This is a genomic window from Methanosarcina baikalica, from assembly GCF_031461075.1.
Classification (GTDB): domain Archaea; phylum Halobacteriota; class Methanosarcinia; order Methanosarcinales; family Methanosarcinaceae; genus Methanosarcina; species Methanosarcina baikalica.
The window spans coordinates 1-57,671 of the sequence record NZ_JAVKPK010000001.1 but is presented as its reverse complement, the minus strand read 5'-3'; the positions used below and the strand labels follow the sequence as shown (position 1 = coordinate 57,671).

Below are 57,671 nucleotides of genomic sequence, written 5' to 3'. Positions count from 1 at the left end.
GCGACGTTGTAGCGTACTAATATGCCGTCGATGTCTTCCAGTTTCAAATCCAACATATTTTAACCTCCATTTAGTAAAAGGATCTCGGATTGCTCAGATCGTTGACCCTACAAGTTGCATCTCCCTGAAGTTTTCATGCTTTTTTTGCCTGACACTTCTTGAATACAATGTCAATGAATTCGAAAACCTCCAGATCGAATTCCTTCCATTGTGGGGGTCTGGATAACCTTATGGTGATGTGCTTGTCAGCCAATAGGCTTAATATTGGCCCTTTTATCGTTTTTCAAACTCTTTTAAGGGGGTTTTTGAGTTATTGTGACAGGAAACTCGTTATATTCTGTTTCCTGGCTTCAAAGGGCCTTTATTTCCAGTTACTTATGATCGGTATATTCCCTTTGGTATTCGGGAATGCACTTGCAGATCACAGTTAGATTTAATTGCATATACCTTCACCCATGCTAATTTTTGCATTGCTATAATTTTATAATTCTCTCCTCAAAATTCTCTGCAAATGATTTTATAAAAAAGAAGTGTTTTTTTGTCCCCATTAATTAAAACAACGAGGTCAAAATTTATAGGGCAATTATCCCTTTTCAGGGATATTTTTAGTTGCAGAGAGTGAAGGTATGAAGGTTTTTATTTTGAGCGTTGGAGATTATCAAGTGGATTTGTTTTTCTCTGGATATTTTTGGCAGGAAAATAAGGTGATCGAGATACTTTTTTGATAGCGCACAAGTAAGGTGAATATCCGATTCAGCTTCTCACAGGACTTCCTGAATTTCTATTTATTTATGGGAAAAGGGTAAGAGTTTCCAAAACTCAGATTTTTTAATTATTTCTGAGTTCATTTAAATTTAATTTTTTGCCGTTTTTCCATCTTTTTTTAAATAGAGTCAAACTGTTTCCCTGGCAGGTTATCACGCCTCTGTTTTTAATTTCTTCCTAAGCAAGCTTTCCGATAACTGTCTGGAATTCTGCTGCCAACCCGAAGCCAGTTTCTTCCTCTTTCGGGCAAGGGTCGATGACATTTTTATGGTATATAAAGTTTTTGTATGCCTGGTAATGACTGTCCTGAACCGGAAATATTCTTCCTTCTGAAGTTTTCCGACTTAAGAAACGATCGTTGCCTGGCTATAGCCTGGCCGGCTTCTTTCTACTTTTTTGAAAGAGGGTTGCCTTTCTCTTCCAGACATCTGCTTATTGCCTCATTCACAGCTTTAATAAGTTCGTCTCTGGGCACGGACGTTACCGCAGAAAGTACCTTTAATGTGGATTGAGACTTCCTTTCTCTTTTGAGGACTATTTAATCTGTGCAGGAACAGGCAGATTTCTAGCATCTCCTACCGGTTTTCCATGAATTTCGGTAGCTTTCCGGCGGCAGGGCCCAGGCGTCCGGCATCTCAAGATTCACTCTTGGGACGAAGGTTATTCCGGGCAGGCCCATGTTCTCAATGTTACTTTTTATCTGTCCTGGGAAAGCTATTCCCGTAGGCTCTATTATAATAGTATCCGACTTGTAAGAAGCTATAAAGTTTCTCAGGGTATATTCCATGCTGATCCTCAGAGTACAACAGCTGCAGCCGCATATCATTTCTCTGGTTTTCACCCTTCTTTGGAGGATAATGTCTCCAACAATCCTGATTTCTCCTATCTCGCTAGTGTCGCGTCAACAGTAAAATGTCATCTAAAATCGATTACAACTATTCAGAATCGTTAAATCTTTGAGGATTGACGCGACACTAGGTAATCCGTCATTAGTTGATTGATACTATCCCAAAATAATCAAAAATAGTTTCCAGCTCTTTCTTTTTCTAAATTTTTGGCGCTACTGGAGCTAGCTTGGTGGATGCCACCACGTCCTCTATAGTTATTGTGGACTCCATAAAACACGTATCTTAATGTCCTATAGATGCGATTATCGGTTTATACAATATGGTTAAAAAATTACTGGTGTTTATGGAGCAAACTGTCTAATTCAACTATTATGAAAATAGCAAAATTTGTCATCTACCAGTACACGGTTGATGCTTTCATGAGTAAGTTTTCAGCGTAATAATTATTTCGTTTTCAGGTGTTAATTTCGTTTTCAGGTGTTGAAACAGATCTGCTATAACAACCGAATTGCAGAGTAAAAGGCTTAGAAATGTCATAAAGAGTATTCTAAAAAAGAACACCAACCAAATAATAAAGGGCGGCCAAAACAAAGTATCGCTTTATATTTATTCCGGCAAAATAAGGCCTTCTTCTTTTATGGTTGCGGACACTTTTATGATGTTAAAACTCTTTGGAACAACGGGGAATTTGACCACAGGAAGATAATGAGCTTTACTCCAAGCGCCCTGGGACAATGAACTGGCTCAGTATTATATAGACCGCTCCATGAAGATCAATTAAAAAAGCTGGTGAGGAAAAATCAAATGTTTTCCTCACCTCTATTTCTTAGTCTTAATCTTTCCTGCCTTTAATATTCGAAATCCTTTGCACGTGCACTTGATCCTTATGCCCGTTATGTTCGTGATGCCCATGTTCGTGATCATGGCCCTGTTCGGTTTTATTTACTTCTATTTTCTTTCTCTCAAAAACTTCCTGAACCGAACTGTTTACAGCATCCTTAAGTCCTCCCTTCTCAACGTTTGAGACTGCTGAAAGGATCTTGAGTTTCGCGACAGCTCCTTCCTCGGATTTGATTATATCTTCCTGGGGTTCTTCATAATATATAGTAACGCTCTGTTTCACGGTTTCTAACCCATTATCCAGGAAAAGCTTGATATGTCCTACGAATTCAGGATTTAGCTTCAACACCTTCGCCTTTATTGTGTTCATTAACTCGGTTGTTAATTCCCTGGTAGCTCCAGTGCTAAGGTTTCCGTTTTCAACCGCAAATTCTGCAGAATAACTGCCCACCCCTGAGGCGTCGATTGAATTTTCGGTTTCCTGCGGAGCAGAGGATTCAGGTTTTTCTACGATTGCAACTTCCGGGGCTTTTTCAGGGATCTCTTCCATTTCCGGGAGCACCATTCGCATGAAACTTTCAAATCTTTCTCCCGTGTCCTTCCCTGAAAGCAAGACTATTCTGGCTTTCGGATTAAGTTGCTGAACAGATGCTTCAAGAATGGGAATCCGGATAGGTTCGATCAGGTCTACCTTGTTTATCCCCAGGATTTCCGCATCTATGATCTGCCGCATAGCAAATTCTTTCACCTCTTTCATCAGGGGCTTGAAACGACTGCCGTCAATCAGGGTTACAAGGGGAGCCATTTTTACCTGTTCTCCAAGGTTCATGAGCTCGACTTCGTCCCTTATCAAGTGGGGGAAGGCAATGCCTGTGGGCTCGATCATGAGAATATCGGGATTGTATTCTTTTGCAAGGAGGGTTACTGTCGTTCTTAACCCTACTTTTAGGGAGCAGCAGATGCATCCGCTTGTGATTTCTTTGGTATCGAACCCGAACCTCTTTATCACGTCTCCGTCGATCCCTACTTCCCCGATCTCGTTCACGATAATGGCAACTTTTTTTCCTTTTTCTGCCAGATATTTGCCCATATTAATAATAGTGGTGGTTTTCCCGCTTCCCAGGAAACCTCCGACAACAATAACTTCCACTCGTTTTCCTCCGTTTTCTGCCGCTTTCTGTTTACTGTCCCTTTCTTTTTGATTTTTAAAAAATTAGTATAAAACTCTGCCTTTAGCTCAGGGATATAACTGTCAACTTCTCTATTCTTAAAATATATTTCTCTATCTCTAAACTGTTCCCTCTCAAAACTGTTTGAAGATGAAAGAAAGTGATATCCATCCCATGTTAATAAGTCACAGATTTAGCATGAACTCTACAAGCGATCAAAAATGTTGTTAAAAAGAGCTTTCGGTTGAAAGCATATAGCGACAGGTATTCGATATGCTTGTATTAGCACCGAAAATCGCAAAACATCAAAGTATCTGAGCATATCATAACTTTACTCCCTAATCTTAAGGAGGTATGGTGGTTCGAGGTCAAAGGTCTGGAGGGGACCTGAGCACAGAAACCACCTGCTGTTTTTGGAGGTTAAAGAAAATTAAATTAACGAAAATTAATATGTGTAAAATACGATGCAAACACAATAGTTGCAATATTATCAGGAAATTTACTAAGGATCATACCTGATTGGAACCTTTATCTTTGGAAAGTAAGGAATATTCTCAATTCTGAATTGCACTCTGGAACGTGAAGCAGAAAGTCCGCAAACTTCAGTTTACGGGCTGTCCACTCTTGTCGTTAAAATTTCTCTGCTTTTTTCAGATTCCTGCCACTTTCAGGTTTTCCCACTTAAACCTGTCATCAGGGCAGGCGTGCAGACAGCGCTGGCAGTTTGCTCCGTCACATAGGTCGGTCCTTATTTTTACGGTCCCGTTTTCTTCCACTCTTAGGGCTCCGTTCGGGCAAACCTTTACACATTTATGGCAGCCTTCACAGTCTTCAATAACCATTGTAAGGTAAGTCCCGACCTTCTCAAGCACTTCAAGCCCTTCTTCTCCGAGTTCAGGAATATCCCTTTCAACCTTACGGTCGATTTTCAGAATAAGGGATGGTTCGCCGATCATGGGGAGTTTTTTCTTTTTCAGGAACTTCTGAAGCATCTTGAAAGCCATTCCTTCATTCCAGTAAGCAAGTTCCAGCAGATAGGCTTCCTTAAAAGCCTCGGAGGTTGCAAACATTACATGGGTGCCCAGTATTTCCTTTGCAATTGCCTGCAATTCCCATAGCCGGTCTTCGGAAAGCAGGATTTCCCGGGCAACGATCAGGGAGGTATTTCCTATCTGAGAGACGTAACTTGCATTATAGGGAATCATCCCTACCTGGTGAGCTTTTGCAGCATCCATATAAGTGCCTGCGGCTCCTGACATGTGAGCGACCCTTAGATCTTCCATCTCTATGCCTGCAGCTGCACAGAGGGTTATATGTCCGGCCCTGATAGCTCCGATAGCTCTTCCGGCTGCTATAAGGTCTTTATTCGTAAATTTTATCCCGTTCTGGAGGTGGATGATGCCTTCCGAAGTCTGAATCTTAGGCAGCACAATCAGTTTATTTCTCATTCCTGCTTCTATTAGGGCGATAACTCCAGTGCCTGTGATGCCTTTTGCAGTGATTTCTCTCTTTTCCACCACTTCTCCTGTTTTAGGATTTACAAGGTCTCCCATGGTGGTCTTCATGTCCCGGTCGAGCACGTAGCAGCGCAGGTTTTCTCCCTCAAATTCCACGTCACAGATCGTGTGAGGAGAAGCAATTGACCCGTATTCGATTTCCTGCCCTTCGAGAGCAGGGCCCGCGGCAGCTGAGCCGGTATATATAATTCCGTTTGCTTTGAGAGCCATTTCTGCATTTGTGCCGTAGTCCGTTGCAATTGCAATATCATTACTTTCGATCATCCCTGCTTTTACAATAAGGGCAAGTGCATCGGCTCCGACTTCGTGCTTAATTGCAGGAGGCACAAACAGTTTACAGTTAGTGGCTTCTTCGAACCCCTCTATCTCAGCCATGGATATTATACGAGCATCTCTATTCTGCTCCTCAATGTGATATTTTTGTTTTTTACGCTCTCCGGCATATGCCAGGTCTTCGATGGGAATACCCTGAAAGATGGAAAGCTGGATAGGGTTCCCGCAGATTGAAAACTTTTCCATTTCAGCTGGGTTTACTCCCAGTTCGGTGAGGATATTTTTTACCGCTGTTGCCGAGAGCCCGTGGGCCTTGTCAAGCCCGTAATGGATTGCAAAATCAAGATGGTCCATTACGTTTGCTCCAGGTAGGGGGTTTCGCAGTGTTATGACGGTTTTCTTAATATCACCGGTTTCCAGGTCAATTTTTTGGGCCCTAAAACCGCTGGTTCCCAGGTCAATTGCGACTCCTGTTCTCATACCTTAACCTCCTCCAAAAAAGTTTAAGATTTACTCAACCAGTATGTTTCAGATATTTCCTGAATTTAATAAATTTCAATAAGTATCCTACTGAATAAGCTATTTTTGTGAATTATTAAGTTATCTTCTTGGACTGACCCTCTGAACTGGCCGCCTATTAAGGCTGGCTCCAGATTTTACAATTCCCGAGGTCCCTTCCGGATAAAATTAAAAAAATGCGAAACGGGAAGATATCCAGAAGCTCTAAAGATTTAGAGTTCCGGAATGTGCCCTTAAAAAAATAAAGAATTTCGTGCCTTCTTATGCGTAGAACTCGTCTCTTGCTGCGACCATGGCTTTGATATTTTCGAGGGGGGTCATGGGTGCAATCCCACAGCCAGGTGCGAGCACATCGACGCCTTCTTCAAGGGCTACCTTTGCTTCAGCTTTTATTTTGTCAATAGGGCCAGGTAAGAGGGTAAACGGACTGGAGACGTTTCCTACGAATCTTGCTCTGCCTCCAATGATTTCCTTTGCCTTCTTCGGGCTGCCGATCTTTTCTTCTACACTGAGACCTTCAAAACCGCAGTCTGCCATGTAGTTGAGGATAGCGTTCACGTTTCCACAGATATGGAGGATAGTTACGGAGTTTACGCTGGAGGAGAACTTCTGCAGCCTTGCCTGGAGGAACTGCTTGAAGGAGTCAGGGCTCATGAGGTCTGGGGAAGCGACAGGGTCTGCAACGGAGATTATATCTGCACCGGCTTCAACCATTGCATTTGCATACATAATTGCAGCTTCTGTGGCAAGATCCAGAGTCTGTTCAAAGAGGTCAATTTTTTTAATGGACCATTTCATGAAAGATTTTACACTTATCAGGTCTGAAGCGACTGTAATAGGACCTTCCATACCACCAATAATTGGTACGTCAGGACCTACTTTTTCCCTGATGATCTTAATAGCTTCGAGTACTACTGGAATTCTGCCTCTCTGCAGGAGGTCTGCGGGGATGGCTGCGCCTTCGAGGTCTTTGGGATAGGGATGAGCAGTAACAGATGGCTGCCTGTTCTTCGTACCCATGTTGATTTCACAGCCCATTGCTTCAACAAGAACGGTAAGGCAGTAGGGGATCCTTACAGCTTCGAGTCCGCTGAGTTCATGGTTGGCAATTGCCAGCTTTGCCATGAGTTCCGGGTTTGTATGGGCTTCGGGCCAGGGGGCTCCGACTTCGTCCATGAGTTCTACAATTCCGGTCTGGGTCACGGAACAAACAGGTATTTTGTCAACGGGCTTGCCTTCAAGGGCAGCTAAAAGTCTTGTTTTGAGGGTAAATTCGCTCATAAGTCATACCTTTTTTAACATTATTAATATACATTTATTTTTACTACAGTTTTATTGTCTATTTGACAATATTATATAGACCTTTTCAATCCAAAATGTTTCACACGCCGGACTAAAGTATCCAGAGTTTAGAAACATGGTTAGAAAATTATAGGTCGTATATGGAAACTCGACAATACCTTCTGCATCTCTTTTTTCACATCGTTGAGCAGGATGAGAGCAGTGGCAGTAAAAAAAATTTCAAGCTCCTTATGATTGCGTTAGAATGCGGATTTTTTATAGTCAACAACTTATAAAAGCTATTTGTCGGGAATTTTTTTCTGCCGTCTTTTTAATAAATGCAGTCATAAATTTTGACCTGGTTGTTCTATCTTTTTGCCCTATTCTGAGGACACTTCTAAGTTTAATTCGCTCTTTTCTCTCTTATTTTTCTATAAATTAAAAATAATTTTTCTTATCATGATGGCTTATAGAATACTTTTATATAGATTCTAATTTAAGTTTATCTGTTACTAATATATTATAAACTTCCCTCCAACTTCAACCCAATAATTTCCTGGTTTAAACAACCTGAAACCCCCAGCTCTGAGTTTAAAATATGAATGTCAGTAGAAAGATCCTTGTTATAATCTATATTATTTTTGCTCTTCTCATTCCAGTTGTTATTTTTGCACCTCAGAGCATTCTCTCCAGTTTTTCCGATTTGCAGGAAGAAGAAGCAACTGACAATGTAGAAAAGGTAAAAAACATAATTAAGTTTCAAATTCTGGATCTGGTTGAGACCAACGCTGTTCTTTCTTCAAGGGAGGATGCCTGAGGGCAAATGTACGCACAAAAGATATTCCTCTTATCGTGTACACAGCTGGAGAACTCGCTGAGAAGAATCTCGAAGAATTGAACACGAGCTGAAAGGGAATTTTATTTTCATTATGAAAAAGGACACTTTCGGAAGAAAAGAGTTAACTAATAGGATAAAACAATTAGCTATGCTGAAGAGGCGTAATGATGAAAAAAATTCTGATCGTTGAAGATAATCTTCTGAACATGGAACTTATTCTGGACCTTCTGGAATTATACGGGCATAACGTAACTGAAGCCGAGGATGGGATAAAGGCTCTTGAACGCCTTGCTGAGAATAAATTCGATATTATTTTACTTGATATGCAGCTTCCGAAGATGGACGGTCTTGAGGTTCTCGAACGAATTAAGAAGAATCCTGCAACTGCGGATATCCCTGTAATAGCGGTTACCGCTCATGCTATGAAAGGTAGCGAAGAGCATTTCATAGAAATGGGCTGTGTGGACTACGTTTCCAAACCCATTGATATCCACAGATTCAGGGCTTTGATCGATAAGTATCTAGGAGAATATTAATCTAACTTCAGAAAGGTGCTTATAATTTCTCCAAGCGTGTTGACATCTCTTTATAATACAAAAAGAGTTCTTCACACCATTTAAGTGCGCTTTCGTCAAAACTCATCAGGCGTTGATGGTCGAACTTTCCCTTTTTATCGAAAAGTACAAGCGAACAGAAACGCTCTGTTACTACATCTTTGAGAGTTACGTTTTTGTCACAGATGTAAATCTCAATGTTTTTTGATTCCATAAGAGACTTCAGGTTCTCGTAATAGTCCTTTTTCATCCTGTCAAATACCGGTTCTGTCAGGATAAGACACATTTCAGCTCCTTTTCTCGCAAGTTCAGAGTAAATTTCAACGTGAAGAGGGTTGAAATATGAAAGGAACATTTTTACGTGCTTTGATTCCAGGAGATTATTCTTAAAATCCTCAGGTACTTCAAAAAGTCGGTTGAGGTCAGCCTCAAGCATGAAATAGTTTCCCAATTCATCAATCCTATTAAGGAGATACTCGGGAACTGCAGTAAAGTCATGGTTTGTCCAGTAATCGTAATTTTCCTCGAAAACCCTCACAGTATCCAGTAGAGGCTCCATCTTTTCGACTACTATCTCTCCCATTTCAGAGAGCTTATAGGTATTTTTATCATCCTGTACTATCAGGCGCCCCTCTTTTAGTTTTTTGATCTGCGGCATAATAGAGGTTGAGTTGACGTTGAGAGCTGTTTTTATTTCGTCCCCAGTTTTAGGCCCTTCTTCTAGCAGGAGCAATACATCCTTTCTTTTTTCTGAAAGAAATGCCAGATCAATAAGCGATATTTTCATTTTATTCCATCTCCCCGGGAAGCTTCTAAATATAGAATAGACATTTCTCCTTTATTTCTTTTCAGAAAGCAACCTGTATTGGCAAAAGTTCTTTCTTTCTCCCAGAAAAACCCTGAAGGAACTTCTTGCAACATTACTGCGCTACTTTTCAGTTGATCCTTTATATCTTTTTCCAAAAAACACCTATTTTACTTAAGTTAAAATACTTTTTTCTCTTTTAGAGGATTTTTATCAAACGTTTCTTTTACCAATTATTTTTTATTAAACAGCTTTTGCATTCTTTTTTGTCTGGTCAGGCAATTTTCGGTTCTTTTACAAATCTTTTCTTCCCGTAGCCAGTACATAACCCACATATTTTGAGGTTGATTTTTTTCGGAGGAGGATTTTTTTGCTTTCTGCCAGCCTTTTAAACCGGTATCGAATCTTTCTGCTTAAAAGGGAGTACTTCACCATTTTCAAGATCGGACCTATAAGGAACTTTACAAAGCTCCAGGTTCCTCCCATAGCTTCTGCCATATATTTTGTTTCTTGAAGGTACTGGATAGGTTTGCACATTCTTACATTAACATCTTTCAGGCCTGCTCTTTCAAGTTCTTCTTTCCATTCTTCAGGTGACGGCAGGGAAAACGGAAGCCCTGTTATTTTCTCCAATTTTTTTTCGGCTTGAGCGATTTCTTCGGTGGCTTTAGCAGGAATTTCCTTTTCTCTATACATTTCGTTTATCCCCACATAAGCCCGCGGTTTCAGGACCCTTGCAAATTCTTTGAAGGCTCTTTTTCTGTCTAAAAACTGAGACACAAACTCTGTTATCACGGCATCGAAAGTCCCTGGTTCAAAGGGCAGAGCGTAAGCATTTCCTACTCTGAATTTAGCTTTATCTGAAACTCCCTGTTTTTTTGCCCTTTCTTTTGCTTCCTCGATCGAAAGTTCCGCAATATCAATTCCTATCACCTCACAGCCGATTTTTCTGGTAAGGTAACAGGCAGAAAAACCGGTCCCACATCCAACCATCAGAATCTTTTTTGTAGAGTCAATCCTGCATAACTCAGCGAGTTTTTTGGTAGAGGTAAGGCCGCCTACATGATAATAGGGTACTCCCAGATAACTCATAAAATCGTAATAGCCCAGAGCTTCAACTTCTTTAACTGAAAGTTTTGGTTTTCTGGGGGTAATGTCTCTCTGTGCCTGCATATCCAATCTGCCGGTTTCTGAAATAACTCGACATTCCACATGATGTCGGCTTTCATTTCTTTATTTGAGCGTAAACCCCATGAAATCTTTATTTCATTGTATATAAGCGTCACTTCCCGATGAAACAAATAAAAAATGTACCCATGATATGGAAAATTAATCAAATAGCGACCCTGTAAATTGAACAATTTCTAAAAATAATATGGGTACAAAAATGAAAAGAAGAAACTGTTTTTACTATATTATTTCGAAGCTTTTTTTACCAGGGCAAAAATCCCACGCAGGATTTCTTTCGGGGTAGGAGGGTTTCCAGGGATTTTTATATCCACTGGCAGGATCTTGTCAACTCCGCCAAGTACGGCATAGGAACCTTTATAAATTCCGCCATCGCAGGCGTCATTTCCGACTGCTATCACAAACTTCGGGGAGGGCATTGCTTCATAGGTTTTTATAACGGCTTCAGCCATGTTTAAAGTGACTGCTCCTGTCACCAGCAGGACATCAGCATGCCTTGGGGAAGCCACAAAAGAGATCCCAAACCTTTCAACGTCATAGTATGGAGTTCCGAGGTTTGAAATCTCAATCTCTGTTGAATTATCGCTGCCTGAATCCAGTTCGCGGATTGCAAGGCTGCTCCCGAAAACCTGGTTAACTTCCGCTTTTAGTTCGGAGCCGAGAGCTTCGAGTTCAGCGTCTGAAAAGTCGAATTTTTCCGTCACTTTTCGGCGGAAAACATATGTAAGTGGGTTTACCATTCATTTCACCTCAAAGATCGGTACCGGCATACGAGAGGTTCAAACTCTTATTTATAAGTGGAAAGTCAGGGACAATATTGCCGAGGACTGCGTGTTCGATTGCTCGCCAGTTGCAGAAAGAGGCGGTCCGTATCTTGTAGCGGTCGATTAGCCCACCTCTCACGTAGACCCAGTGCAAGTTCTGGCCCCTAGGAGCTTCCACCATCGAAAGAGCATATCCGTCAGGAATTTTTGAAACTGCGACTCCGGAAGTTACCGGGTAGTCCGAAGCTGAGGCTATGAGTTTTCGTATAAGGAAAACTGAGTCCTGAACTTCTGCAGCCTTAACTTCAAAGCGGGAAAGGACATCTCCTGTAGCCCTGATCTTTCTTTCCGGAGACTTGGCTCTATAGATCCCGTATGGGTGGTCAAGGCGGATATCATAAGAAGCCCCCGACGCTCGGGCAATGGGACCTGTAAGATTAAGCGGAGCAACGAGTCTCTTTTTTAGGACCCCTGTTGTTGAAAACCTATCAATAAGAGACGAAGAAGCTCTGACATCTGCAACAGCAGATTCAAACTTCGGTGCAAAAGTTTCCAAATAGAGGGAGAGCTTTGAAAGGGCCTCTCCTGAAATATCCTTTTTTATGCCTCCGATATCTATATTGTTTTTCATAAACCGGGAGCCTGTGAGAAGCTCGTTTTGCCTGAAAATATTTTCACGCAGGATGAGGAAAGGTGTGGTCATCCGTGGAAATCCTATATCCGTAATCATGCCAGAGAGGTCGCCCATATGTGAATAGATGCGTTCCATCTCCAGGAGAATTGTCCTTAAGTGGTTGGCTCTGGCTGGAATTTCGATTCCCGCAATCTTTTCTACGGCCGTACAAAAGGCAACGGTATTGGCAACCGTTTCGTCCCCACTTATGGCTTCTGCAATGGGTACACAGGCAGAGGGCGTTTTTCCCTCAGCAAGTTTTTCGATTCCCCGGTGTTTGTAAAAGAGCCGGATTTCGAGATTGAAAATAGGCTCTCCAATCACACTGAACCTGAAATGTCCCGGCTCAATAATTCCCGCATGGACCGGCCCGACCGGAATCTGGTATACGCCTTCGCCATCCACCTTCTTGAAAGGATATGCTTCCCTGGGGTTTTCGACAGCCTGGATTTTTCCATTTTTAAAAGATTTCAGGAGAGGGTGAAAGCCTTCGGGGTATGCCTCATGCAAAAAGAGCCTTCTCTTATCAAAGGCATCCGTGAATTCTACCCCAAACCCGTCCCGAATTTCTCGTTCATACCAGCAGGCAGAAGGGAAAATCGTAGCAATAGATGTTGTTTTAGCCCTTGCATGCCGCATAAATGCAAATACGTCAGTAAAACCGCTCCGCCTGAAAAAATAAATGAGAGTAAACTCAGGGCTTCCCTCAAAACCCTGGACGCAGAACAGGCTTATCAAGACAAAACCCTTCTGGGAAAGAACAGGCACGATCTTCAAAAACTCTTCTTCTCCGAGAGGAATATATAATTCATTATTCTTTCCTTTCCCGATTAGCGGCTGTTTGCCTGAAACATCATTTAATAAATTCGTAATGTACTGGGTCGCAGGAATTGCAGGATTCATCGGAAGCTGGCAATCATCTATTAATTTCGGCTCTGCCAGGGTCAGGGAACTCTTTGTGTTTTGATTTGAATTCATCTTCTCTTTGTCTCCTACTCAAATGTATCCAAGCTCGTGCACAATTTCGTTCAACAGGTTTTCCAGAGATTCCGGAAAGAAAACTCCGAGTGCCAGGATCATGAAGATAATGGCCAGGATCGGAAATTTCATCCCTTTCCTGACTATATACGGATGAAGTGGAGTTTCCGATTCCCCGATTCCAGTATCTTTCGAACTCCGGCTAAAAGCCTCGATTAAAAACCTTGCAAATGCAGCTGATGCAATGACCAGCAGGAGGAGGACTGCAAAAACAAGAAATTTCGAAAACCCGAAAGCTTCTAACAGGATGAAGAATTTGGCCGAAAAGATCGGGAAAGGGGGCATGCCGACGATTGCAAAGCTCCCAATAATAAATCCCCAGCCTGCAACGGGCTGGAGCGAAAGGACGTCTCTCATGTCCTGAATCAGATTGCTTTCGTATTGCCTGTGCAGGATACCTGCCGAAAAGAAGAGCGAGGCTTTGGTCAGCGAGTGGGCCAGGACATAAAAAAGCGTCCAGAAGAGAGAAAGAGGTGTTCCAACTCCTATTCCAAGGAGGATAATGCCCATATGTTCCATACTTGAAAAGGCAATCAGCATCTTCAGGTTTTTCTGCAAAAGCATATTCAGGACCGCGAATGCTATCGTAAGCAGCCCAAAGCCCATGAGAAACTGGGATACCAGATGTTCAGCTTGTGTTTGCCGGACAATCGCATACATTCGGAGAATTCCATACATGCCTACATTCAACAGGACTCCTGATAAGATGGCGCTTACTGCTGAAGGGGCTTTTGAGTGTGCATCCGGAAGCCAGGTATGAAAGGGGAAAATCCCGGATTTTGCTGCAAAGCCGATAAACAAAAATACAAAACTTGCAGTCAGCATTTTAGGAGACAGGAGAGTTGCATTTGCGGTCAGCACGGTCCAGTTCAGAGTCCCGCTTCCGAGAACTTCCCCGGAGAGCGTATACAGAAAGATCAGCCCTATAAATGAAAAGAGCATGGCTCCCGACGCTATGAAGATATACTTGAAGGCAGCGTCAATGTTTTCTTTGGCAGACAGGATTGCCACAAGTGCGGCTGAAAAGACTGTTGTCAGTTCGGCAAAGATCCAGAATAGAGCAAGATTATCCGAAAAGAAAGCCATGGTCACTGTCGTAAGCAGGAGGCTGAAAGCCGTATAAAAGATTTTCAGGTTACTCCTGTGTAGTTCCCGGGCCTGCATCAGGCTTTCTACATAGCCGTTTGCATAGATCGAAGCCAGGAAGAACAGCAAAGCTGCAATCAGAACTTCATAGATACTGAGATGATCCACATAGAAATACTCGCTTCCGGCCTCAAAAGCCGGGACTGCGGTAGTGAGCAGCACATAAAGGCCGATTGCAAGAAACGCAAGTGTGTGCAAAATGGAGAAGGCATTCATTGTCCTGTGAGACTTCGAAAGCAAGATAAGGGCAAGAGATACAGCTCCCACTACCAGATAACCTAATATGATCATTGATGTTCCCTCCCTGACCAGATTTTAAGTATCTGGAGACGCTTGTGGTACCCTTCAATCGTAGAATCGAGGCCTACTGCCAGGATAGTTGTTAACAGTACAAGGATCATCAGGTCTATTACAATCAGGATTTCTATAATAAAGGGAAGATCCGCAACAAAGATTCCGAAGAGCAGCACTCCGTTTTCCATTGTCAGGTACCCTATAACTTTTGTAATCACTTTTCTCCGGCTAAATATCACAAGCATACCCATCAGAGTCAGGGATAATCCTATAACAGCCCCGATGAAAAACAACTTTCCGAGGACAAATTCATTGAAAAAGCCGGAGAGAAAGACATAGGCAAGCAGGATTAGGGCCATGCTTACAAGAAGGGACGCTGTTGGTTCCAGGTAGTTAAACTTCATGTCCCTGCTGATTTTGATTTTTTCCCCGACCAAATTTATAAAGAGGGGAATTAACAGTACCTTGCTCACAAGTGTCAGGGCTGCTATCGCAAGCAGCGTTTGGCTGCCCTGAATCAGGTAGAGAAACACGGCGATAAAGACCAGTAGCAGGGACTGAACAGTATATACGGTCAGAAGTGATGCAATATTCCTTGTGGAAAGTGTAAAGGCTGCAGTGATCAGCACAAAGACAAAGAGGATCCGGACTATGTCTTCGAGAAATGCCTGATCTGTCAGGAAAGAGGATATCATGTAAACACCTCCATCAGGATGGTGAGTGCGGAAAAGAAAAAGGCCATCATATAGAATCCGGGCAGCCTGAAAAGCCGCATTTTTGCAAGGGAGGACTCAAAGAGTCCTATTAGCCCCGCCAGCAGACTGGCCTTTATAAGGAAGTAGAGACATGAGACTGCAAGCCCTGTTAAGGTCAACTCGGTTGCAAGTCCCCAGGGAGCCAGGATGTTTATCAGGACTGCCATCAGGATTGTCTGTTTAACTGTATGGGTAAGTTCTATTAAAGCCAGGTTTTTCCCGGACTGTTCAAGGATCATGGCTTCGTTGATCATGGTAAGCTCAAGATGTGTTGCAGGGTTGTCCACGGGGAGCCTTCCGGTTTCCACTATAATGATAATAAAGAGGGAAATTGAGATAAGGGTCAGAGTCGGGCTTTCCGGGATTGTGGAACCGGCAGTTATTGTAAACATTTCGTGAAAATTTACGGTTTTTAATACATATGCAAGCGCAGCAAAGGCTATGATCATTGTAGGTTCAACCACAGCCGAGAGGCTCATTAAGCGGGAACTTCCCATACCCCCGAAAGTGCTGCCTGCATCAAGCCCACACAATGCCGTAAAAAAACGCTCTATCGCAAGCAGGTAAAGGAAGACTATTATATTTCCCACTCCTCCGGAAGTTTCCGGAATAAAGACTATTGGAACAAAGAGTGTAGCAAGGAGAAGGACTGCCAGGTTGAGGTAGGGTGTGATTCTCATAATCCAGGAGGAATTAGGAGAGTATACAACCTCCTTTTGCATGAGCTTGCGCAAATCAAAATAGCTCTGCAGGAGTCGTGGGCCTTTTCTTCCCTGTGCATATGCCTTGACCTTTTTGATCAGGCTCATAAAGAGTGGTGAGACCAGCAGGACGAAGCTCGTATTTAGCAGGGCAAATAAGAGGAATGAAGCATTCATGCGAAATACCTCGTAAATATCATCAGTGTAAGTACCGCAATGAAAACATAGAGCACATAGGTATCCAGCTTCCCATTCTGCATTTTGGAGACCTGGGAAGAGATCCCGCTGACTGCACAGGCCGCAGGGAGATATAGATGCTCTTCAAAGAACTTAATTAGGTGAATCCTGGCAGTCCCGCTCTTAAAGATGCTTTCCTTTGTATCCGCATACACCCTGGTACTGGAGATCTCAGTCCTGTAGATCTTTTTGAAGATGACCACAAGAGGCTCTGAAAAGCCTGCAGAGGTGTATTCCATTGTAGGGTGCTGGGCCAGGATTCCGCAACCCCAGGTTTCTTTACTTATCCTTGGGCTTTTCGAAGTGCCGGAATTATTAACTGCAAGCCACACCAGCCCACAGGCTCCAACGAGAATCAGCCCGAGAGGCAGCATATCCGGAATCCCAAGGTCAAAGCCCAGCAGGATCAGAAGCCTGGATGAAAACAGCCCTGAGAGTATGCAGAGAGCCGCAGGTACAGCTTCTCCGAGCAGCATGAGTTTTGAGACTTCGGTGGCTTCTTTTGCGCACTTCGTCCGCGGAAGAGCAAGGAAGGTAATTCCGAAAAGCTTCACAAAGAGGGCTGCTGCAAGCGCACTGGTAAGTGCAAAGACCGAGAGGGTAGTAATGAGAAGGACCTTTAGGAGAGGGTCCGGAAGAGCTGAAGAGTAGAAATAAGCCTGAAAAAGAATTAGCTCGCTTATAAAGCCGTTTGTCGGAGGCAGGGCTGCAATCGAAACCGAGCCTATCAGAAAGAGAGCGGCAGTATGGGGCATACGTTTTACGAGGCCTCCAAAGGCTTCGATATTCCGTGTGCCAGTGGCATGAACCACTGAGCCTGAACAGAGAAAGAGCAAGCTTTTGAAAAGAGCGTGGTTAAAAGCGTGAAAACAGGCCCCTACAAGGCTTAAGAGAGAAAGGGCTTCAAGTCCCTCGACTTTGAATATTAGATACAGGCCAATCCCTATTAAAATAATACCGATATTTTCAATGCTACTATAGGCAAGCAGCCTTTTTATATCGCTTTCCTTGAGTGCGTAAATTACCCCTAACACGGCTGAGAGACTGCCTGCTATAAGAACGAGTATCCCCCACCAGAGTTCGGGGGCGGAAACAAAAAGTAAAAAACGCAGGAAGCCGTAGATTGCAACCTTCAGCATGACTCCTGACATCAGAGCCGAAATGCTTGAAGGGGCTGCGGGATGAGCATAGGGTAGCCATTTGTGGAAGGGGACAATCCCTGCTTTGATTCCGAAACCTATAAAGAGACAGAGGAAAGGCAAGGTCAGGACGTTTGTCGGGTAGTCCAGTTGTCCGAATTCGGCAGAGCCTGTTAGCCTGAACAGATTTATAAAACCCAGGAAAAGAAAGGTTGTACTCAGACTTGTCATTACAAAGTAAAAGAAACCTGCTTTTTTGTTTTCTTCCGAGGAATAATCGTGGAGCACGAGCAATAGGGAAGAAAGGGACATTATTTCCCAGAAAACCAGGAATCCGACCATATTTCCTGCAAGTACGACCATCAGCATGGCAAGGATGAAAAGATTTGTAAGGGCTGTTTGCAGGTCTTTTCCGGCTTCACTTTTAGCATGTTCTACATATTCAATGGAATATATTGAAACCCCTGGCACAACTGCCGCAATCAGCAGAATAAAGCCTGCTGAGAGCCGGTCTGCGGCCAGGGTAAAGTCCAGTCCGGGAAGAAATCGGAAGGCTTGAAAAGCAGGCTCTTTTCCCGTGTAGAGGACTATGCCTGCAAATATCAGGAGCAGGATTGAAGAAATCAAAGATAGGCCGAAGGAAGCCTTTCTTGCTTTTTTATTGCGGTACAGGAAAGGCAGGACAGTTCCGAATATAAGAGCTATAACAGCGCCGTAAACGAAGGCTTCGAGCAAAAACATTCACTCCTTAAGCCGGGGTTCGGCGGTTAAAACAAAGCCTGTAAAGTGTGTTTCAATCGGAGCAGAGAGTACAGGCTTTCCAGCTCTTATCCCACTTAAAGCGAGATTTTTGAAACTGTCCTTTCTATAAGTAATAATTGGAATAATTCTGTAGTTCGTATTTACATTCCACCGTAAACTTCTATTGCGAGGGTTCTTTTTTCCCCGGAACTTTTCGCCTAATACTTTCTAACATTATATGTGTTTACATTATAAACTTTTTTGCACAGATCTTTAATTATTATTCATTATGCTTATCCTCTAAAAAATAGAAAATAGTCACGAGTTTCAGAAATCAATAAATATGTTTTCTCCTTTTTCGAGAGGAAAAATATGCATTTTGACAGCGTGACTGTAAATATATATTATGTTGAACTATAACGATTTTATATAAACATTCCTTTAGATTTCGATCTAATTTAGTTCCAGTTCACGACTCCATTATAAAACTCCTTCAACCAAATACATTCTAAATCGTAATTATTCAGCCTACCCAAGCTCATTGATTGATATTGATTTTGACATCACAGATAAGTTTGATTACTAACCAATAAAAAACGCAATCAATAACCAACAATTAAAGGAAAATAATTCAGGGAGATTTATCCATTGAATCGTATGAAAAATGGCTATTTAGGCTGTTTTTCCCAGGTTGGAGAGTTACCGTAAATCTTTGATAAATCCCTGACTGTTCAGCAGTAAAACTCAGATACTATCAATATGCCAGTATAAAAAGAAGAATAACTTTCAAGACGTCAGTCGTGGGTAGTTGACCACTTGAGCGCATAGATTACTACAATTACTCGGCAGGAAACCTCGTCCGGAATGCTGTCACACAGGTCGAGTTCTAAATTATGACTCTCTTTTACTCTTTCAAAACCCTGTACACCAGATGCACATACTTCTTTTCCACAATTTCATCTCTTAAAAGTTCGAGTTGAATACCGCTTTTTTCCAGGCTCCTGAAAAGGTTTGTCCCTTTTCTTCCTGTAATTTCAGGGGTAATTATCAGGCTGATCTCTTCAACAAGCCCCTGTTCGATTAAGATACTATTCAGCACTCCTCCGCTGTCCGAAACTACGAGTTTGAAGCCGTACCTTTCGTTTGCAATTTCCAGTGCATGTCTGACGTTTACACGGTCTGCGCCGGTCCGAATGAATTCATAATTTCTTTCTTTGAGATAATTGATGTAAGGTTCCGGGGTCTTTTCCGAGACCAGCACTATTACATCTTTGCTGTATTCGGAACGCCTGAACACATGCATCAGCCCTTCAAGGATTCCCTTTGAGTCAGCAATCAGCCAGTATGCCCTGGGGTCATCGGATTGGATTTCAGGCTTCTGAAAATCCGATTCCTCTTCAGCAGGGATTTTCTCGCAGAAGAACTGGGTTCCGGTTTTTGCAGTGTTCGAACCGACTATCATGGCATCGGGCAGATAGCTACTGAGGATTTTGTAGTGAATTTCAAGGTTTGCTTCGAAGCCTGTAGTCGAGCCGTCCAGGCTTATACTGTTGTGAATAACCAATTTTGGTAACATATTATCCTCTAAATTCCCTTATTTCCCTTAATTTCTCATTAACCCATTTAATGCTGAATAGTTTCTTACTTTCAATGAAATCTTAAATTAGCTTTTGCCTATCAAATTTAGAATAAACTTATTCTATATTAGAATGTATTTAATCTGGATGCATACTGTAGAATTTGAAAGCGTATCAAAGTCTTTCGCAGAAAAGGATATTATCGAAGATATTTCTTTTTCAGTAAGGTCTGGAGAGATCTTCGGGCTCCTCGGGCCAAACGGGGCAGGAAAGACTACGCTTATCAGGCTTCTTCTTGATATTATCAGGCCGGATGTCGGAGAAATACGTGTTTTTGGAGATTTTCTTAGCTCAGCTGCAAAAGACCGGATAGGATATCTCCCTGAGGAAAGGGGATTATACAGGAAAATGAAGCTTCTGGAGATGCTGGTCTATCTGGCACAGCTTAAAGGAATGCCTAAAAAACAGGCTCAATTAAACGCCGAATCCCTTCTCAAATCTCTAGAGTTATATGAACATAGAAATAAAAAAGTGGAAGAACTCTCCAAAGGAATGCAGCAGCAGATTCAGTTCCTTTCTGCGATTATCCATAATCCCGAACTTGTGATTCTTGACGAACCCTTTTCCGGCCTTGATCCTCTAAGTACAAAAGCCGTTAAGGCTAGAATTCTGGAACTCAGAAACTCAGGAAAGACAGTAGTCCTCTCCACGCATATGATGGAACATGCCCAGACACTTTGTAATAGAATTCTTATGCTCAATAAAGGCAAAAGAGTGCTTTACGGCACTGTGGATGAGATCCGGAGGGAGCATGGAAAAAACTCTCTCATTGTGGAATTCGTAGAAAAAGAAGGTTTGAATGCAATTAGGGAGATTTCCGGCATAAGAAAAATAACAGAATATGAAAAATCTGTTGAAATCTTTCCTGAAGAAGGCGTAAACACCCAGATTCTTCTTAAGGAACTTATCCATAGGGCAGAAATCCTGTGTTTTGAGCAGTCTCTTCCTTCCCTGAACGAAATTTTTATTGAAACTGTGGAGAGTGCCGTAAATGAGTAGTTTTTCCGGAAAAACTTTTATTATTGCCAGGCATGAGTTCCTGAAAACCATAAAGCGTAAAGAATTCCTTCTTATGACCTTTATTTTTCCTCTTTTCTTTACGGCGATGACTATTTTTCCGACAATGCTTGCAGGCATGATTCCTGCCGAAGACCAGAAAATAGGCTATGTTGATATGACTGGCTCCTTCAACTTTCCAGGGCCAATAACAGATGAAGGCTTTTCCGCAGGCCCTTTTGGGGCGAAAACTTCAACCATATGTTTTATAATGTACGGAGAAGCCTCTGAAGCAAGGCAGGCCTTACAGGCAGGACAGATTTCTTCTTATCTCGTAATTCCTGAAGACTTTCTTGAAGCCGGAACAATAGAACTCTATACCTTTGAAAAAGAAGTAGCTGTACCAGGAGTTGAACTGTCTGCCGAACTCTCGGATATTGTCATCACTTCCCTCCTTAAAAACAGAGTGGATGAGTCAGTTCTCAATAGGGTCAAAGATCCGGTTGATTTAAAACTCTATAATGTAGGGGAGCACGGAGAACCCTCTGAGCAGGGCATTGCCGAAATTCTTACCAACTTTGGCCTTCCCATTCTCACAGGTTTTCTCCTTTTCTTCAGTATTTTCTCGGCTTCGAATTATCTCCTTCGCGGTGTTGCCGAAGAGAAAGAGAACAGGATAATAGAAATTTTACTTTCTTCCACAACTCCTTCCGAACTCCTTACAGGCAAGATCCTGGGCCTTGGCGCAGTCGGCCTTCTGCAGATTGTTGTCTGGCTCACGGTAATTACTCTCGGGGGCAGGTACGTTCTTCCAATAAGAATTGAGCCCATGCTCCTTTTCCTTGCTCTGATTTATTTCCTGCTCGGCTTCCTCTTCTTTTCCAGCATGATGGCAGGAATAGGGGCAGTAACCAGCTCTCTTCAGGAGAGCCAGCAGGTTGCAGGAATTTTCACATTTGCAGCCATATCTCCCCTTTTATTCATGCAACTGCTCCTGACAAACCCCGACAGCTCGCTTTCAATTTTTCTTTCCCTTTTCCCTCTCACTTCTCCCGTAGCCATGCTTGCCAGGATTGGAGCAACAGACGTGCCTGTTTATCAGGTTCTTGCCAGCATCTCCATCCTGTTTATTTCGGTTCATGGAGTGATCTTGTTTTCCAGCCGGCTTTTCAGGGCTTACCTGCTGATGTACGGGAAAAGACCCGGATTAAAGGAAATCTTGAAGAGTATTAAAGCAGGGGGCAGGTAAGCGGCGTGAACTACCCCTGAGATAAAGACTTAGGGGTTTACGCTTCTTCCTATAAATTCCATATTCTTTCATTGGTATGGAACCTGATTTTTTATACAAAAACTCAAGATCTCGGAGCCGTTGAGAATAGTATTTCTGATTAGTAAATTGGATCAGGTATTGTAAGGCACAGGAGGCTGCATGATCCCTAAATATCAGTACTAATTAAAGAATCGATCCTTTTATTATCGTCAATTTATAATATTACTTACATCTTTCTTATTGGTCCATAAAGTCATTTGTAATGAGGGACATACCCGGGCAGACGTACAAAACTGCCCCAGTAGCGAACAACATCAATTTCAGACATGGCTTTATGGGCCCCTTAACGAGCTTTTTTATAAAGGGTTTGCCGAAATTTGCCGAAAGCTTGAAGCTTACGAAAGTTCCGCCTGGATGCAAATTGGTGCAATATGGTTTACCACCTGGAGAGCAGTGCTCTCAAGGAAATTTCGAATACTCCAGGGAATCTTATCCAGAGTATGGGAGGCAAAGTTCAGGCTGCCTACAATCTCTCCTCTATATTTCAGAGGGATTATTGCAGCAGCTTTGATTCCCTCTTTCCTTACAGCGTCATCCATTTTTTCGGAGTAGAAATCCAGTGAGTATATGGGCTTTTCGAACCAGATTTGCTTTGCCTCCTCGGAATTAGCCTTATATCTGGAAATCTTTTCTTTAAACTCGGGAGAAAATCCTCTATATGCGACCAGATTAATCTGGTCCAGGAGTTCGTCCTTGAGATATATACCCCCGGCATCGACCCCATTTATCTGCAGGCAGACATCGAGAACCCGGTTGAGAATGGTCTGGAGGTTCCATGTAGTGCTCAGGTCCATTCCGAGTTCCCGCTGGATTTCAAGCATTTTCTGGGCTTCTTTTCTCTCAGTAATATCAACTACAAGACCTTGAATATGGGTTGCTTTGCCTTCAATATCCTTCTGGATAAAAGTTTTCTCATCTACCCAGAGCATTTTTCCGTCCCCTGTGAGAATTCTGTATTCCATATCAAAAGAATCATTCTTTTCTGCGATGTTGCGTTTAAGGGTTTCAACAACTGTATCGATGTCATCTCTATGAATGATGTTCTCGAAAGGGACTTTCCCTGAGGTAAAATCTTCTACCGTATACCCGAACTGAGTTACGTTTTCTGAAACATATTCCGCAGGCAGATTTTCTTTATTCTCCCACAAAAAAGCCACTGCCTGGCTGTTGTTTATTATGGTTCTCAGCAACTTCTGCGTTTCAAAAGACTTTCTTAGGGCCTCCTCATTCTCCTTCTGCTCGGTTACGTCCAGTACGAGCCCCTGTAAGTGGGTAACTTCCCCTTCAGGACTCCGCTGAATAAAGGCCCTTTCATTCACCCAGCGCAGATCGCCGGCTTTTGTAAAGATTCTGTACTCTATATCGAAGTCAACTTCGCCTCTCCGGATGCGCTGTTCGAGTGAATCCTCAATTCTCTTCAGATCATCTGGATGGATGATTTCCCCATACAGAACCCTCCCTGAAATAAAGTCCTCCACTGTGTACCCTAACTGGATCACATTTTCAGAAACAAATTCTGACGGCCATTTTTCTTCATTTCTCCACAGAAAAACCACTGCCGGACTGTTGTTTACCACAGTCCTGATTATTTCCTGCATCTCAAGGACAGATAGCAAATCCACGATTCCGAGCGCCGCAATAACCTTTCCTTCCTCCGAGAAGATTGGAGAAACAGCCACGTTCCTGCCCAGGTATGTGCCTTCTTTTGGAACTCCACGTACAGTCTTGCCGGTTCTGAGCACCTCTTCGAGTACAGGTCCGGTATAGTCTCTATCAAGGATTTTTCCTTTTTCCAGGCGAAGCCCCTTTTTCTCAAGGCTGCGAATGGTAGTCGGAAGCCCTACAAGAGAATGTACTGCCACTGCTATTGACTCAAGTTCCTCAGGTCCTGCATCTTCAGATATAAAAGACAAAATCCTCTCGCCCCCATGAAAGATTCTGATATTATTACAACTAAAAGATTGAAGTATTTTAGCAAGAAAAAGTAAGAACTAAACCCTTTATCCAGCCTTATTTTTTCCCTATTTTTTATTACCTTTTAATGGTTGAGCTCATCTTAAAATTTTATTTAACCTGATTATTGCTGCTAACATTATAACTCCAGGATATGATATTTCTTTATCTATTTATTGGTCTTCTTCTCTTCTTTTTCTTTCTATCTCTTGTGTTTACTGGTATATTGAGCTTTACTCCTCTTTTTCTACTCTCTGGTTTTTGTTCCTGATAATGTACAGTTAAATACTGTATCAATGTGTTTCATGTTTCCGCAACTGGTTTCAGGTTAATTCAAAATACCGTTTCAACCCAGGTATTATCGGACTTCTAAAAATGAATAATTGGACATTATAACATGAAAAGCAAATTCTTAAATGTACAAAATAAAAAAGCTGCATTGTTATCTGTATTTTTATTTATATTCCTGTTTAGTAGATTGACTTGTTCAGCTACTGCTGAATCTACTGAAATTGTAAATAAGAGTGAATCTCAGATAGACAACTTTAATGATAGGGGGTGGCTTGAAGAATGTATTAATTTATCTACAGATGAAAACATAGAACTAGGGAATTATATCATAAGCTATCGTCGTGATTTCCAAAAAAACGGAACAGATTTTATTCAGTTGGTTACGTTTAATAAAAAAGACGATATTGAGGGTTCTGAAAAGCTCTACCAACTAAAATCCTTTAGCGGGTCTAAAGAAATTGGGGAGCTCAAAAACAAAATTATTTTCTTAAATTCATCGATTGCCATCAATGTCGATGATAATGGGACTGGTAAACTTAAATTAAAAATTTGGTCAAAAACGGATGTTTTTTCTAAAATCAACATGTCAACAACTGCTCCTGAATTTCTGCTGATTTCTCAGGGTGAAACTGTTAATATTCCTTTAAAAATTAATAACAGCGGTTGTATAAACGAATTAGTTCGCCTGGAAGCAAGTAAGTCTGAATTTTATACTCATAAGTTTACTTACGAAGATTATCGAATTAATAAAATAAAGTTGAATCCAAACGAAACAAAAGATGTTAATGTTGAACTAAAAATCGATAACGATTGTACTCTAGGAGAACATAATCTTACTATAAATGCTTCTGGTAGGTCATCAGCTGTTCTAATTTTCCCTTTTATTGTGGAAGGAAATTCCAGCAAATCTATTGAAAAACTTGCCATCCAATTATCAAAAGTCTATGTTTCAGGCAAGAGTGGATCTGAAATTGTCGTACCTATAAGGGTCTTTAATTCTGGTGATGTAGAGCTGAAGGATATTGGACTTGATATAAAATCATCAATGGATAGTTGGGAGATCTATGTTTCTAAGAAAAAAATTGATCTTATAAAGCCAAAAGAATACAAGACTGTAGACCTAACAATCCGTATACCCTCTAAAACTGAAAGCGGGGACTATTTTGTGAGTATAAAAGGAGTAGCTGATAATGTAGAGACTGAAGAAACGAAATTACGAGTTAATGTAAAATCACAATCAAATTCAGCCTGGATTGGAATAACAATTATCGTTTTAGTAGTCACCGGTTTGTTTTTCGTGTATAAAAAATATGGGAGAAGATAAACATGGAGAAAATTCTTGAAATCCATAATCTCACCAAGAAATATGGTGATTTAACAGCAGTGGACGACGTATCGCTTGATATATATGAAGGTGACTTGATCGGGCTTCTGGGGCATAATGGGGCAGGTAAAACAACGCTTTTTGTAATGCTTGCAGGATTGACCATGCAGACATCAGGAAATATAAAAGTTTGTGGTAAAGATATCGAAAAAAATATGATGGCTTTAAAAAAGACCATAAGTTTTCTTCCGGATAACACCCTTTACTATGAAAATTTAACCGCAAAACAGAACCTCGAATATTTTTCTGAGCTTGCAGACGCCGATAAATCCAAAGTGCCGGAGCTTCTTGAAATTGTCGGTATGAGCAAATGGGCAGATAAGAAAGTCGGTGAGTTTTCTAAAGGAATGACACAAAGAATCGGCTTTGCACAGGCCCTTGTTAAAGACCCAAAAGTAATCTTTCTAGACGAACCCACATCAGGACTGGACCCAAAAGCTCGAATAGAAATGAACTTGCTTCTTAAAAAACTAAATGAGAAAGGGATTGCGATAGTAATCTCTTCTCATGTTTTGTCAGAGATCAAAGATATCTGCTCGAAAATTGCCATTATGAAGCAAGGGAAATTAGTGGCATATAACACACTTGAGAATCTTTGCAAACAAGAAAAGAGTAATTGTATACTCCTCGAGACAAAAGACGTTGAAAAGACAGCATCAATTCTCAAGTCAATAAAAGATATCTCATTTTTTCAACAAGATGATGTATTCAAAATCACATCTGAAACAGACATTAGGGAATCTCTTGTCTCTATACTGAATGAAAATCACGTGCCTGTTCTAACTCTTGAGTACGAGAAAGAAGATTTGTACGATATTTTTGAAAAATATTACCAGGTGGCTTAAATGAACAACAATAAAGTCGCAGTAATTGCAAAAAAGGAGTTTTTTGATAGTATAAAGAGTAAAACATTCCTGACTATATTTGGAATATTTTTAGTGTTAATGTTAGTATCTTCTGTTATGGGGATCAACAATTATAACAAGCAACTTGACCAATATCAGAAATCTCAGGTTGAAAATCAGAATCCAGATAAAAATAGCGTTTTCACTGACTTTCCCGAACCAAAACTAACAGCTGTAGTATTTCAGGAAATGGTGACAAATATAGGAGTAATAGGGGCAATACTAGCAATAATTCTCGGATATAATGCAGTTTCAGGAGAGAAAGAAAGAGGTAACTTGAAATTAATCCTGTCTTATCCTCTGTACCGGGAAGATGTCGTCAACGGTAAATTCCTTGGGAAGATTGGAGTGCTAATATTAACACTTGCTATCACATCCATACTTTCAATCGCTTGCGCGCTAGTTATGGGGGTGAACTTAACAGGATCTGACCTTATTGCTATAGCACTGTTTATGGTAATATCAACACTGTATCTCATTACTTTTTTAGGGATAAGTATCTTTTTTTCAACAGTATCTAAAAGCGGGACGAGTTCCATACTTAACTCATTCATGTTTTGGATATTAAGTACAATGATAATAACTTCCTTTTCAGGTATAGTTGCAGATGCAATGGTTCCAACAGACGATACGGCGTTTTATGGTGGGAAAATATCTTCCACTGATTCCGTTAGTATCGCAGTTAGTGATAATAGTGAGATAAATTTAAGTGAAGATGGTGGAGAAAGCACATTTGAGAAATATCAAAAAAAATGGAAGATTCAAAATACGATAGAGTCTTTTATATCACCTACTCAAAATTATGAGCAGATTGCCAGTGCTATTTTAGGAAATGATTTTGTAAATAGCATGACGGGATCCGATTCCCCACAGAGTGAAATCGACATGTTCGAAATTCTATCGGGAAAGATAAGCAACATTATCACAATGTTTGTGTGGGCAATAGTTTCTCTTGTAGCAACATATGTAGTTTTTATGAGACAGGATATAAGATGAGTTAAAACAAAGATGAATGGTATTGAAGGTTCTGGAATCATTAGAATTTCGCAAATTGATGATATATGTCTAAGGAAAAAAATGATTGCCTACTAAATATATGCACACATGTGCATATATTTTTTATTTGATAACTATATCGTGTTTTGTTCTGCAAATTCAGACTTCTTTGATAATATAAAAAATATAAATTCTAAACACTTATTAAATATTATAATGCTAAATTGACCTGAGAGATGATTTCGTTATGAAAGCGTATAAAAATGGTGCAGTAGTCTTTTTGCTGGTAATATGTATAATTGCTATTGCACTTGGTTATGCGGGCAGTAAGAACGTTCCAGAGGAAAAAACTACCTTTGTTACTGTAGAAGCAAATTCTACTGGAGTTGTTATCCCGCAGCATCTTATCACTAATGAAGTGAAAAATATATTGTCAGAGGTTAATCGTAAATATCCTGATAGTGTTTTATTTGATGATGAGCAGGTAACATTGATAGGTTCCAAAACAGTAGATTCTTTTAATGAGTCTATAAATAAAAATAGTATCGATTTTGATTGGAATGCAGCATATCCATTCTATGAGCTAGAAACCTCGCTTGTTACGGATGGTCCCTACCTTGTATACTCTTCAACACCATATAATTCGGTAACTATCTCTTATGATGAGCTGGAAAAGATACTAAATGGTGACAATGAAACGGTTTCATATTACAGAGAATTGTTGAATAACAGTAAACACGAAAATAATAGCGAATACGGTTTTAATGTAGAAGGAAATACTTCCGCAATCTCTGTAGTTTTAGTCGATAAAGATAATTCGTCTCTCAAGCACAGCGGAGTTATGACTATTGGTCCATCGAGGAATTACAGTGAATAAGAAAGAACTGGCATATGCAATAATTCTTGCAGCATCATTGTTTTCCCTCTCTTTGCTTCTCTTTTCTCAAGGGATAACAAGTCTTTCTGTCTCTTTGATCAACGGGCAGCCTTTTGCCGTCGCTGTCCCTACAATGTTCACGATGAACAAGGTAATTATCATGATCGTTCTGGCTTCTATAGGAACTTATAGTCTAACCATGCTCACTACAAGCATAGGAATGATCCAAAACATAACAACTCCGACAATTGTAGAAGCAGCAATTGAAAACCAGCTTTCACTTTATCATGAAGAAGATTGCACAAGTAAAGTGGGCGGTAACGATACTGTTCAAGAAGAAATCGAAACTCCCAGAGAACTTGAACTTGAACTTGACTTTGAAAAAGCAGTATCATTGCCATATAAAGCTGATAGACCTCCATTTTATGAAGCTGAACAATTCTCATTTAATAAATCTGAACACAAAAGGAAAATCGCGTCTGACCTACTTGAGGGAGATGAAAAGAAAGTATATTTAATCGTTTACGAAAAAAAAGAGATACTTCAAAGCGAACTTGTACTTGAGTCAGGTCTCTCAAAAGTAAAGGTAAGCAGGTTGTTACAGAAACTGGAAAACAAATCACTTCTGATAAGAAAACCTTACGGCAATACTAACAAAGTAATAATTTTAGGATAAATTTGAACAATAGTGAAGTTTACAGGTTATACTTGCACTATTGGTAAAAAAACGGAAGGAATATGTCCAAGGTCATGAAAATTCTGGTTATCATAGGAAGTCCGCGAAAAGGTAATACATATCGAGCGGCGAAGAAAATTGAAAAGTTCATGCAGTCTAAGGGCAATGTTGAATTCGAATATCTTATGCTCAAAGATGCGGATTTATCGCAGTGCTCTGGTTGCTTTGTCTGTTTTATGAAAGGAGAGAATCATTGCCCGCATAAAGATGATGCCTCCGTTATCGAGCAGAAAATGCATTCTGCCGATGGGGTAATCTTTGCTACACCTGTTTATGGTATGAATGTGCCTGCACTCATGAAAACATTCATAGACCGTTTCTCTTATATCTTTCATCGCCCCCGTTTTTTCGATAAAAAAGCCCTTCTTCTCTCTACCACAGGCGCGCTGGGTCTTAAGGAAGTTCTCGATTATTTAAAACTAGTAGTTGGTATATGGGGTTTTGAAGTATCTTATCGTGTTGGTATCGTAACTCCTCCGATGCAAATTTCCAACAGGAAAGCACAGAAAAATAGCCAGAAACTTGAGAAAGCTGCGTTTGCATTTTACAATGCTCTTCAGAAAAAAAGCCGCTCTCCAGGGCTTCGAGATGTATCAATTTTTCATGCCCAGAAGGCAAGTTTTGGCGAAATTGGTGAGAGCTCCCCAGCTGATTACACGTACTGGAAAGAAAAAGGCTGGCTCAGTCCGGGAGCAAAATATTACGCGGACTTACCGGTTAATCCTGTTTACAATGCTATTGGCTGGATCTTTGAACAGATGCTTAAAAGAAAAATGCGAAAAGATCTGGCTGAATCGCAAAAATAAGTTTCCCCTTTTACCCAACAGGACTTTAACTTGAAGCTATGTAAAAATTAGGTTATATTCCTGAGCAGTTTCTTCCTCGGCCACGGCTGGAACAGTTAGGACTACTATTGATTAGTGATTGAAGATTCGTTCAGCACTAATTGGGATGCTGAAGATTGAGATACCTGGTAGGGCTTACGCACCCGAGGGACAATAGAACACGAGCAGATCTGTCATATTGTGATTTGGATCCCGTGAAGTCTTATGCTGCTGCTTTTTCAGTCCAACTGCGTAAGTCCTATGGAATTGAGAAAAAAGACCTTCAGAAAAAAAGTCCAGGCTCCTTAGAAACTACACATTCATAATATTTATTTACCTATTTATCCAGTTTTATAATATTCAAACCGATATTAACTTTGAGCCTATTACTATTTTGGATAAGCAAGTGTTATTTTTGTGGAGTTCTGTAGAAAGTGAGAATGAATTGTAATAAATATCATTACTGAAGATGTATCTGCGGGGACCTGACAAGATTATTTCGGATTTTGATAATTATTGGTTTCTTATTTATAATTCTATTGATATTATATTCTATGAATGATGACCTCGTAGTGATACAATTTGAAATCGCTTTCATAGGCACATAATACGTTGGACATAAAGTGAAGATAGAATATGCCAATAGCATTCTCTTCAAGAAATAAACTCTTATGACAAATTGGTGAAATAATATTTACTCAATGCATCTGCCTGCGAAAAGCGATTATAAAACAATACCTTTGAATTGTATCAATTTGAACAAAAGTTAGGAGTGTAGACAAATATGGGGGAACAAACACTTAGAATGAAAAAGACACTGGCTATTTTAGCAGTTGTATTTTTTGTAGTATCTCTTGCAGGTGCATCAGCAAGCGCTGCCCCTGGTAGAGGATATGGTGGACATGGCGGAGGACATGAATTTGGATACGGTGGACATGGTGGAGGACATGAATTTGGATACGGTGGGCATGGTGGAGGATATGGTGGAGGACATGGATTTAGACGTGGTGGCTTCTTCGGTCGCGGATGTGACTGGCGGCGCGGTTGTGACTGGGACGATTGGGGCCGCTGGTGATTGAACTACTAGTTCAGTAACCAGGGAGATGTTGACGATTGGGAGGAGGGGTATTTTTATCCTACTTTCCTACTTTATTCTTTTCATAAAACAGATCTATAGGCCGTTACTGAGCCCTGTCCTTAAACTTTTTCCGGACTTTTTATCTGCCTTTGCGCCTCTTCTAATTGCTTTTCCAATTTAGAAAGCTTTTCTTCATGATTGCTTTTTGATCGGTTCCTGGAGTTTCCTGTAATATATGGCATAAAAAATAACACTTTTTGATGTTTTAAACCTTAACCGAATCCAAATGGTTCCAGATATTTCCACAACCTTACTGATTGAAAGGTTCTACTCCAACCAAATTGGGGGATAGAGGGCGTTCTCTCAAACTGGCTGAACAATTTCCAGACCAGAAGCCTTTCGAGCACCTCTACTATTTAACAGAGTTTTAAAATAGTATTTACTTATATATACTAAAAATATTTTAATAGTCCTGAGCGGATTCGAACCGCTGTCCCGGGCTCCAAAGGCCCGAAGGATTGACCACTACCCTACAGGACTGCATATTAAAGCTTTTACTTATAGATTAATTCATGTACTTAATTATTGTGCCAGTAAGGGATCATTTTGTGTTAATTTTCTGTCAGACTGCATATCGGTATATATTTCTGCTTACGATACTTTTCTGGCTTTGAAATATTTTTCATGGAACTATTTTTTTGTTTATAGGCAATTTTTTGTATAATTAATTTAAAATAATTCCAGGGATAATTCAATATTGAAACTTGGAGTGAACAGAACGAGAGAGTAATGGTGTGAATAGTAACTTAAGAATTGTTCGGAAGCCATTAATCCTGTTCTGAATCAATATGCTTGGGAGAGCGTATTTTCAGACCGACTGTGTCGGAGGCTACGGTATATGGAATATAAAGCTTCCGAACTTTTCTTACTCTTCTTTTGATGTGCGTTTCCTGTATTTTACTTTTTATTCAGGCTTCTTACCGCGCTTTTATGTATTTCTTCTGCGTATTTCCGGAAATTAAAAATGGACGTTTAACCGGCAGGGTAATATCTCCTTTTTCACTGTTAAGTTCAAATACTTTTTTCAGGTTCGAGACTGCCTTTTAAATCGTTTTCTTAATTTGATATGTCCAGCTCAGGGTAGAGATACGTACTTCTCAAAATTGCACAGCCCAGGCTTTCTATGACCTGAAATTAAAACTCAATCTTAATGCTGAATTTTGCCTTTGGCAACCAAGCTTCAGGAAAAAATGCGGAGTCGAATAATCCCTCTGAATAAGCCATTTGAAAAAAATGGAACTTCTCCGGGATGCAATAAAAAATGATTTGAGGCTTTTAATCAATTTTTTTGTTTCTCATGCCGCTGCATTTGTGGCATCTAGTAATACACAATTTTTGAAAACCCATTGGACAGCTCTTCTCCCAGGAATTTTTCGACCTCTTTTTTCAGGTTTTCAATTGCTTCTTCAACAGTTTTTCCTTTGCAAATTATATCAGTTTCAGGGCAGATTGAAACATAGAAATTTCCTTCCTGGAGGACAGTTGCAGAAAAAGGAAACCAGATTTTCATACTTTAAAATATCACTCAGTTCATTTTAAGGGTTTCGTACTTTCCATATTCTTCAGAGCCTCTTTTCTCTGGAAAATCTCTCTTGAAGCGCAGGAAATTTATACTTGTGCAGGTATCACATTCTAAATTTCTCTTACCGGGCTTATGAGTTCTATGGCAACAGAGTCTATAACATCTTTTATGTCTTTTCTTGTACCTTTACCCGACCTTCCAGTGCTTATCCTTCTGAGCGTCTTTGTACTGACCGCTCTCAGGCAGGTTGGGTCTTTGAGACTGCAGATCTGGCAGGTCATGACATTCGGAGCTATATCGGTGCTATTGCTCGGCGAGATTTCGCCTGAAGAAGCTTTGGGGGCAATTAATACTGACGTACTCATCTTCCTTTTCGGGGCCTTTTGTGTGGGAGAGGCGCTTAACAGGAGTGGGTATCTTGCCTGGCTAGGAAGCCGGATAGTTTCCAGGGCGAGGAATACAGATCAACTTGTTTTGCTTGTACTCTTTTCTACGGGAATTCTTTCCGCAATTCTTATGAACGATACCCTGGCAATTATGGGCACTCCCTTAGTCCTGAGTTTTTCCAGAAAGTACGATATCTCTCCTAAGCTCATGCTCTTTGCGCTGGCTTTCGGAGTAACTACAGGAAGTGTTATGAGCCCTATAGGAAATCCTCAGAACCTTCTCATAGCAGTCGATGGAAACCTGGATGCTCCTTTTGTAACGTTTTTGTGTTCACTCGCTCTGCCAACCCTTATATGCCTCATAATTGCTTATATCGTTCTGAGACTCTTTTTCCGGCAGGAATTCGGAAAATCAGCTCTGATTCACTCTCAAGAAATCGTTAACGATCCTGAATTGGCCAGGGTTGCAAAAATAGCTATCACCCTTATGCTAATTCTTATAGCCTGTAAAATCTTTCTTGTAGAATTTTTGCCTTCCTGGGACTTCAGCCTGAGTTGGCTTGCTCTTTTCTCCGCATCGCCTGTTTTGCTCAGTAGAAAACGCATTGAGATTCTGAAAAATATTGACTGGGCAACTCTGGTTTTTTTCGTTTCGATGTTTGTGCTGATGGAAAGCGTGTGGATCTCCGGGACATGTCAGGGACTGCTTGGCAAGATATCTCCGCAGTTAGGCTCTGTACCAACTATCCTCGCTCTCAGCATCGGACTCAGTCAGCTTATTTCAAATGTTCCTTTTGTTGCGCTCTACCTGCCTGCTCTGGGCAGTGGAGTTTCTCAGGGGCAGCTGATGGCGCTTGCTGCGGGAAGTACAATTGCAGGCAACTTGTTAATCCTGGGGGCTGCAAGCAATGTTATAATTATCCAGAATGCGGAAAAAGAGGGGGAAACCCTTTCTTTTGTTGAATTTTCCCGAATTGGAGCTTTAATAACGTTTTTAGATGCTATTATATATTATATTTTTCTTTAATTCTTAAAAGTAATCGCTTCTCTTTGAACGGATATGGGGCGCCTATTATCGCTTAAAACTCAATTTAAAGGCCCATTATCCCTTAATAAGTTCAATCTCTTTCTTCTAAAAGTATATAAGGTTCCAAACCCTCTAATAAACTTGATATACTCAAAGCACATACACTTTTTTCTGGAAGATATAAGATCATGACCCAGAATAATACAGATACAAATAGGCGCAAACGCGCTAAGGGTACCGTACAGAAAAAAACCTTCGGGCCTGTTGAAGATCTTGAAACTCATGTTCGGCCCGACTGGTGGCAGACTCTTTTTAACTCACTTTATCTTAAGACTGATGCCGACCTTCTGGATGATTTGGAGGTAACCAGGAAAGAGGTCGATCTCATTGTTTCCATTTTAGGAGTATCTCCGGAAGAAAAAATTCTTGATCTCTGTTGCGGACAGGGAAGACACGTACTTGAGCTGGCAAGAAGAGGTTTTTCAAACGTGGAGGGGTATGATAGGTCCCAGTACCTTATCAGGAAGGCAAGAACCCGAGCACAGAAGGAAAACCTGCAGGTCAGGTTCAGAGAGGGGGATGCAAGAAAACTTCCCTATCCTTCTGATACTTTTGATGTAGTTACTATCATGGGCAACAGTTTTGGCTACTTTGATTCAACTCTGCAGGATCGAAAAGTTCTTGAAGAAATTTTCAGAGTTCTGAAGCCAGAGGGTAGAGTTTTTATTGATGCAGTAGACGGAGATCATATGAAAAAGAGCTTCCAGCCGAGGTCATGGGAATGGCTGGACAGAAAGTACTTTGTCTGCAGGGAAAGGGCTCTTTCAGCAGATGGGGACAGGTTAATTTGTAGGGAAGTTATAAGCCGCATTGACAGGGGAATAATCGCAGACCAGTTTTATGCTGAAAGGTTATACAATAAGGAAAGCCTTTTTGAGCTGCTTACTGCGTCAGGATTTAGCAGTCCTACTTTTCATACAATCTTCAGTCCTGTATCCGCAGGCACTCAGGACGCAGGGATGATGGAACAGAGAATCCTGCTCTCGGCTTTTGTTGAAAAACCCTGGCATTCTTCTCTTCAGGCAGCTGAGAATAAAAAACCCATGAACATTGCAGTCGTGCTGGGAGATCCGAGAAAAGAAGACCAGGTCAAGCCTGCCTGTGTGTTCGACGACGATGATTTCGACACGCTTGAGAAAATGAAAACGGCGCTTGCAGAGATTCCTTTCATGAGATTTACTTTCTTTGACAGGCATGAAATGCTGCTTGACGATCTGAAGAAGAAGGCAGGAAAAATTGATCTTGTACTTAACCTATGTGATGAAGGTTTTTACAATGACCCTACAAAAGAACTTCATGTTCCTGCCTTGCTTGAACAACTGAATATCCCTTATACAGGAGCAGGCCCTCAATGCCTTGCTTTCTGTTATGACAAGTCCATTGTAAGGGGAGTTGCCAGAGAGCTACGAATTCCTGTCGCAAAGGGAATGCTTGTGATCGGGGATTTTGACCTTAAAAAGCTTTCTCTCTCTTTTCCCTTGCTTATAAAGCCTAACTCAGGGGACTCGAGTTTCGGAATTACACAAAAAAGTATCGTCCATAGTGTGGAGGAGCTTCTAGAAATTCTGGCTGAAACCCGGGATAAAATAGGATCAGATAAGCCTTTTTTGCTGGAAGAATTCCTTCCTGGAAAAGATATTAGTGTTGGCATTATCGGAAACCCGCCTGGATGTACTGTACTGCCTATCACAGAGGAAGATTACTCGGCAGTTCCTGAAGAACTTCCAAAAATCTGTGGTTATGAGGCCAAGTGGCTTCCTGACTCTCCTTACTGGAAGATCAAATCCATCCCTGCAGATCTCCCGGAAAAGACTAGTAAGGAAATTGTAAAATGGTGTCTTACTCTTTTCAACAGGCTGGGCTGCCGGGATTATGCTCGTTTTGACTGGAGGCTTGACGCTGAAGGAAAACCCCGGCTTCTTGAAGTAAATCCTAACCCCGGCTGGTGCTGGGACGGGCACCTAGCAAAAATGGCAGCTTACGCTGATATTTCTTACTCAGGAATGCTTGCAACTATTCTCGAAGCTGCAAAAGAAAGGTATGGTCTCGAAGCTACCGGGAAAATCGAGATTTTCAAGAAAATGCCTGAAAGCACTCCCAGAAAAAGCCCGGCTGAATGCGCTGCTGAGTTTGAAGAAGAAGTCGAAGCCAATAGCTCCCTGGATTCCGAAAATGAGGGTAAAAGAAGTGTTTTCTCAAATGCCTCTGAGACAATAAATGCCTTTGAGAGCGCATAACTCAGAAAAAAGTACGGGATGCGAAAGTTTCTGATTTTTTCTTTTTCTTTTTCTTTTCCCGAATTTTCTTTTACTTCTGAATGATAATTGTAAGGATATCTTCATCCATCATTCTATGGTCAAGGCCAACTCGTTGTCCGGGATGTTTTGCGGATGTACCCCATACCTGGGCATAGCGGAATTTTCTGCGGAAATCTCGGTGCAGACGGTCACAGATCTGGCCTATATTTGTTCCGCTCATTACTATAAGTGGCTCTTCCATATCTGCGGCCTGGCCCTGCGGCTTTAAGTAAACCCGAATGAAACCCAGCCTGTCGTAAATAGAGTCTTTGAGAGTTTCGATGTTGATACCTTTGTGGGCTGAAATGAAGAGGGAGTCCGGATATATTCTTCTGCATTCTTCGATCAGCTGCGGATAGGCAAGGTCAACCTTATTAATGGCTATAAGTGACCTGACATAACTGCGGTTGTTCAGGACAACGTCAATAAGCTGGTCAACTGTTATATTTTCCCTTATAAGTACACTGGCATTATGGATCTTGTACTCGTCCAGTACAGCCTTGATAGTTTCATCGTCCAGGTCAAGGTCAATGGTTGAGTTGATCTCTATTCCGCCTCTGTCTTTTCTCTTAATTACCACATCAGGCGCCCCTTCATCCACTCGGATTCCGGCCTGGTAAAGTTCATCCATAAGTACTTCATAATGTTTGGGTTGGAAGACATCGAGCAAAAATACAACCATGTCCGAGTTCCGGACAACCGATATGACTTCTTTTCCGCGCCCACGCCCTGAAGACGCACCTTTCACAAGCCCTGGCACGTCAAGGAACTGGATTGTCGCTCCTTTGTGATCGAGCACTCCAGGGATAACTGTAAGGGTCGTGAAATCATATGCCCCTACTTCTGACTTGGCATCCGTGAGCTTGTTCAGAAGCGTAGATTTCCCTACTGACGGAAAACCCACAAGCGTTACGGTTCCGTCTCCTGATTTCCTTACCGAGTACCCTTCCCCTCCGCCTTTTGCCGAAGCTTTCTTTTCGACTTCATCCCTCATACGGGCTATCTTGGCCTTCAGCCTGCCTATATGGTGGGAAGTTGCCTTGTTGTACTGGGTCTTTCGGATTTCGTCTTCTACTTCCTGTATTTGCTCCTGTATACTGCTCATCTGGAACCTGCCGATTTCGGGACTGAATAAATGATTTTCATACTACTTGAAAAAATAAACCGCATCCATGCGGTCTCTGCAAACCTTTTTTGATCTAAAACAGATCCGTTATCTGGGTATTTTATCCTGAATAGTTGAATGAAATATATATACCTATGGAATGATTCTATTTACTGGTTCTGAATGCTAAGAATATTCTGGTTCATTTATATCTCTTAATAAGTATAATATTATTTAAAGCTTCTTGGAAGGTACGGTTCCAGTAAATATTCAGAAAAACAGTTATTCAAAGGATATCATCTCTCCTGTCTTCTCATACACGTGAATCCCTGCCTGGAGCTTTGAAGCGAATTCGTCGGAATTAAATATTTTCAGGAAATGGCGGACTTCGGGAGTTTCCAGCACTTCTTTCCTTATCAGGAAATCATACTCTTCATCTGCAAATTTTATAAATTTCAGGCCGCTCTTTCCGGCACAATTTCTTATTCCTACTCCTGCATCGGCCTTTCCTGAGGCAACTGCTTCACATATTGCAACTTCAGATTTTGCTCCAGATGTATATCCGGGTATAGAATCCGTTAAATCCTTTTTGCTAATTCCCTTTTTACCTGCGAGTTCTGCAATTTTCAGATCAAGAAGAGTTCTTGTTCCTGAGCCGAGGTTCCGGTTAATCAGGCGCTTGCCTGGAAGGTCAGAAAGCCCTGAAATCGGAGTGTTCTGCCTTATAAGAAGCCCTACTTCTCGCCTGTACCCTTTGACAAGTACAGCACCTGAAAGCTTCATATTCTCTATTGTCGGGATATTGTACAGAATGCCAGCCTGCCCTCCGGGATATATCGAAGGCATATTCACACCTGCAATATCAGCTATGTTTGCGGCAATTGCACTAAAGCCTCCGCTTGACCCGGTATAAAATGTCCTGAAGCGAAGTCCGCTAAGGTTTTCAAGCAGGTCAAGGCTTGGACAGAAACCTCCTGCTATCAGAAGGTCAGGTTTTTCGACTTCTCCGAAAAGGGTCACTTCAACAGGGGTTCCTGCCTCAATAAATTCAGTACTGGGCGGGATCTCGATAAATCCATCTGCTTCGGAAAGGGAGGTTATGGCGCCTGAACCTCTATCTGCGGGATACACTCGCCCCCGAATCAGGCCTACAGGGAGTAGCTGCTGTCTTCCTTCTGAACGGAAAGCAGTTCCCATAATTCCGTTTTCTACTTTTTTGAGCCCGGTTTCGGCTCCAAGGACTTTCCTGAGGAGGGGAGCTACGAATTCATTAAAAATCATTAATGTGGATGTGGGGTTTCCAGGTAGCCCTATAATGGGGACGTCTTTTATTATGCCAATAACCACAGGTTTTCCGGGTTTTATATTTATACCGTGGGCAAGGGTCTCTCCTATTTCATCTATCAGTCTGTACATCACATCCCCGGCTCCGGATGATGTGCTGCCAGAAGTCAGGATCAGGGCACATTCCGAAACTGCAGTTTCAAGTGCCTTTTTCATGACCGTCTCATTGTCCGGTATAATCCCGTAAAGCAGAGGGAAGGCTCCGCATTCCTGTACCCCGGCGTATAATGTATAGGAATTTGCATCGTATACCTTTCCATAAGCAAGTTTTTCTCCGGGACGCACAAGCTCATCTCCTGTTGAGATTATCCCCACCTGCAATTTAAGAATAGGAACCTCTTTTTTCCCGACAGAAGAAAGCACTCCGATTTCCCTGGTTCCGAGTTTCCGTCCTGCTCTGAGTACACGTTCTCCTTTCAGGATGTCCGAACCGGCTTTCATGATGTTTTCTCCCACAGCTACAGGTCTGTAAATCGACACGGTTCCATTTTCTTCAGAGCTGTATTCGACCATGACAACAGAATCAGCGCCTTCAGGGATAGGTGCTCCAGTAGCTATTTCCACGGTTTCCCCTGCCAAAACCGTGAATTTTGCATCCGAGCCTGCAGGAAGATCCCCCACTCTTCTTAACCTTACAGGCTCGGTTTCGCTGCATGCATATGTATTTTCTGCCCTGACAGCATAACCATCCATTATAGCTCTTGGAAAAGGAGGGACATTAATTTCGGTAACAATATCTTCTGCAAGGATATTACCGTGTACGTTTTCAAGGGCTAAGCTTTCCTTTCCAGGAATAACCTGCAGGCTGTTTATTATTTCCCGTGCCTTGTCCACAGAGATAAGTTTTCGAAACTCTTTGCGCTTCATAGAAATCTAATCCTGATTCTACCGGCCTTCAGATGGATTTTTTAGTTTAATAGTATTTCCCGGCCTGTGTTATACTTATTTTTTTCTTTAAGGGAAGATACTGTAGACAGTTAGCGTAAAGCAGGCTCTATTCGAGAAAAGCTGTCACAGAGAGGCAAACCTGATGTGAACAGCTTTGCACCGGACCGCAGGAAGGAAATCTGCTAGTAAAAATTCAAATCGAAGCTAAAGGAAAGCTCAAAAAGAATCTCAAAGAGGAGCTGCTTAAAACACTGATCAAAAAAGAATCAGGGCGGGAAAAGTCCCGCATTATTCCACTGCCTGTTTTTTCCTTTCATTCTTCAGAGTTGCCCTTTTATTTATAAATGGGTGTGCCCGTGCTCTGGGTTATTTTGTCAAAGGCTTCAACCATTTTCAGTGTCAGGGCTCCGGGTTTGCCTGTGCCTATGAGCCTTCCGTCAAGTTTGGTCAGAGGGGCAGATTCGGCTGCGGTGCCTGTGACAAAGATTTCATCTGCTGTGTAAAGGTCAAATAGGCCGAGATTTGCTTCGATTACCTTATATCCTATCTCGTCCAGGAGTTCGATGGCTGTGGCTCTTGTTATCCCTTTCAAGTTGCTGATTGTAAAGGGGGTAAAGACCTGATTGTTCTTGACTATGAAGATATTGTCTCCGGAACCCTCACAAACAAAACCGTTCTGGTCCAGGAAAATAGCTTCGTCTCCTCCTTTCTCGTTTGCTTCAATCTTTGCCAGGATATTGTTCAGATAGTTCAGAGATTTGATATTTGGAGATAGGGCATCAGGCGCATTTCTCCGGATACAAACGCTGACTCCTTTCAGCCCTACTTCGTAGAGGTCGCCGTACATGGCTCCCCAGCCCTGGGCTATAACAACCACGCTGGGTTTCTCGCAGTTGCGGGGGTCAAGCCCTAGGTCTCCGACTCCTCTTGAAACGATTGGGCGGATGTAAGCATCTTTGAGATTGTTTTTTCGAAGGGTTTCAAGGATTATCTCACTCATCTCTTCTTTTGTAAGAGAGATATCCATTGCAATCGCCTTTGCTGAGTCATAAAGCCTGTCAACATGTTCTTTTAACTTAAAGACGCGCCCATTGTATGCCCTTATACCTTCAAACACGCCGTCACCATAAAGGAAACCGTGGTCATAGACCGAAACCCTGGCTTCGGATTTGGGAACAAATTTCCCATCCAAGTAAATTAGTAACTCACTCATTTGTGAACAATCCTCTGAAATCTTATTTACCTGTAGAGTTTACATGTTTTCTTGATAATTTCAATCAAATATAGAAGATTTTGAAAAACCCCGATTTTTGGCTGGTTGTCTTATAACTAGTATATAAGCAATTTGTTGAAATCAGAGATTTATCGAAAATCTCTATAATTTTTAATATGCAAACCTCAATAGGCCATTTACTTTTTTCACTCATTGACAGTATGTAAGCCCTGCGCAGGGTTTTAAAAACTAATGCCCCAGGGAAGTTTCCATACTTGCGAATTCTTAAGTAAAATGTTGAATAAGCGGGTAGTTACTGAATATATATTACAATTCCGCTTCTATATAAATATTTTAAGATTTTTTACAATTCAAATTACATATCCATACAAAAAGTTTTTATCTTAAAACGCGCATTTCGTATTCCGCAATAGGAAAAGCAAATTGGGCTCGTGGCTTAGCCAGGATATAGCGCTGGGCTTCTAACCCAGACGTCGAGGGTTCAAATCCCTTCGAGCCCGCTTAACCCTTTTGCTTACTTCTAATTAGCCTCAAAAAATTGTTCTTACTCTCTTTCTGGCAAGCTTGTCCCTTTTCTGTAGAATTCCATGTTTTTCAGCAATGCTTTCTATTTTTCTTTGAGTCTTTTGCAGCACTCCCCCGGCAAAGTGGATACCCATATTATAAAATAGCCCTATTAAGAGAGTTGGAAGGCAATTTTACTTGCCCATAAATTAATCCGCTTGAGCGAGCGAAACGGGTAAAAATGCCCCTCTTGCTCTTACGATTACATCGCAACTTCTAGAAAATCTCCGATTTTATGTGGTCCTAAAATGGAACTCAGGCGACACAATTAGGGTGGCTTGACTCGGAGAGTAATAGCAATAAACAATAAAAGTTTATAGGGTGCCTTTAGTACTTTTTACCTCTTTGCCTTCGATTTTTACAGCCCTTTTCATGGCATAGGCAAAAGCTTTGAAAAGAGCTTCGATCTTGTGATGGTCGTTACCTCCGTAGACATTCGCATGTATGGTAATTTTTGCATTTGAGGCGAGAGTTTCAAAAAAGTGCTTCACAAGCTGAGTGCTGAACTGCCCAACCTGAGAGGCCGCAAACTCGGCTTTCAGGACAAGATAGCTGCGTCCACCTATGTCCAGGGCAACCTCGGCAAGAGCTTCGTCCATTGGAATTCTGGCTTCTCCAAAACGGGCGATCCCTGCCATGTTTCCAAGCGCGTCTACAAGAGCCCTTCCTAGAACTATCCCGACATCTTCTACCAGGTGGTGCTCATCCACATAAAGGTCGCCTTCGGCACGAATTTTAAGGTCAAATTCCGCGTGCCTTGCAAAAGAAGTAAGCATATGATCAAAAAACCCGATCCCAGTGCTAACATCTGCAATTCCTGTGCCATCAAGGTTAAGTTCAAGCTGGATGTCGGTTTCCTTTGTTTTTCGGGATATTTTGCCTGTTCTCATACAGCATCACATTCTCTTTAAATTTATAAATACTTTGTATTTGGTTGCCTGTTCATCTCTGGTCTCCTTTTTGCCCCGGAAAATTAAGGAAATGAGCAGTGGTGAATCTCTGCCAGTAAATTAAAAAAAGCTCCCGGTCATTTGCACCGGGTTGTCTCAATCGCATCTTCAAGTGTGAACCTACCTGTGTAGAGAGCGCTGCCTATCACAACTCCTGCAGCTCCAGTTTCCCTTAGAACTTGCAGATCTTGCAGAGAACTTACTCCTCCGGATGCGATTACAGGAATGCTGACAGATTCAACAAGTTCCTTTGTAGGGACAGGATTTACCCCCTGCATAAGGCCTTCTGTATCTATATTCGTAAAAAGCAAGCTGCCTGCACCCAGATCTTCAAATTTTCTGCCCATTTCCACAGGAGTTTGCATGCATTCTTCAGTCCAGCCCTTGATTGAGATTTTTCCATTTTTTGAATCCAGGGCAACGGTTACACATTCGTTACCAAAGGCGCTGGAAATCCGTTTTACAAGTTCCGGGTTCTGAAGGGCAGCGGTTCCTAGAATCACCCTCGAAACCCCTAGTTCAAGAAGAGAAACTGCATCCTCAAAGCTACGAATACCTCCTCCAACCTGAATACTCACTCCTTTTTCCCTGCACGAGCGGACGATTTTTTCAATTATCAAGGCGTTTTTGCGTTCGCCTTCGATTGCTCCGTCCAAATCTACCAGGTGAAGGGTCTTTGCTCCTCTTCCAACCCAGTCAAGGGAGATTGCAAGAGGGTCATCAAGGGATACGATTTCGCTGCCAGGTACACCCTGCACAAGCTGAACGCATTTCCCTCCCCTCATATCCACCGCAGGAATCACTTCGAAAACCATTGAAAATTACATCTCCGGAATATCTTCGAGAAATATCATTCTGTTTATTTTCCCAATCATTTTCCTTTCAGGGCATTATCCTTTCGATGGGGACGACAAGGATATCCTTTGCCCCGACTTTCTTAAGCTTGTTTACAATGGTAAAAATAAGATCCGCGTCCACGACGGCATGAACTGCAAGGATCGCTTCACCGGATAATTTACTGGGCTCAACCTTCATGACGGTTGGGCCTGACATTCCTGGCAAGACCTCTTTTACTGCCTTAAGGGAAGCCTCGGGAACATTCATCATAAGATAGCGCCGCTGCTTTGCATTGAGCACGCTTTCCAGTGCAGTTTTTATATCCAGGATTTTGTTCTTTGCCCTGAGGCTTTCTTTATTTGCGATCAGGTAGACAGTGGAAGAAAAGACTGCGTCAATAGCTTTTAAGCGGTTGATCATCAGAGTCGTTCCTGAACTTGAGATATCCACAATTGCGTCTGCAATTCCCACATGTGGAGTCATTTCACAGGCTCCGCTGACCGTTATGACCTCAATGTTAACTCCCAGCTTTTTAAAGTACTGACTCGTAATTTCCGGAAACTCGGTTGCAATCTTTTTGCCTTCAAGGTCCTGAGCTTTTTGGAAATTGGAATCCTCAGGGACAGCCAGAACAAGGCTGGCTTTCCCGAACTTCAGGTCCAGAAGGGTTTCAACCTTTGCTCCTCTTTCCGTAATGAGGTCCAGTCCCGTGACACCGACGTCTGCAGCTCCGTCCTGTACATACTCAGGGATATCAGCGGCCCTGGCAAAGAGGATCTGGATATCCGGATCTATAGTTTGTGCAAAGAGTTTTCGACTTTCGGCTCCTCCACTGATTGGGAGCCCTGAATCTTTGAAAATAGAGATTGTGGGTTCGTAAAGGCGTCCTTTGTTGGGTATTGCAATGCGAATCATCTACTGTGTCCTCGAATCAGTAATCTGCCGGGAAATTTTCCCCCGGGTAAGCTCATCCAAATAAAAACGTTTATTCAAAATACTCTAGTATAATATAGACTTCACGGTAAGATCTCATTGAAATTTTCCTTCGAGAAAAATAAGTTCATAGAGAATAACACAGCTTGGTGGAATTAATTTTAATAGGTAATTGAATAAGCTTTTAATATTAAAAGTAAAACTATATATTTTTTGTAAGTTCATTACTTCCAGTAATTAATTCACGGGAATAAATATATAGCCCTAGTAATCTAATAGAAACTGACTCTCGAGTCATATATATAATAATATTAATGTTATAGAGATATGGGAATTAATTAAAACTAAGTGCTAAGAAAAGCAGACTGATGATATAACTGACCGAAAAATAGTAAACCAATAACATCAACATTTACTAATAAAACTATTGTTAATTTTAAAAAAAGAGGATCCAAATGGCCCGAAATATCAAAGTAGAAGAGCTTTTGCAAACCCCGATTGAGAAACAGCGGATAGAGCTTGTAGAACGTAAAGGGATAGGGCACCCTGACAGCATATCGGACGGACTGGCCGAAGCCGTAAGCCGCGCACTATGCAGGGAATACATAAGCAAATGCGGAGCCGTACTCCACCACAACACCGACGAAACCCAGATCGTAGCCGGAAGATCCAGCCCTAAATTCGGGAGCGGAGAAGTGCTGCAACCAATATATATCCTACTGGTAGGCAGAGCCACAAAAGAGTTCGAAGGTGTTGAGCTTGCTACCGAATCTGTGGCCCTTCACGCTGCCAGAAGATACCTTAAGAATACCCTTGTGAATATGGACCTTGAAAGAGACGTGATCATGGACTGCAAACTCGGGACAGGGTCCTCAGACCTGAGGGATGTCTTCAAAAGAGATAGGGTTCCGGTTGCAAATGACACTTCATTCGGGGTTGGGCATGCTCCTTTTTCCGAACTTGAAAATCTCGTATACAATACAGAAAGGCAACTCCTCACGGACCTGAAATCACGCATGCCTGCAATCGGAGAAGATATGAAGGTCATGGGACTCAGGGATGGAGAAGATATAACCCTTACAATATGCAGCGGCATGATTGGGAGGTATATCGATGACCTGGACAGTTATATAAGCATGACCGAAGAGATGAAAACGTACGTAGAAGAACTCTCAACTCGCTACACCGAACGCGATGTGAAGGTCTGCATTAACACCGGAGATAACCTGAAAACCAGCTGTGTTTTCCTTACAGTTACAGGCACTTCAGCTGAAATGGGAGATGACGGTTCTGTCGGGCGTGGAAACCGCTGCAATGGGCTGATCACGCCAAACAGGCCTATGAGTATGGAGGCAACTAGCGGAAAGAATCCGATAAACCATATAGGCAAAATCTACAATCTCCTCTCGACTCAGATGTCCCGGGATATTGTAAGGCAAGTTCCGGACGTGCAGGATGTTTATGTCAGACTGCTTTCCCAGATCGGAAAACCCATTGACCAGCCACTCGTGGCAAGTGCACAGATTATCCCCAGGGAAGGAGCCTCTTTTGACAAGGCCAAAGCGGAAGCCGAAGTTGTCATTGATGACTGGCTTTCCAATGTGACAAAGATTACCGAAATGGTGATCAGAGGAGAATTGAATACTTTCTAAACAATGTAAATCTTATTGAGAAGAACCTTCCGGTTCTTTTCAAACCTTTTTTACTGCTATTATTTCTACTGCTATTATTTTTAATATTATCATTGTTAATCCGAAATTGCTTTTTAGAGACATATTATAAACAAATTAAGGCTGAAATTATAGATTTTCAAAAAATTAGAGATGAATATTGGGCTTTAAGGCAATTAGTGATATTAAGGTACTTTTTGTCATCTGAATGTAAGTCCTTTTAACAGGACTATAAGGTATCTTTGGCCATACGACTAAGAACTTTTCATCTGAGCCTGTTCCGAACTTAAAATTTACTTCTTTGAATTTAGCATTTAGATTATAATTAACTGAGTTCCGGATCATAAAAACAACTCGGAAAATTTCTGATAATTAAGAATTAAATGAGTTTTGGGACGAACTTTTATATGTGAAAAATTTTAAAAAGGTTTCCCTCTAAACCACATTCAGCGAAAAACATAAATATCATCACCATATATGGAGATGGTGCACTGAGGCAGTGCAGTAATTGATTAACATACATCGTCCCGCCTTAACTCAGTGGTAGAGTGCGCGGCTGTAGTTCGGCTCGTGCGGGAAAAATTACCCGTACATTTCTGCGCAGGCACCGCGATGTCCCCGGTTCGAGTCTGGGAGGCGGGACCTGAAACATTTACCAGAATCGAAAACCTTCAACGGGAACATTTATATATCGGAAAGACATTTAAGGTTTGCTCGCAACGCGGGCAAAAACAGTAGCTAAAGAGACTAAAGTGTCCGGATAGTGTAGAGGCCTATCATGGAGCCCTGTCGAGGCTCCGACTCGGGTTCGAATCCCGGTCCGGGCGCTTCTTTATTTCACTTTTATTTTTTAGTTCTGATGTAAGATGCTTCTAATTGTATCTTTTTCTAATTCCTACTTTCATTTAATTTTTACTTTCCTGTTTTTTACTTAACCTGATCTAGCTACCAGCCAATTTTACTTGTTTCTATTTTGAATCTATTCTTTTTTGGCTCAGCTGTGAATTCTACCGTATTTTAAACCCTTGACTCCGATTTCAGCTTACCTTTTTTTCCATTTATTCGACCAGTGTCATACTTTCTAGAAGCCTTGAAAATTATCCTTGAGATACGATGAGAAATAAACTATGTAAGAGAAAATAGATAAAAATTAAAAAGAAGGCAAGAGGGAAAATACAAAATGGAGAAGGAAACCGATATTTCAGATGAGCCCCGCGAAAAAATCAAACGTCTAAGGGAGAAATCGGAAGCTATTAGAGAGAAAATGGAAATTGAAGCCCTCACTTTTATTGAAGCTGCCAAAAGTTTCACCTTTGAATGGATTCGAAGAGAAATGGAAACCTCCATGCTTTCTTCGTATGGGATATCTTCTCCTGACAACTTGGAATTAGATAGCAAAAAACTCAATAGATCAAGGTCAGACCTGAATGAGTTGCCCCTTAGGATCCCGGATATTGTTGAAGCCCACCTCAACGGCGGCGATTACTGGGTTCACAGAAACGAATTGCTTCAGGTAGGAATTTCCAGGGACTATCTCGATTTTAAAAAAGAAAAAATTCGAAGAGAACTGACCTTGCGTATTCGGATAATCCTCGGATGCACTGCGGAAATTTTCTGGAAACCGGAAGAAGAGGAGCCTGAAAATAAAATCTTGGTAAAAGAGCTGGGAAGGAAGAAGTATGTATGCTTTCTCAGGTTTTCAGACGAAATGACAGAGCCTCTGAACCATTATTTTGCAATGCTCGAGGAGCTTTTTATTCTGGATTATGAAATGAAGGAAGAAATGTTAAGGATAAACGGAAAACCGTCCTGACAATAAGAACTTTATCCACAAACGCCAGAATAACCTTGCATGATAGAGCCAGAATTCAGCATAAAAAAAGCCCTTGAAGAAGCAGGAACCGATGCTTATCTTATGACAGGGAATATTCATGATTCCGATATTTATTATGTGACCCGCTTCCTGGCGTCCGACGATTTCGTATACCTGCAAACAGGAGCAGGAGAAGAAGTACTTTTTATTTCGGAGATGGAAAAAGGGAGAGCTGAAATCGAGTCAAGGGTTTCTACTATAAAGACGAATCAGGATTTAGGCTATCGGGAGAAGATCAAGGAGAAAAAAGACGCATCTATCGCCTATGCAGCCTGCATATCCGAGCTGCTCTCGGGAGAAGGAATAAAAAGAGTTGCAGTACCTTATTATTTTCCCATATTTTACTCGAATTCCCTCAAAGAAGCAGGTTTCTCCGTAGTGCCCATAAAAAGCCCTTTCAGGAAAATCAGGAGCTTGAAGAGGTCGGAAGAAATTGAAGCCATAAAGTATGCACAGACAGCTGGAGAAAAGGCTATGAAAGCCGCAATAGCACTGATAGCAGGAGCCGAAGAAAGGGAAGGTATTCTCTATCATGAAGGACAGGTGCTGACAGGATCTAAAGTGCTCTCAGTTATCGACCATGCCCTGCTTGATTATGGATGCGAGGCAGAAGAGACTATCGTTTCATGCGGCAGGGATACATCAAATCCCCATGGAACTACAGATGGCCCTTTAAAGGCAAACGCACCAATTATCCTGGACATTTTCCCGAGAAGCAAGAAGAAACGTTATTTTGCAGACATGACGCGCACAGTTCTGCATGGAAAGGCTTCGGAAGAGCTCAAAAAGATGTACGAAGCTGTATTTGCAGCCCAGAAAAAAGGGCTTGAAATGGTTAAGCCAGGAGTGCCGGCAGCTGATGTGCATAATGCGGTCTGTGATGTGTTCGAAGCGCATGGCTATGACACCTACATGAGTGGTTCGAAAGTAGGATTTATTCACTCCACAGGACATGGGGTCGGACTGGACATACATGAACTTCCGGGAGTTGGAGAAAACGGAGTTTTACTTGAAGTGGGCAACGTAATTACTATCGAACCCGGCTTATACTACCCTGAAACCGGAGGAATACGGCTTGAAGATATGGTACTGGTTACTGAAAATGGATGTGAAAATCTTACAGGACTGGAAAAGAGATTTGTATTATAACATCTTTATAATTTAAAAAATCTGTTTGAATCTGTTTATATCTTCTTTGATAATACCTAACCTGTCCAAATCGAAAATTCACGGTTTACAAGCGGGAACACACACTCAGGAATTTACAATTTATCAATCCGGGCAGGGATCTATTATCATCCAATAAGGAGTCAACATGACTGATAATGTGCACAATAAAGAAGAGATCCTTGAAAAATACAGGGACGCAGGCAGGATCCTGAAGATTGTCAGGGCCGAAGCCGTGGAAATGATCAGGATCGGAAACAGTCTGCTGAAAGTTGCGGAATTTGTGGAAAATCGGACTATAGAGCTTGGGGGAAGGCCGGCTTTTCCCTGCAACATATCTAGAAACGAAGAGGCCGCACATGCAACCCCAAAGGCAGGAAGCGCTGACGTTTTTGGAAAAGATATGGTCAAGCTGGACCTTGGAGTCCACGTGGACGGATACATTGCAGACGCGGCTGTGACTGTTGACCTTTCAGGAAATCCGGATATCCTTAAAGCAGCTGAAGAGGCTCTTGCCGCAGCCATTGACCTTGCAAGGCCAGGGATTGCTACAGGAGAAATCGGGGCTGCAATCGAGGACAGTATTCGCAGTTATGGATTGAATCCGATAATGAACCTGACAGGCCACGGGCTTTCCCAATACGAGGCTCATGATGAACCTTCTGTTCCGAACAGGCATGTAGAAGGAGGAGTCGTTCTAAAGGAAGGAGATGTGCTTGCAATCGAGCCCTTCGCTACGGATGGTGCAGGTTTTGTCCATGACGGAAATTGGGCCGAAATATATAGCCTTATAAGAAAAAAGCCGGTCCGCATGCCTGCAGTCCGAAACGTCCTGAAACAGGTAGAAGAATACAGGGAATTGCCTTTTGCAAAGCGCTGGCTTGAGTCCGACAGGCTGGAGTTTGTATTAATCCAGCTTGAAAAAGCAGGAATTCTTCACTCTTATCCCGTGCTTCTTGAAAGTGCAGGTGGACTTGTAGCCCAGGCAGAGCACACCATAGTAATAACCCAGGACGGCTGCGAAGTCACAACAAAATAAAACCGGAAAAGAATAGAGAAAAAATAAAACCGGGAAAAGAGAAGAGGAAGAATAATAAGGTGAAAAAAGAGTGATAAATAAAAGATGAGTTGAGCGCCTTGAAACTGTATAACCTTCTTTTAACCTGGTTTTTATTAATAACTCTTCTTACGCCTGCCCTTTTGGCAGAACCCTGTACTGCTGCCTTCATTCCTAGTAATAACATCACACTGGAAAGGGGAGGAATGACCTGGGAATATGAAGAACAAATTACAGACAACGAATCCGTTATTTTTAGGGATTTTATAGACCTGCAAGCAGGCAATGACGACAACTTTGTCAATGCCTGGGAAATCCTGAAAGCGGAGACAGTTCTCAGGAACAGAATGGAAAAAGCTATAGAAACAAAACCTGACGTAAAGCTTAATGGTACTTTAGAGGCTATTAAAGTCAAGGATGTTGATTTCTGGATCTCGAAAGAAGCTCTCGGCAAGACCAATAAAAGTTCGGCTATTACAAACCGCGCCACTGTAACCTACAATTTTGAAAAAGAAGCAGGTCAGGAAACCGAAATCTGGTTCATGGGCACTCCGAACTCGAATCTTACGATCAGATTACCTCAGGGTTTTGATGCAGAGATAATCGAAGGACTGAATGGAAAAAATTCGGGATTTGAAAACAACCTTACCGTGCTCAAAGGCAGCTTCGACTCTAGTGGAAATATAACTCTCTGGCTTTCTGAGAACGAGAGCTCAAGAGGAAAATTGCAGGAAATAACAGAAAATACTGAGAAGGCTGTAGAAAACGAGAGCACAGAAATCAGGAACAAAACCGTAGCTGCTGAAGAAACAGCAGAGGCCCGGGAATCCTCAGGGTTTTTCAAAAATTTCCTTACACAGCTCCACCTGAGTCCAAAAAGTTAATCTGGCTTGAAGCTTATTCTGAAAAACATGCTCATAGAACAAATCCGACTTGAAGGCGGGTGCGCCCTTGGCCTCCGCTTTGAGATGCAAAAATATCCCCTTCTGGTTATAAGGGCAGAAAAAGGGTTCCTGATGTGCGGATACCTGAATGTAAATGCTGCAGAGACACTCGGGGATACGGCAGCAAAGGTAAAAGGCGTACAAAGTTTTGAAGATATGCTCAAAGCCCAGGTCGTCGAAGTAACTCAGTTAGCCAGGGAACTTGGGATTAAGCCCGGAATGACTGGCAGGGAAACCCTGGAAAAAATGTTTTAAGAAAAAATTGCTTTTAACTAAAAGGATTGCTTTTAATTGATACTTATTCAGGCAATTTCTGCCGGATTTGCCGCTTTCACTTTTTGAGAAATTCCATTTAATGGCGGAGGATTATCCTCGCATTCGCATAATAAATTTGACATTATTTCCGAATTACACGCTACGAATATTATTTCAAACTATAATTATCAACTTATTCCGGATCACCAATGTTATACGCTTTTGAACTCTCTGGAGAGCATGAAGAACTGCCATCTGCCGAAGTCTTTGCCTGCCTCAAAATAGAAGGGCTTGATTTTCACCCTCACACCAGGATTGATCAGTGCCTGGTAGTGGATATAGCAGGCAAAGAAGAGGGTGTGGAAAGAATACTTAGAGGCCCGATAACCGAAAGGCTGTCAATGACCCACCATATCCTTAAAGTTGTAGGAATTTCCGAAAATACCCCGGACATGATCCTGAAACTTGCAGAGGCATTTGATCCCTCTAGCTATATCAGGGAAGGACAAAGTTTTGTGGTCAGGGCAAAACGGATCAAACATAATGTGGACTTTCCGGGCGAGCTTCTTGAACAGAAAATCGGAGGCTGCATCTACAGAAAGGGCTTTCGGGCAAATCTGAAAAACCCTGATGTGGAATTTAGAGTAATCCTGAGTGAAAAAGCTGTACTGGGGACCATCCTGTCTTCTATCGACAGAAACGCATACGAATCCAGAACTCCCCAGAACAAACCTTTTTTCCATCCTGGGGTCCTTATGCCCAGGGTCGCACGCGTCCTTGCAAACCTGTCAGGAATAAAGCCAGGTGAACTCATTCTGGATCCCTTCTGCGGCACTGCCGGTATTCTTGTTGAAGCCGGACTTGTGGGAGCAAGGGTTATAGGAGTCGATGCCCAGGAAAAACTTGTTGTGGGTGCCCGTATGAATCTTGAAGCCTTTAAGCTGGACTATGCTCTGATGGAAGGGGACGCCTGTAGGATTCCGTTTAAGGAAGCAACAATAAATGCAGTCGTTACTGACCCGCCATACGGCAGGTCGGCAGCAGTTATTGCCGGATCCCTGGAAGAACTTTATTCCTGTGCTCTGGAGGAGATCCACCGTGTTCTGAAGCCAGGAGGCATAGCAATTGTAGTTTCGGACAAGGCCGCATTAGAATACGGAGAAAAGGCAGGACTTAAGGTTCTTGATATTTATGTCCAGAGAGTGCATAGAAGCCTTACCCGGACAATAACTATTTTTCAGAAAGAAGTGGAAATGAAAATGGAAATAAAAAATTAGAATCAAAATTAAATGTAGAATATAAAGAATGCCCTTAAAGGGCATTCTTACTCATGAGAAATCAGTTCTTCAAGTACTTCTGCCATAACCCTATGGCTGAGTATGCGTTTCTGGTTTTGCTCACCTGCTCTCCTTATGGAATAATTGTCATCGACCCATCTCAGATTTTCTTTGTAATTCACTTTCATAAGGGTCAACCCATAGGCAGGAGCAGGTTCGATTCCTTCTTCGTATATATCGGGATTTAGCATCTGAAGCAGCCAATCGTTATCACGTACTCCTTTTCCGATCATGGAAAGTGCGGTCACTATTTTTCGGACCATATTCCAGAGGAAACTATGTCCAACAACATCGATTTTTGTAAGCTCTCCATCTACGCGGGCGTTTATCCTTTCCAGGGTGCGAATCGTACTCTTTTCTCCATCGGTTCTTGAAAAGTTTTCAAAATCATGGGTTCCAATCAGCAATTTTGAAGCTTCCCGGATCCTGGATATATTGTACTCTTCCCCGCTCATCACATAGCGGTAGTGTCTGGAAACCGCATCTCTCCGAGCGTCAAAGTCGAGGGGCACTTCCGCGTGGGCCCAGGCCCAGATCGTTGGGGGAAGTTCGGAGTTTATGGCCCTTGGAATTGCTAGGTTCGGTTTGTCCGTGTCAAAAGCGACAATCTGTTCGAGGGCATGAACCCCAGCGTCGGTCCTGCCGGCACAGGTATAATTAGCAGATTTGGGGCTTTCTATGATCCCGAGATTCCGAAGAGCCTTGAAGAGTTCTCCCTCCACGGTCTCGACATTGGGCTGGATCTGGGAGCCGTGAAACTCGGTGCCTATGTATGCAAGCTTTAAAGCGACTCTCATACCAATCTCTGATTACTTGGCTTTTTTCTTATAATAGACTTCTCTTACAATCATCAGAAATACTATAAAAATACATCCGAAAAGAAACCAGACTCCAGGGTGAAGAGAAAGAGTATCATAAAGCCCGTGAATCCCGCCTGCATGAGCGAGCCCTTCAGACGGGACAGGGGGAAGCCCATGAGTAGAATCCAAACCATCTGGAGAGGACATGGGAACCTCAGCAGCTCCGTGAACCGGGCCAGCTTCCACTCCAGAAGATGTATTTCCTGTTCCGGTTTTCAAAGTCTCATAACTTGCCTGCGGAGCTCCTTCTGGTATCTGCTGGTCGAGAGCTAGCTTAGGGCTCATATTGTTGCTCTCGTTGACTCTCGTAACCATTGCTTCGGGGGAAGACTTATTTGCTGCCTCAGTTACCCCCATTCTCAAGGGAGCAGTTGCATCAACGATCCTTTGTGCCTGCATATAGGCTGAAAAGTATTCTATCCCCGCAACTGCAAAAAAGGCAGCTCCGATTACCCCCATGTACTTCTGCAGCAGACTTATGATAGAGAGCTTGTCTATAGAGGTCCTCGAAGGAACAAGGACAATCAGTTTTTCTACTGACTCGTAGATTTTTATCTGCCGCCCTTTCTGGCTCCATTTTATTTGTTTGATTTTTATAAGATCGGATTCGAACAGAGAATCAAGATTATACTTAACAGTGGTAAGGGGGAGATTCAGCTCCTCTGCAATCTTGGTTGCAGACATGCTTTTTTTCCCGAGCAGTTCTAGGATCTTTAACGATGTTTCATTGGAAAGAATCTGCGTGATCTTTCTGGATTCCCCATTTACCGGGAGAATAAGCACCCTGCTGTCCTGATCCATTCGGTCAGGCCCTTCCAGCATCTCGCTGGTTTCCGATAAACCATCTCGATCTTCAAGCCCGTCTAAACCATTTCGATCTTCAAGCCCGTCTAAACCATTTCGATCTTCAAGCCCGTTCATACTTATTTCCTGAGTTAAAAACCTGCTTATTTTTATTCAGTCTGTACTTTAGTTTGTACCGATCTTAATATAAATTTTTATTTATTATAGGTAAATATACATCAACTACTATATTTATATATAGAATCCAGACCTTAACCTTAAATATAACATTGTATATTCTAATCTAAATTTTCCGCTGGTACCAATTATGATCACAAAACAGCAGGTTCTTGAATTTCTGAATAATTACGATTTAGAAAACATTACAATTGCAACAGTCTGCTCTCACTCAAGCCTTCAAATATTTGATGGAGCTCGAAAAGAAGGATTCAGGACTCTGGGAATCTGCGTTGGCAAACCGCCTAAATTTTATGAAGCATTCCCCAAGGCAAAGCCAGATGAATACCTTGTTGTCGAAAGCTATGAAGATATAATGAATAAGGCCGAAGAACTTAGACAGAAAAACACTATCATTATTCCTCATGGTTCATTTGTTGCTTACTTGGGCACGGAAAATTTTGCAAAGATGGCTGTGCCTACATTCGGGAACCGGGCTGTACTTGAATGGGAATCGGACAGGGATAAAGAAAGGGAGTGGCTACTGGGAGCAGGCATTCACATGCCCGGTAAAATCGATGACCCTCACGATATCAATGGGCCTGTAATGGTTAAGTACGATGGAGCAAAGGGAGGAAAAGGTTTCTTCGTTGCAAAAACCTTTGAAGAATTCGATGAGCTCGTAGACCATACACAGAAGTACACAATTCAGGAATTTATTACCGGAACCCGTTATTACCTTCACTACTTCTACTCTCCGATCAGAAATGAGGGATACACTTTAAGCGAGGGCAGCCTTGAGCTTCTTAGCATGGACCGCAGGGTAGAGTCCAATGCCGATGAGATCTTCAGGCTCGGCTCACCCAGGGAACTTATAGAAGCAGGTATCCGTCCTACATATGTGGTCACAGGAAACGTACCCCTAGTAGCAAGAGAATCCCTGCTGCCGCTTATCTTTTCGCTGGGAGAACGTGTAGTTGAAGAGTCTCTGGGCCTTTTTGGCGGGATGATAGGAGCTTTCTGCCTTGAAACGGTTTTTACGGATTCGCTTGAGATTAAGGTATTTGAGATTTCGGCAAGGATTGTAGCGGGGACAAACCTTTACGTATCAGGTTCCCCTTATGCGGACCTGATGCAGGAAAACCTCTCCACCGGAAGGAGAATGGCCCAGGAAATCAAAATAGCTGCTCAGACAAATCAGCTGGATAAAATAATCTCCTGAGCAAAAAATGTTTGAGCAAATAATATGTGAGTGAATAATATCCCTGAAGCTGTTTAAGTTTTCAGAATCCTTTAAATTGTTTCTCAACGGTTGAACCATTTTCAACCCTGGAGTTTTCTTTTTTCAGATAGACTTTTCGGGGCTAATTAAGGGAAATATGCATCTACTGTTTTTCTCACTTCTTTTAGCCACATTTGTCTTTCTTCAAGCTTGCTGGTAACTATAACCCCAAACATTTTTCTATAAAAGTTTTTTACTCCGCAAAAATCGAAAATACAATTTTTCCAGAGTACCTCGAGTGGATCGCCAAATATTTGCAGTTTCCTTTCTTTCGGTGTATTTGATGTATTGAACACTAAGAGCCTATCCGAAAAGTCCCGCTGCTCTAAATATTATCCATGCACATGCTAACTGAAGCATAGCAAGGTAATTCTCAACCTTTTTTTCCCATCTTATAAGCAGCCTTCTGAATCTGTTTCCATATAGATATTCTGAATTCCCTCATCTGGAGAAGGTCTTTCAAAAAGAATGGCATCTAAAGTTTCTTTTTCAAGCTTTTTATAGTGACGATTTGCTCCATCAACAGTTACCGAAAGGGTTCCGTCGCAAAAATAATTTTCCTGTACTTTGAGGCTATTATTAGTTCCTTTAAATGTTATTTTAACCTCAATTTGATCACTCAAATTACCTTATTGTGAAGGTTTTGCACGATTTTGTAAAATGCTCTGAATTTTTGCAACGGAACCCTCTTTTTCTCATTTCACCTGAGTCAAGGGCTTATTAGTGATTTTTACCATAAGTAAGATAATCAGTCAATGCTTTGTTAAACTTAACATCTAGAAATTCAAGCGCGCTAGGTATTAGAAAGCTGAACTCTGATTTATCATCTTTCTCAGAGCTTATTTTCACATCATAATTATTATAAAAATTCACAATAAAGTATCCACGCCGTGCGTTTCGTGCATGTTGAAGTATCTTTTCACGATTTTTCGCGTACATTTGCCGAGCCATTTTTTCAGGTAACATGATATTACTGTTTGTTGGGCTTCCTATTAGTTCTTTTTCTGTTGTATCTACCCGAAATTATATTATATTGGAATAAAAGGCGTCTGCTAGTGTTTTCCATTGGAAATGAGGGATGCATGCACAAGGAATTCTCTCGATAACAAATTACATTAGAAATGAATAGGTTCCGTTGCAAAAAAATATTTCTGCAATTTGACACTATAATAGAACAGAGTAAAGATCATTTACTTGTCCTTTTTTGATCATATTTATAGCTTCAATTTCTTTTAAAGTCTTATTAGCAGCTTGAAAACATTGAAAGCCTAGAATTGAAGTAATCATCAAAAGTTCCAATGGAAATAAACTATTGAGAAATTTGAGGAAAACTAAAGGTTTAAGTTCAAAAATAAGATTTTCTACTCAAAACACTATTCGTATGAAAATCAATCTCATTCGTAATACTGAACTTATATACCCGATAAGATTTTACCTTTCCTTCGGGTGGAAATCAGTTAATTCATGTAAGTGCCCCAATTTCTGAGACTTCCTTCATTTTTGACCAACGTTTGTTAACTCAATTGAAGATATCGATATCGGCTAACACTTGCTATGTGTTTTTGTTTATTGTCATTCCAAAGACTATGTAATGATTTTAAAAAACCGTAATCAAGAGGCTTAATATTTTGAAGAGCTGTATTTTCCCTTCGATAACCGCCATCAAATGCAAAAAAACTATGAGAAACATATAGGCAGAATTATGGAGGATCATTTTGCATATGTTTTAGTAAAAGCTCTGTACATTTTCGATTTCTGGTAAAATATTCCGAAATCAGAAGCTAAAGCGAGGAAAAATTCACATATTTTCCCATAAAAAACCGGTCTAACTAAAAAAACATAAGATAAGGACTCTGTTTAAAGTATGCCCTTGAACGCTCACTTAGTTTTCCCTACACATGAAACAAAAAAAACACGACGAGCAGAGGATTCCAATTATAATTCATTCTCCTTTTCAGTGACAGATT

48 protein-coding genes, 4 tRNA genes and 1 pseudogene (1 of these 53 running past the window's edge) are annotated in these 57,671 nt (G+C 41.7%); 25 read left to right on the top strand and 28 right to left on the bottom strand.

What is annotated here, in order from left to right:
• Positions 1–56, bottom strand: the 5' end (the start) of a protein-coding gene (mtaC, locus tag RG963_RS00265; protein ID WP_310574266.1) for a methanol--corrinoid protein MtaC. The gene continues 721 nt to the left of window position 1, outside the view; only the first 56 of its 777 coding nucleotides appear in the window; it begins with the start codon at positions 54–56; the stop codon falls past the left edge of the window.
• 996 nt (positions 57–1,052) lie between these two features.
• Here mtaC and RG963_RS00260 point away from each other — a divergent pair.
• Positions 1,053–1,277 (top strand): hypothetical protein, encoded by a 225-nt coding sequence (locus RG963_RS00260; protein WP_310574265.1) that lies wholly within the window; start codon positions 1,053–1,055, stop codon positions 1,275–1,277.
• Between the two features lie 53 nt (positions 1,278–1,330).
• On the opposite strand, the gene RG963_RS00255 is transcribed toward RG963_RS00260, so the two are convergent.
• The 4 genes from RG963_RS00255 to mtaA all read right to left on the bottom strand — a co-directional run bounded on the left by RG963_RS00255 (position 1,331) and on the right by mtaA (position 7,212).
• Positions 1,331–1,606 (bottom strand): GTP-binding protein, encoded by a 276-nt coding sequence (locus RG963_RS00255; protein ID WP_310574264.1) that lies wholly within the window; start codon positions 1,604–1,606, stop codon positions 1,331–1,333.
• Positions 1,607–2,445: 839 nt separating this feature from the next.
• Complete coding sequence (locus RG963_RS00250) at positions 2,446–3,603, bottom strand: GTP-binding protein (RefSeq protein ID WP_310574263.1); 1,158 nt, start codon at positions 3,601–3,603, stop codon at positions 2,446–2,448.
• Between the two features lie 669 nt (positions 3,604–4,272).
• Positions 4,273–5,892 (bottom strand): methylamine methyltransferase corrinoid protein reductive activase, encoded by a 1,620-nt coding sequence (locus tag RG963_RS00245; protein ID WP_310574262.1) that lies wholly within the window; start codon positions 5,890–5,892, stop codon positions 4,273–4,275.
• A 300-nt stretch (positions 5,893–6,192) separates the two neighbouring features.
• Positions 6,193–7,212, bottom strand: coding sequence for a methylcobamide:CoM methyltransferase MtaA (gene mtaA / locus RG963_RS00240; RefSeq protein WP_310574261.1), 1,020 nt, complete (start codon positions 7,210–7,212; stop codon positions 6,193–6,195).
• A gap of 598 nt (positions 7,213–7,810) precedes the next feature.
• On the opposite strand from mtaA, the gene RG963_RS00235 reads away from it, so the two are divergent.
• Both RG963_RS00235 and RG963_RS00230 read left to right on the top strand, forming a co-directional pair.
• Entirely contained in the window at positions 7,811–8,029 is a 219-nt protein-coding gene (locus RG963_RS00235; protein WP_310574260.1) for a hypothetical protein, read from the top strand.
• Between the two features lie 188 nt (positions 8,030–8,217).
• Positions 8,218–8,586 (top strand): response regulator, encoded by a 369-nt coding sequence (locus RG963_RS00230; RefSeq protein ID WP_310574341.1) that lies wholly within the window; start codon positions 8,218–8,220, stop codon positions 8,584–8,586.
• Between the two features lie 19 nt (positions 8,587–8,605).
• Here the strand turns inward: RG963_RS00230 and RG963_RS00225 are convergent, their stop codons facing one another.
• The 10 genes from RG963_RS00225 to RG963_RS00180 all read right to left on the bottom strand — a co-directional run bounded on the left by RG963_RS00225 (position 8,606) and on the right by RG963_RS00180 (position 19,661).
• A complete protein-coding gene (locus tag RG963_RS00225; RefSeq protein WP_310574259.1) occupies positions 8,606–9,391 on the bottom strand; it encodes a helix-turn-helix transcriptional regulator in 786 nt (261 codons plus the stop codon).
• Complete coding sequence (locus tag RG963_RS00220) at positions 9,388–9,567, bottom strand: hypothetical protein (RefSeq protein WP_310574258.1); 180 nt, start codon at positions 9,565–9,567, stop codon at positions 9,388–9,390. The genes RG963_RS00225 and RG963_RS00220 overlap by 4 nt, the downstream gene beginning before the upstream one ends.
• A gap of 136 nt (positions 9,568–9,703) precedes the next feature.
• Positions 9,704–10,582: a class I SAM-dependent methyltransferase gene (locus RG963_RS00215; protein ID WP_310574257.1), complete on the bottom strand. Its 879-nt coding sequence runs from the start codon at positions 10,580–10,582 to the stop codon at positions 9,704–9,706.
• Between the two features lie 242 nt (positions 10,583–10,824).
• Positions 10,825–11,337: an NADH-quinone oxidoreductase subunit B family protein gene (locus RG963_RS00210; RefSeq protein WP_310574256.1), complete on the bottom strand. Its 513-nt coding sequence runs from the start codon at positions 11,335–11,337 to the stop codon at positions 10,825–10,827.
• A gap of 10 nt (positions 11,338–11,347) precedes the next feature.
• On the bottom strand, positions 11,348–13,012 hold the full coding sequence (locus RG963_RS00205) for a hydrogenase large subunit (RefSeq protein WP_310574255.1): 1,665 nt from the start codon (positions 13,010–13,012) through the stop codon (positions 11,348–11,350).
• An 18-nt stretch (positions 13,013–13,030) separates the two neighbouring features.
• Positions 13,031–14,509 carry a proton-conducting transporter transmembrane domain-containing protein gene (locus RG963_RS00200; protein ID WP_310574254.1) on the bottom strand — a complete coding sequence of 493 codons (1,479 nt, stop codon included), beginning with the start codon at positions 14,507–14,509 and terminating at the stop codon, positions 13,031–13,033.
• Complete coding sequence (locus RG963_RS00195) at positions 14,506–15,207, bottom strand: hydrogenase subunit (RefSeq protein WP_310574253.1); 702 nt, start codon at positions 15,205–15,207, stop codon at positions 14,506–14,508. Before RG963_RS00195 ends, RG963_RS00200 begins: the two co-directional genes overlap by 4 nt.
• Complete coding sequence (locus RG963_RS00190; RefSeq protein ID WP_310574252.1) at positions 15,204–16,145, bottom strand: respiratory chain complex I subunit 1 family protein; 942 nt, start codon at positions 16,143–16,145, stop codon at positions 15,204–15,206. Before RG963_RS00190 ends, RG963_RS00195 begins: the two co-directional genes overlap by 4 nt.
• Entirely contained in the window at positions 16,142–18,079 is a 1,938-nt protein-coding gene (locus tag RG963_RS00185) for a proton-conducting transporter transmembrane domain-containing protein (protein ID WP_310574251.1), read from the bottom strand. Before RG963_RS00185 ends, RG963_RS00190 begins: the two co-directional genes overlap by 4 nt.
• A gap of 910 nt (positions 18,080–18,989) precedes the next feature.
• Positions 18,990–19,661, bottom strand: a complete 672-nt coding sequence (locus RG963_RS00180) for a RibD family protein (protein ID WP_310574250.1) — start codon at positions 19,659–19,661, stop codon at positions 18,990–18,992.
• A gap of 148 nt (positions 19,662–19,809) precedes the next feature.
• Here RG963_RS00180 and RG963_RS00175 point away from each other — a divergent pair, with 148 nt between their 5' ends.
• Together RG963_RS00175 and RG963_RS00170 are read left to right on the top strand one after the other, a co-directional pair.
• Positions 19,810–20,721 (top strand): ABC transporter ATP-binding protein, encoded by a 912-nt coding sequence (locus tag RG963_RS00175; protein ID WP_310574249.1) that lies wholly within the window; start codon positions 19,810–19,812, stop codon positions 20,719–20,721.
• Positions 20,714–21,967: an ABC transporter permease gene (locus RG963_RS00170; RefSeq protein WP_310574248.1), complete on the top strand. Its 1,254-nt coding sequence runs from the start codon at positions 20,714–20,716 to the stop codon at positions 21,965–21,967. Before RG963_RS00175 ends, RG963_RS00170 begins: the two co-directional genes overlap by 8 nt.
• A 416-nt stretch (positions 21,968–22,383) precedes the next feature.
• On the opposite strand, the gene RG963_RS00165 is transcribed toward RG963_RS00170, so the two are convergent.
• Positions 22,384–23,961, bottom strand: coding sequence for a PAS domain-containing protein (locus RG963_RS00165; protein ID WP_310574247.1), 1,578 nt, complete (start codon positions 23,959–23,961; stop codon positions 22,384–22,386).
• A 437-nt stretch (positions 23,962–24,398) separates the two neighbouring features.
• Here RG963_RS00165 and RG963_RS00160 point away from each other — a divergent pair, with 437 nt between their 5' ends.
• From RG963_RS00160 to RG963_RS00130, 7 genes are all read left to right on the top strand, one after another.
• Positions 24,399–25,616 carry a COG1470 family protein gene (locus tag RG963_RS00160; protein ID WP_310574246.1) on the top strand — a complete coding sequence of 406 codons (1,218 nt, stop codon included), beginning with the start codon at positions 24,399–24,401 and terminating at the stop codon, positions 25,614–25,616.
• A gap of 2 nt (positions 25,617–25,618) precedes the next feature.
• Positions 25,619–26,521 (top strand): ABC transporter ATP-binding protein, encoded by a 903-nt coding sequence (locus tag RG963_RS00155; protein ID WP_310574245.1) that lies wholly within the window; start codon positions 25,619–25,621, stop codon positions 26,519–26,521.
• Positions 26,522–27,577 (top strand): ABC transporter permease, encoded by a 1,056-nt coding sequence (locus RG963_RS00150; protein ID WP_310574244.1) that lies wholly within the window; start codon positions 26,522–26,524, stop codon positions 27,575–27,577.
• A 247-nt stretch (positions 27,578–27,824) separates the two neighbouring features.
• Positions 27,825–28,454: a hypothetical protein gene (locus RG963_RS00145; RefSeq protein WP_310574243.1), complete on the top strand. Its 630-nt coding sequence runs from the start codon at positions 27,825–27,827 to the stop codon at positions 28,452–28,454.
• The gene (locus RG963_RS00140; protein ID WP_310574242.1) at positions 28,447–29,130 is read left to right on the top strand and encodes a helix-turn-helix transcriptional regulator; all 684 of its coding nucleotides are present in this window, start codon (positions 28,447–28,449) and stop codon (positions 29,128–29,130) included. The genes RG963_RS00145 and RG963_RS00140 overlap by 8 nt, the downstream gene beginning before the upstream one ends.
• Positions 29,131–29,192: 62 nt before the next feature.
• Positions 29,193–29,996 (top strand): flavodoxin family protein, encoded by an 804-nt coding sequence (locus RG963_RS00135; RefSeq protein WP_310574241.1) that lies wholly within the window; start codon positions 29,193–29,195, stop codon positions 29,994–29,996.
• An 802-nt stretch (positions 29,997–30,798) separates the two neighbouring features.
• On the top strand, positions 30,799–31,089 hold the full coding sequence (locus RG963_RS00130) for a hypothetical protein (RefSeq protein ID WP_310574240.1): 291 nt from the start codon (positions 30,799–30,801) through the stop codon (positions 31,087–31,089).
• Positions 31,090–31,559: 470 nt separating this feature from the next.
• Here RG963_RS00130 and RG963_RS00125 read toward each other — a convergent pair.
• Both RG963_RS00125 and RG963_RS00120 read right to left on the bottom strand, forming a co-directional pair.
• Positions 31,560–31,632, bottom strand: a tRNA-Gln gene (locus RG963_RS00125).
• Positions 31,633–32,470: 838 nt separating this feature from the next.
• Positions 32,471–32,662: a hypothetical protein gene (locus RG963_RS00120; protein WP_310574239.1), complete on the bottom strand. Its 192-nt coding sequence runs from the start codon at positions 32,660–32,662 to the stop codon at positions 32,471–32,473.
• Between the two features lie 153 nt (positions 32,663–32,815).
• Between RG963_RS00120 and RG963_RS00115 the strand changes: the two genes are divergently transcribed.
• On the top strand, positions 32,816–34,087 hold the full coding sequence (locus RG963_RS00115) for an anion transporter (RefSeq protein WP_310574238.1): 1,272 nt from the start codon (positions 32,816–32,818) through the stop codon (positions 34,085–34,087).
• 188 nt (positions 34,088–34,275) lie between these two features.
• Positions 34,276–36,384: a methyltransferase domain-containing protein gene (locus RG963_RS00110; protein WP_310574237.1), complete on the top strand. Its 2,109-nt coding sequence runs from the start codon at positions 34,276–34,278 to the stop codon at positions 36,382–36,384.
• Between the two features lie 70 nt (positions 36,385–36,454).
• Here RG963_RS00110 and RG963_RS00105 read toward each other — a convergent pair whose 3' ends face one another.
• The 3 genes from RG963_RS00105 to ilvE all read right to left on the bottom strand — a co-directional run bounded on the left by RG963_RS00105 (position 36,455) and on the right by ilvE (position 40,994).
• Positions 36,455–37,549, bottom strand: a complete 1,095-nt coding sequence (locus RG963_RS00105; protein ID WP_310574236.1) for an OBG GTPase family GTP-binding protein — start codon at positions 37,547–37,549, stop codon at positions 36,455–36,457.
• 282 nt (positions 37,550–37,831) lie between these two features.
• Entirely contained in the window at positions 37,832–39,760 is a 1,929-nt protein-coding gene (locus tag RG963_RS00100) for a molybdopterin biosynthesis protein (protein WP_310574235.1), read from the bottom strand.
• A gap of 355 nt (positions 39,761–40,115) precedes the next feature.
• Entirely contained in the window at positions 40,116–40,994 is an 879-nt protein-coding gene (ilvE, locus tag RG963_RS00095; protein ID WP_310574234.1) for a branched-chain-amino-acid transaminase, read from the bottom strand.
• 446 nt (positions 40,995–41,440) lie between these two features.
• Between ilvE and RG963_RS00090 the strand changes: the two genes are divergently transcribed.
• A tRNA-Arg gene (locus tag RG963_RS00090) sits at positions 41,441–41,515 on the top strand.
• Positions 41,516–41,893: 378 nt separating this feature from the next.
• Here the strand turns inward: RG963_RS00090 and hisB are convergent.
• From hisB to hisG, 3 genes are all read right to left on the bottom strand, one after another.
• A complete protein-coding gene (hisB, locus tag RG963_RS00085; RefSeq protein ID WP_310574233.1) occupies positions 41,894–42,469 on the bottom strand; it encodes an imidazoleglycerol-phosphate dehydratase HisB in 576 nt (191 codons plus the stop codon).
• Positions 42,470–42,606: 137 nt separating this feature from the next.
• Positions 42,607–43,344, bottom strand: coding sequence for a 1-(5-phosphoribosyl)-5-[(5-phosphoribosylamino)methylideneamino]imidazole-4-carboxamide isomerase (gene hisA / locus RG963_RS00080; protein WP_310574232.1), 738 nt, complete (start codon positions 43,342–43,344; stop codon positions 42,607–42,609).
• Positions 43,345–43,411: 67 nt separating this feature from the next.
• Positions 43,412–44,281, bottom strand: coding sequence for an ATP phosphoribosyltransferase (gene hisG, locus RG963_RS00075; protein WP_310574231.1), 870 nt, complete (start codon positions 44,279–44,281; stop codon positions 43,412–43,414).
• Positions 44,282–44,754: 473 nt separating this feature from the next.
• Here hisG and RG963_RS00070 point away from each other — a divergent pair, with 473 nt between their 5' ends.
• The 9 genes from RG963_RS00070 (at position 44,755) to RG963_RS00030 (ending at position 52,542) form a co-directional block, all read left to right on the top strand.
• The gene (locus RG963_RS00070; RefSeq protein ID WP_310574230.1) at positions 44,755–45,951 is read left to right on the top strand and encodes a methionine adenosyltransferase; all 1,197 of its coding nucleotides are present in this window, start codon (positions 44,755–44,757) and stop codon (positions 45,949–45,951) included.
• 544 nt (positions 45,952–46,495) lie between these two features.
• A tRNA-Tyr gene (locus tag RG963_RS00065) sits at positions 46,496–46,611 on the top strand.
• Positions 46,612–46,723: 112 nt separating this feature from the next.
• Positions 46,724–46,796, top strand: a tRNA-Asp gene (locus RG963_RS00060).
• A gap of 353 nt (positions 46,797–47,149) precedes the next feature.
• Positions 47,150–47,782 (top strand): hypothetical protein, encoded by a 633-nt coding sequence (locus RG963_RS00055; protein ID WP_310574229.1) that lies wholly within the window; start codon positions 47,150–47,152, stop codon positions 47,780–47,782.
• 39 nt (positions 47,783–47,821) lie between these two features.
• Positions 47,822–48,991 (top strand): M24 family metallopeptidase, encoded by a 1,170-nt coding sequence (locus RG963_RS00050; RefSeq protein ID WP_310574228.1) that lies wholly within the window; start codon positions 47,822–47,824, stop codon positions 48,989–48,991.
• A 166-nt stretch (positions 48,992–49,157) separates the two neighbouring features.
• A complete protein-coding gene (gene map, locus RG963_RS00045; protein WP_310574227.1) occupies positions 49,158–50,048 on the top strand; it encodes a type II methionyl aminopeptidase in 891 nt (296 codons plus the stop codon).
• Positions 50,049–50,272: 224 nt separating this feature from the next.
• Positions 50,273–50,950 carry a hypothetical protein gene (locus RG963_RS00040; protein ID WP_310574226.1) on the top strand — a complete coding sequence of 226 codons (678 nt, stop codon included), beginning with the start codon at positions 50,273–50,275 and terminating at the stop codon, positions 50,948–50,950.
• A gap of 27 nt (positions 50,951–50,977) precedes the next feature.
• Entirely contained in the window at positions 50,978–51,265 is a 288-nt protein-coding gene (locus RG963_RS00035; RefSeq protein ID WP_310574225.1) for a YunC family protein, read from the top strand.
• Between the two features lie 209 nt (positions 51,266–51,474).
• Complete coding sequence (locus tag RG963_RS00030) at positions 51,475–52,542, top strand: TRM11 family methyltransferase (RefSeq protein WP_310574224.1); 1,068 nt, start codon at positions 51,475–51,477, stop codon at positions 52,540–52,542.
• Positions 52,543–52,589: 47 nt separating this feature from the next.
• Here the strand turns inward: RG963_RS00030 and truA are convergent, their stop codons facing one another.
• Both truA and RG963_RS00020 read right to left on the bottom strand, forming a co-directional pair.
• On the bottom strand, positions 52,590–53,399 hold the full coding sequence (gene truA / locus RG963_RS00025) for a tRNA pseudouridine(38-40) synthase TruA (RefSeq protein ID WP_310574223.1): 810 nt from the start codon (positions 53,397–53,399) through the stop codon (positions 52,590–52,592).
• Positions 53,400–53,411: 12 nt separating this feature from the next.
• On the bottom strand, positions 53,412–54,383 hold the full coding sequence (locus RG963_RS00020; protein ID WP_310574222.1) for an ArsR/SmtB family transcription factor: 972 nt from the start codon (positions 54,381–54,383) through the stop codon (positions 53,412–53,414).
• A 190-nt stretch (positions 54,384–54,573) separates the two neighbouring features.
• On the opposite strand from RG963_RS00020, the gene RG963_RS00015 reads away from it, so the two are divergent.
• Positions 54,574–55,644, top strand: a complete 1,071-nt coding sequence (locus RG963_RS00015) for a formate--phosphoribosylaminoimidazolecarboxamide ligase (protein WP_310574221.1) — start codon at positions 54,574–54,576, stop codon at positions 55,642–55,644.
• 146 nt (positions 55,645–55,790) lie between these two features.
• Here the strand turns inward: RG963_RS00015 and RG963_RS00010 are convergent, their stop codons facing one another.
• The gene (locus RG963_RS00010) at positions 55,791–56,000 is read right to left on the bottom strand and encodes a hypothetical protein (RefSeq protein ID WP_310574220.1); all 210 of its coding nucleotides are present in this window, start codon (positions 55,998–56,000) and stop codon (positions 55,791–55,793) included.
• Between the two features lie 7 nt (positions 56,001–56,007).
• Positions 56,008–56,240, bottom strand: a pseudogene (locus RG963_RS00005) (IS5/IS1182 family transposase); the annotation flags it as partial.
• Between the last annotated feature and the right edge of the window lie 1,431 nt (positions 56,241–57,671).

Bases quoted from the DNA above. Each gene is read 5' to 3' on its own strand.
- RG963_RS00035 (WP_310574225.1), top strand. From the start codon at position 50,978: ATGCTCATAGAACAAATCCGACTTGAAGGCGGGTGCGCCCTTGGCCTC.
- RG963_RS00215 (WP_310574257.1), bottom strand. From the start codon at position 10,582: ATGCAGGCACAGAGAGACATTACCCCCAGAAAACCAAAACTTTCAGTT.
- RG963_RS00170 (WP_310574248.1), top strand. From the start codon at position 20,714: ATGAGTAGTTTTTCCGGAAAAACTTTTATTATTGCCAGGCATGAGTTC.
- truA (WP_310574223.1), bottom strand. From the start codon at position 53,399: ATGAGAGTCGCTTTAAAGCTTGCATACATAGGCACCGAGTTTCACGGC.
- hisA (WP_310574232.1), bottom strand. From the start codon at position 43,344: ATGGTTTTCGAAGTGATTCCTGCGGTGGATATGAGGGGAGGGAAATGC.
- map (WP_310574227.1), top strand. From the start codon at position 49,158: ATGACTGATAATGTGCACAATAAAGAAGAGATCCTTGAAAAATACAGG.
- RG963_RS00120 (WP_310574239.1), bottom strand. From the start codon at position 32,662: ATGAAAATCTGGTTTCCTTTTTCTGCAACTGTCCTCCAGGAAGGAAAT.
- RG963_RS00135 (WP_310574241.1), top strand. From the start codon at position 29,193: ATGTCCAAGGTCATGAAAATTCTGGTTATCATAGGAAGTCCGCGAAAA.
- hisB (WP_310574233.1), bottom strand. From the start codon at position 42,469: ATGAGAACAGGCAAAATATCCCGAAAAACAAAGGAAACCGACATCCAG.
- RG963_RS00225 (WP_310574259.1), bottom strand. From the start codon at position 9,391: ATGAAAATATCGCTTATTGATCTGGCATTTCTTTCAGAAAAAAGAAAG.
- RG963_RS00260 (WP_310574265.1), top strand. From the start codon at position 1,053: ATGCCTGGTAATGACTGTCCTGAACCGGAAATATTCTTCCTTCTGAAG.
- RG963_RS00110 (WP_310574237.1), top strand. From the start codon at position 34,276: ATGACCCAGAATAATACAGATACAAATAGGCGCAAACGCGCTAAGGGT.
- RG963_RS00050 (WP_310574228.1), top strand. From the start codon at position 47,822: ATGATAGAGCCAGAATTCAGCATAAAAAAAGCCCTTGAAGAAGCAGGA.
- RG963_RS00115 (WP_310574238.1), top strand. From the start codon at position 32,816: ATGGCAACAGAGTCTATAACATCTTTTATGTCTTTTCTTGTACCTTTA.
- RG963_RS00180 (WP_310574250.1), bottom strand. From the start codon at position 19,661: ATGTTACCAAAATTGGTTATTCACAACAGTATAAGCCTGGACGGCTCG.
- RG963_RS00020 (WP_310574222.1), bottom strand. From the start codon at position 54,383: ATGAACGGGCTTGAAGATCGAAATGGTTTAGACGGGCTTGAAGATCGA.
- hisG (WP_310574231.1), bottom strand. From the start codon at position 44,281: ATGATTCGCATTGCAATACCCAACAAAGGACGCCTTTACGAACCCACA.
- RG963_RS00235 (WP_310574260.1), top strand. From the start codon at position 7,811: ATGAATGTCAGTAGAAAGATCCTTGTTATAATCTATATTATTTTTGCT.
- RG963_RS00130 (WP_310574240.1), top strand. From the start codon at position 30,799: ATGGGGGAACAAACACTTAGAATGAAAAAGACACTGGCTATTTTAGCA.
- RG963_RS00195 (WP_310574253.1), bottom strand. From the start codon at position 15,207: ATGATATCCTCTTTCCTGACAGATCAGGCATTTCTCGAAGACATAGTC.
- RG963_RS00055 (WP_310574229.1), top strand. From the start codon at position 47,150: ATGGAGAAGGAAACCGATATTTCAGATGAGCCCCGCGAAAAAATCAAA.
- RG963_RS00200 (WP_310574254.1), bottom strand. From the start codon at position 14,509: ATGATCATATTAGGTTATCTGGTAGTGGGAGCTGTATCTCTTGCCCTT.
- RG963_RS00230 (WP_310574341.1), top strand. From the start codon at position 8,218: ATGAAAAAAATTCTGATCGTTGAAGATAATCTTCTGAACATGGAACTT.
- RG963_RS00015 (WP_310574221.1), top strand. From the start codon at position 54,574: ATGATCACAAAACAGCAGGTTCTTGAATTTCTGAATAATTACGATTTA.
- RG963_RS00030 (WP_310574224.1), top strand. From the start codon at position 51,475: ATGTTATACGCTTTTGAACTCTCTGGAGAGCATGAAGAACTGCCATCT.
- RG963_RS00175 (WP_310574249.1), top strand. From the start codon at position 19,810: ATGCATACTGTAGAATTTGAAAGCGTATCAAAGTCTTTCGCAGAAAAG.
- ilvE (WP_310574234.1), bottom strand. From the start codon at position 40,994: ATGAGTGAGTTACTAATTTACTTGGATGGGAAATTTGTTCCCAAATCC.
- RG963_RS00210 (WP_310574256.1), bottom strand. From the start codon at position 11,337: ATGGTAAACCCACTTACATATGTTTTCCGCCGAAAAGTGACGGAAAAA.
- RG963_RS00155 (WP_310574245.1), top strand. From the start codon at position 25,619: ATGGAGAAAATTCTTGAAATCCATAATCTCACCAAGAAATATGGTGAT.
- RG963_RS00190 (WP_310574252.1), bottom strand. From the start codon at position 16,145: ATGAATGCTTCATTCCTCTTATTTGCCCTGCTAAATACGAGCTTCGTC.
- RG963_RS00245 (WP_310574262.1), bottom strand. From the start codon at position 5,892: ATGAGAACAGGAGTCGCAATTGACCTGGGAACCAGCGGTTTTAGGGCC.
- RG963_RS00150 (WP_310574244.1), top strand. From the start codon at position 26,522: ATGAACAACAATAAAGTCGCAGTAATTGCAAAAAAGGAGTTTTTTGAT.
- mtaA (WP_310574261.1), bottom strand. From the start codon at position 7,212: ATGAGCGAATTTACCCTCAAAACAAGACTTTTAGCTGCCCTTGAAGGC.
- RG963_RS00160 (WP_310574246.1), top strand. From the start codon at position 24,399: ATGAAAAGCAAATTCTTAAATGTACAAAATAAAAAAGCTGCATTGTTA.
- RG963_RS00145 (WP_310574243.1), top strand. From the start codon at position 27,825: ATGAAAGCGTATAAAAATGGTGCAGTAGTCTTTTTGCTGGTAATATGT.
- RG963_RS00100 (WP_310574235.1), bottom strand. From the start codon at position 39,760: ATGAAGCGCAAAGAGTTTCGAAAACTTATCTCTGTGGACAAGGCACGG.
- RG963_RS00070 (WP_310574230.1), top strand. From the start codon at position 44,755: ATGGCCCGAAATATCAAAGTAGAAGAGCTTTTGCAAACCCCGATTGAG.
- RG963_RS00205 (WP_310574255.1), bottom strand. From the start codon at position 13,012: ATGAATTCAAATCAAAACACAAAGAGTTCCCTGACCCTGGCAGAGCCG.
- RG963_RS00040 (WP_310574226.1), top strand. From the start codon at position 50,273: ATGACCTGGGAATATGAAGAACAAATTACAGACAACGAATCCGTTATT.
- RG963_RS00105 (WP_310574236.1), bottom strand. From the start codon at position 37,549: ATGAGCAGTATACAGGAGCAAATACAGGAAGTAGAAGACGAAATCCGA.